The sequence below is a fragment of the Actinoplanes sp. KI2 genome (assembly GCF_025630775.1).
Lineage (GTDB): Bacteria > Actinomycetota > Actinomycetes > Mycobacteriales > Micromonosporaceae > Actinoplanes.
Map to the genome: position 1 here is coordinate 111890 of NZ_JAOSZE010000003.1, position 57671 is coordinate 169560.

Consider the following 57671-nt stretch of genomic DNA (forward strand, 5'->3'; position numbering starts at 1 on the left):
GGGCTGGGTGAGACCAGTCGGCCACAGGGTCAGGTAGGTATTGGCGGTCGGCTTGACTCCGGTGACGTTGAAGGCGAGTGCGTATGCCTGCGCGAAGCTGGCGGGCGACGTCACGCTGCCCGAGGCGCCCGGCCCGAACGCATTCGGGTACCCGAGGCCGCTGCGGGTATCGGTGATCCGCTGCGGAGTGATCGGCCGGAACCGGAGGCCGTCGCCGGGCGTCGCGTTGTCGTAGACGCCGACGATGTCGACGATGAGATGGGTCGACGAGGTCGCTGAGGAGGTATTCGTGTTGATGACGCCGATCATCGGAATCCCGCTGGCGCTGCACCACGCCTCGTAGCAGGGCGAGGTCGGGACGATGGCCAGGTTGGGAACGTTACGCCCGCTCGTGTAGTTGAGCGTCGACGTCGACGGGAACGCGCCCGCGTCGCCGTTCCACGCCGACAGGTAGCCACTACCGTTCGGGCTCACCGCGGTGATGTTCACCGCGACCGCCCGGACGTACGGGTTGTAGGAGGCACCGAAGTTCCAGCCCAGTTGGTAGTAGTCGCCGTTGCCAAGCCGGCCCGCATTGCCGTCGGCCCGGGTGTCGATCCAACGCTGCGGCGCCATCGGGTAGAAGTCCGCATCGGTGTTTCCGGCCGCCGGAATGACGGTGCTGTCAGCCGCGTAGAAGCCGACCACGTCGGCGATCACGTGCGTGGCGCCGTATTCGTTGTAGATCCGAACGTCGCCGCCGGTGCCGACGCCGACGGTCACCGAGTTGGCCCCGGTCCAGCCCTTGGCGAAGTTGATGGACGACGCGGTGGGCCTGGCCGCCCCGGTCGGGTAGACCGTCAGGAAGCTTCCCGCGGTGCTACCGGTCACGGTGACGTTCAGGACGACCGCAGACACGCCGACAAGCGGCACGCCGCCGCGGCCCGTCACCTGCAGATCGATGGACTTCTGAGTGCCGAGCATCGCCCTGGGCGCGCCCACGCCGCTACGCGTGTCAAGTACCCGCGCCGGCGTGACCGCGTAGTACGCACCCTTCGCGCCGACGCTCCCGACGAGTGACAGCGGAACGGTCTTAGACGATGTACCCGCGCTGTCCGAAACGGTCAGCGTCGCGGTCTGCGAGCCAACCGCCGTAGCGTTCGGTACAACTCCGATCCGGCACTGCTCATTCTGCGCCAATGTCGCGCCGGAACAGGTGTCGGTCTTCTGGTTGAAAGCCGCGGCGTCGCTGCCGGTGATGGTCGCCGTCCCCAACGTGATCGGGTCGCTGCTGGTCGACGTGACCGTTACCGTGCTTTCAGCTCCCGGCTCTCCTACCTTCTGCTCGCCGAACGACAAGGAATCAGGTGAGGTCGTTACCGGCAGCTCTGCCGCAGCAAGAGCGGGTGTAACGACCAAAGTGGAGGCAATGACAACAGCTCCGACAATGACGCCATGCAGACGTCGCATGCGTTCTCCCCGTTAGATGGGCGTGGATGAGAAGACGCACATTAGCATGACGGCACTCAATAAGATGCCCCGGCAAATGGTTCGGCAGGCTCCACCAAACCGCGGAAGCTCATCCGAGAGATGCGCCTCGGTCGGACGGTTCGCTTCGCCACGCATCCGTGACCTCGCCGACGAGTTGTACCGACCCCTTCTCTCCGGCGGAGTCAGCGGTTGAAGGTGACGAAATACCAGGTGGGGTGTAGCGCGTCTCCGTGAATACCCGGGTCTGCATGGCCCAGTAGCGGAAGGCGGTCGCGAGACCCAGGCCGACGATGTTGGCGGAGATGTTGTCCGCCAGCGGACTGCGCAGCCCCAGGGCATAGTGCGAGATCGCGAGCGGCGCCAACGAGATACCCAGGCCGATCAGCGACACCACGACAAACACGACGAACTCGCGGTGAACCGCGGAGCGCCGATTCTCCCGGAAAGTCCAATAGCGGTGACCGAGCCAGGCCACGACGATACCCATCCCCGTGGAGATGGCCTTCGCGGCCAACGGCATCCCATAGAGCGGGCCGTGTCCTCCGGCGAAGCGGAGCAGGTTGAAACCGCCCACGTCGACGACGAAGCCGGCGATCCCGACCAGGCCGTACTTGGTCAGGCGCAGGCTGTGCCGACGGAGCCGGTCGAACCAGCGACGGAGCAAGGCCACTCTCGTTCCTCCACTACCCCGGGAATTCGTAGACGTCCACGCCTGGACTCCGGTACCGAAGCGTCGCATACGGCTCGAGCGTCGGTGCGTACGGCCGGGTGTGATCGACGAAGATCCACCGCACACCCAGTCGCCGCAACTCCCGAGCGGCGTCCTCGGTGGGATCCGCGATGAAGCCGTCATTCAGTCGTAGCAGGTCCGGCTTCCAGTAATTGACGGTGATGGAGTCCCGGCCCTCAGGCCCGAGCTTCGCGGACATCGGCGTCGCGGTCCATCCCTCCACCAGGACTTGCCGCTCGCTGAAGGCCGCGACCGTCCAGCGACGGCTGTCGCAGTTGACCGGCGCCACCGGGCCGGTGCAATGGCGGTTCGTCATGACCAGGTCGTGGACATCGGAGTGGTCGCGGATCCACCGGGCCGCGTCGATCTGCCCGCGGCTCGTCGCCAGCCTGGCGGTGACCGGCACGGTCGGCAAGGGCGGGGCCGAGATCGCCTGGGTGATCTGCGAGACCGGCGTCTGCCCGGGCGGGAACAGGACGTACCAGACCGAGGACAGCACTCCGCCGGCCAGTACGGTCAGCACCATCGCGGCTCCGGCCAGCCGGAGCCGGTTCACCCGCCCACGAGTCCACGCCGCGCCGGCGGCGCCGGCGGCGGCCACCACCGCCAGACCGACGGCGATCATGGACTCGGCCACGCCCCACCCACCCGGCCGCAAGGTTCCCAGGACGGCGGGTCCGAGCCAGACGAGCGCGACGCCGGCGGAGACGCCCACGATCAGTGCTCGCGCGAACCGCCGCGCTCCGAGCACGCTGACCATGGCGGCCAGGCCCATCGCCGAGCCGAGGACGAGCAGCGGAATGGCGGTCCGGGCGAAATACCACTGACTCCTGCCCGGATGGGCGAACAGTGCGACCGCCCCCGCCCCCGCCAGCCCTCCACCGATGAGCAGCCATGACGTAGGGCTGCGGCGCCCAGTGCGGGAGAAAGGCAGAACCAAGGCCCCGGCGCCGCGGGCGAGGACCCCGGCTGTGCCGATCGCCAGGATCAGCGCCATCTGAAACCTCGTGCCCGGCTTGCCCAGCCAGCTCGCCGCGGGGATCTGGTCGGCCGCGTCCGACGGACTGAGGTGCAGGCCCGCACCCGAGCCGTGGAACACGACCACGAGCGCGAAGAGTAGGCAGCCGACCACCACGGCAAGGTCGCCGGCGACGGACAGGACGCGGGATCGGTCGAAGACCAGCATCGCGGCGAGGGTGAGACCGAGCCCTGCGACGAGAAGCGGAAGTGTCGAACCCTTCGTGCCCGACGCGCCGAGGCAGAGCACGACGAGCAGGACCAGGCCACCGCCACCGGACATCGATTTGTTCCACCGAAGTGCGAGGACGACGGCGGCGGCCACCACCATCGGGATCGCGAGTCCGAGGCTCGGCGACAGCGGCGCGACCGGTGATGCGCTCGCGTTCTTGCCGAGCACATTGAGATCGCCGCCGACGAAGGCCAACAGGCCCGCGACCGGACCCGCCCAGGCGCGGCCGGTCAGCCGTACGGCAGCCGTCGCGATGGCGAACACCACCACGATCGGCATGAGGACCGCCATGAATCGGAACAGCACCTCGTCGAGCGGGACGCCGGACGCCACCGAGACCTGAGCCACCCACGCATGGCTGAACCAGTGATAGGCGAGGGATTCGCTCTGGACCCAGGGAAAGGTCGTGGGTCCGCGGTGGGCAAGCTGACCGGCGAGCGCCAGATGAAGGTACGCGTCGACGTCTATTGCTCGTGAGCCGGTGCCCCAATGCAACGGTACGGCGCGGAAGTATGAGCGTAGCTGCGGCAGCGTGACCAGGGCCAACAGGGCGACCGAGGGCGCACACCACCACGGCAGCGGACGGGTTCGTGCGGTGCGCAGCCGGGTTCGCGTCCCCGGCACGAGAACGAGCACAACCGCGACGGCGAGCGGGCTGAACGCGACCCACGGCTGGCCGGTGAGCCCGGCCACGACCTGAGCCCCGATGGCGAGGACCGAACCGACCGCGAAGCCCATGGCCAGGTCCTCGAGAAGCCAGCCGTCCCGCGGCCGCGCCGCCCGCCATGCCAGCGCACCCGGCAGCACCTGCGTACCGAGCACCACGAGAGTCGCCGCGAGAGCGTGCGGCAGGGGCATCCCGCCCACCACCGAGCACGCCAGCAGCCCGGCAACCAGGAGCACCGTGACCGCGGCGCCGAGGGTCCGCAGGGCCGCCGAGGGCGTTGTCGTCGGCGCAGGGAGTTCCGGCGTCACGGGTGTCGATGACACCTCGGTGTCAGCTTTGGGGTGTGCCACGCACGCTCCTACCTAGGGCGGCTCGGATTCGGACGGAGTATAGGCAGCGCGAGACGGATCTGCCGTACCCGCTCCGAGATCCGCAGCTCGGTTGCCTTCAACATTGCCGGGCGAGACGCTACTGTTCGTGCTCGTGCCGCAAACCGACCCTGAGTCGCCCGACGTTCCGGTTCAAACCGGACTTGAGGGCAACGACCACGCCGAAGATGGCGTCTACATCAACCGCTACTTCGAGACTAGGCTCCCGCACGACGAGAACCGGTCAAAGGTGTGGAAACACCTCTGCGAGTACCTGGCGCGTTGGATAGCCCCAGACGCCGACGTCCTCGAGCTCGGAGCCGGGTGGTGTGACTTCGCCAACAACGTGCGGGCGCGTCGCATCGTGGCGATGGATCTCGATGCGACGGTGAAGCGCGCGGCGGCGAGCCACGTGACCCCGGTGGTCGGTGACTGTACGGATCTCAGCGCGTTCGAGAACGGCAGCTTCGACCTCGTCTTCGCTTCGAACCTCCTGGAGCACCTGGAACGCCGGGACGCGTCCCGGCTTCTCGGCGAGGCCCGCCGGGTGTTGCGCCCGGGCGGCCGGCTGATGCTGCTGCAGCCCAACTTCCGGCTGAATCCGGGTCGATACTTCGACGACTTCACCCACGTCTCAATCTTCACAGATCAGTCACTCGGGGATTATCTGGTCTCCGAAGGCTTTACCGTCGAGAAGATGTTGCCGCGTTTCCTGCCGCTGACCATGAAGTCCCGCGGCTCCAAGCTCACCTTTCTCGTCCCGTGGTACCTGCGATCGCCGGTCAAGCCGTTCGCGGGTCAGATGTTGCTCGTCGCTGCACGCTAGTCAGACAATTTCTCCGACGGAGGTAAAACCCGATGTGGAACGGCAGATCGCTGTCGGTCGTACTCCCGACCTACAACGAGAAGGACAGCATCGCCGAGGTCGTCAACCAGTTCGCGGCCCTGGGACTCGTCGACGAGATCATCGTGGTCAACAACAATGCCGCCGAGGGGACGTCCGAAGAGGTCGCCAAGACCGTGGCGCGAGAGGTCGTCGAGACGCGACAGGGCTACGGTGCGGCAATCAAGCGAGGGCTGCGTGAGGCGAACACCGACCTCATCGCGATCTGCGAGCCGGATGGCACGTTCAAGCCCGCCGACCTGCACAAGCTGCTCGCCTTCCTGCCCGAGTGCGACTACGTGATCGGGTCCCGCACGGTCTCCAACTTCGTCTGGGAGGGCGCCAACATGGGCTGGTTCCTCCAGTGGGGGAACTGGGCCGTCGCCAAGATGGTCGAGGTGCTGTACAACACCTCGTACCTGAGCGATGTCGGCTGCACCTTCCGGATCATGAGCCGGGAGCAGGCGGACATGATCCTCGACAAGTCCCGGCTGGACGGGTCGGCGTACGGGCTCGAGATGTTGCTGCTGGCTGTCATCATGCAGACCAAGCTCGTCCAGGTCCCCGTCAATTACCAGCAGCGGGTCGGAGTCTCGTCGGTCACCGGCGACTTCGGCAAGACGGTCAAGCTCGGTCTCGAGATGATCGGACTGGTGCTCAGGATGCGGTTCGCCCGTCGGCGGATCCGGCGGGGGTACCAGCCTGGCGGGGCCCGCCCGCGCGTGAAGGTCGGTGGCTAGCCGCGCTCTGCACGCGTCGCTCCGGCAGCCCGACCGACGCGGAAAGGCACTGGCGGCTCCCCGCAGATTCCCCGGGCGCCCTCATCCTGGTGGCTACCTGACGATTGAGCCATCGTGACTGGATTGGTCGTCGGGCCAGCCCATGGGGGCGCGCGGTAACGGGACCCAAGTTGCTCCCAGGAACAGCTGAACGACGGGAGTGCCGCGGCCGAACTGCGGGGTGACGCATTTGTGCCAACTCACGTCGTAGGTGACCTTGATGAAGTCCTTGCTAGCTGCTGTCGTTGCGGGCGGTCTCCTTTCCGCGCTCAATCCCGCCGCCGCGAGTCAGGCGCACGCGGCGGCCCCGCGGGGCCAAGTCACGCCCGTCGCGGTCAACTCTTATGCGTCGACCGCCGGCACCGGGCTGCGGATCATGTCGCTGGGTGACAGCATCACCGTGGGTAATGGCAGTTCGGCCGGTGACGGATACCGGTACTTCTTGCAGAAGTACCTCAAGGCCACTGGCGCAACATTCGACTTCGTCGGCTCCCAGCGACACGGCCGCAACGGGGATGTTGACAATGAGGGCCACGGCGGCTGGACCATCGATCAGATCGCTGCCCAGCTCGACGGCTGGCTGAGCACGTACCAGCCTAATGTGGTGCTGTTGCACGCCGGCACCAACAACGTCAGCTGGGCCGAGGCGCCGGCTGACATCGCGGCGAAGCTGTCCGCGATGATTGATCAAATTCACGCGACCGTGCCCAAGGCGCAGATCTTCGTCGCAAAGATTATCGCCACCCGATTGCCCAATCAGGTCGCCACCAACAAGGCCTACAACGCGCTGATCCCGGGCATCGTCGCGGACAAGGGACCCCTCGTGCACGTGGTGGACCAGAGTACGGTCGGCGGCCTGAGCATCGACGACGCGCACCACCCCAACGACTTCGGCTACCGCAAGATGGCCTACAACTGGTACCAAGCCATGCGCGACAACCTCGCCCCGAACTGGCGGGCTCCGGCGGACAATCCTTTCGCCCAAACCAAGCATGTGCTGCTGGTCAACTATGACTGGGCCCAGCGGAGGCAGGTCAAGGCGTATTGGAGCAGGGTCATCGGGTTCTCGGAAGACGGCAAGAAAATCTACGTCTGGCTCAAGGACAAGAACCAGAACCCGTAGGTGGAACGAGAACACTCGGTGACCAACGAGGCTGACCGGCTCAGACGCCTACGTCTCGCGGGCATCACAGCGGGTGCCGTGGCGGCTCGTCGGCGGTGGCGGTCAGCTGCCGCAGGACCGGCGTGGGCAGCGTGCCGATCCCGACACCCGCGGCGAGCCAACTGAGGTGGCATGACAGACTTCGAAATATAAGTGTTTCGATATCTTGTGCCGCGTGGCCCGTTCTTGTTCTCCTCAGGCCAGCCGTGAATCGGCCTCGACCCAAGGAGAGCCCCCCATGAGACTCAGAACGGTGACGGCAGGACCTGCCCTAGCTGTTTTCGCCGCGGCGACGCTGGCACTCAGCGCCCTGCCGGCGGCAGCCTCGACCGGCGTGCGACTGTCCGGCTCATCCGTGTCGGCAATCAACGCCGCTCCGCCCACCGTCGATGTCACCAACGTCAACGGCCACCTGCAACAGCTGCAGTCCTTCGCCAGCAGCAACGGCGGCAACCGGGCCACCGGCACGGCGGGCCACACCGCGACGGTGAACTATCTGCAGCAGAAGCTGCAGGCCGCCGGCTTCACCGTCACCCTGCAGACCTGCACCACGTGCAGCGGCTCCGCAAAGAACGTCATCGCTGACTGGCCGGGCGGCGACACCAGCAACACCTACATGTTCGGCGCCCACTCCGACAGCGTGTCGGCCGGGCCGGGCATCAACGACGATGGCTCCGGCACGGCCTCGCTGCTGGAAGCCGCGCTCCAGCTGGCCGCGAACCACCCGACCATGACCAACCACCTCCGGCTCGGCTGGTGGGCCGGCGAGGAGCAGGGACTGATCGGCTCCAAGTTCTACGTCAACTCGCTGACCTCGGCCCAGAAGACCGCGATCAAGGCGTACGGCACCTTCGACATGGTCGCCTCCACCAACGGCGGCTACTTCGTCACCGGCACCGACGCGGTCGCCGTGAAGCTGCGCGAGTACTTCACCTCGATCAACGTGCCCACCGAGACGTCCACCGAGTGCTGCAGCGACGACGGCTCGTTCCGCAACGCCGGCATCCCGTCCTCGATCAACTCGACCGGGGCCAGCTACACGAAGACCAGCGCCCAGGTGGCCAAGTGGGGCGGCACCGCCGGGCAGGCGTACGACTCCTGCTACCACAAGGCATGCGACTCCTACCCGTCGAACATCAACGGCACCTCCCTGGGCCGCTGGGCCAACGCCGAGGAGTACGCGCTCTGGAACCTCACCACCGGCAGCGCGCCGGCCAACGACTTCTCGGTGTCGCTCAGCCCGAGCGCGGGCGGGGTGAACCCGGGTTCCTCGGCCACGGCCACCGTGACCACCGCCACCACCTCCGGTAGTGCGCAGACCGTTGCGCTGACCAGCTCCGGCGCCCCCGCCGGTGTCTCGGTGAGCTTCAGCCCGGCGTCGGTCACCTCCGGCGGATCATCGACCATGACCGTCGCCACCACCACGTCCGCCGCGCCCGGCTCGTACACCATCACGGTGACCGGAACCGGCTCCGCCGTCCACAGTGCCTCGTACACGCTGACCGTCAACGGGACCGGCGGGTGCACCGGCGCCGGCCAGAAGCTCGGCGATCCCGGCTTCGAGAACACCACGACGTCGTGGACCGCGTCGTCCGGAGTCATCGGCGCGAACACCGGCGACGGATCGCCGCGAACCGGCACCCGCGACGCCTGGCTCGACGGCTACGGCTCGACCCACACCGACACGCTGTCCCAGTCGGTGACCCTGCCCACCGGTTGCAGCGCCTACACGCTGTCGTTCTACCTGAAGATCAGCACGTCGGAGACGACCACCACCAGCCAGTACGACAAACTGACCGTGCAGGTCGGCAGCACCACGCTGCAGACGTTCTCCAACCTCAACGCGAGCGCGTACGCCCTGCGCTCGTACAACCTGGCCGCCTACGCCGGGCAGACCGTCACGCTCAAGTTCACCGGGACGGAAGACTCCTCACTGAAGACGTCCTTCGTGATCGACGACACCGCGCTGAACGTCAGCTGACCGCCGCCGGACGATGCCGCAGGGCCGACCACCCTGCGGCATCGAGCCGGCTCCCGGACGAAATCCAGGACGACACCGCGGTGGACGCTCGTCGAGCCGCGATCATGATGACTGAACTGGTATGAGGACGGACGTTGATTGTTTAGATCTTGTCTTCCCTGAATCGGGCCGGGACGCCTAGCGTCCGTACGTTGGCCCTTTTTCACCTGGAGGTCGGGGTCGTGTCCCGTGCTTTGATCCGGCGCGTCGCCGCCGGAGCGTTATCGCTGTCCACCGTGGCCGTTGCCAGTTCGCTGACCGGTTCGCCGGCGCTGGCGAACCCGGCCGGCACCGGGCTGGTCATCAGCGAGGCGTACGTCAATGGCGGCTCCGCCGGTGCAAGTTATCTGAACAAGTTCATCGAGCTGTACAACCCGACCGGCGACGCGATCGCGCTGACCGGCGACACCCTGCAATATCGGGCGCCCACCAGCACCGTGACGCCGAGCGGGTCGCAGGTGTTCGCGCTGTCCGGGTCGGTCCCGGCGAAGAGCCACTTCCTGATCCAGCTGCCGAGCAACGGCGCGAACGGTGCGGCCCTGCCGACGCCCGACCTGTCGACCGGGGGCAGCGTGAACCCGGGCGCGGGCGGCGGCACGCTCTACATTGCCGCCAGCACGACGGGGGTGCTGCCCACCGACGGCGCGGTGATCGACAAGATCGGCTACGGGACCAGCAACTCGCCCGAGGGGACCGCGGCTTCCGGCAACTCGGTCGTCCTCAGCTATCAGCGGGCCGCCGACGGCACCGACACCGACAACAATCTCGCCGACTTCCCGGTTGCTACGCCCACGCCGACGGCTGCCACGCCGGTTTCCGACATTTCCGTCGTCAACCCGGGCACTCAGAATGCGACCGCCGGCACCGCCATCGCCCCGATCACGCTGAACGCCGACGGCGGCACCCCGCCGTACACCTGGACGGCGACCGGCCTGCCGGTTGGTCTGGATATTTCCGGCTCGGGGGTCATCTCGGGCACGCCGGCGGCCGCGGGAACGTCGTCAGTGGTGGTCACCGCTGCTGACACCTCGGGCAGATCGGCGTCGGCGACCTTCAGCTTCGTGGTTGTCGCTCCGGCGGTCACCCTGACGATCGCCCAGATCCAGGGCACCGACACCGACACGTCCCCGTACGTCAACCAGACGGTCGTCACCCAGGGCGTGGTGACCGCGGCCTACCCGACCGGCGGGTTCAACGGCTTCTTCGTCGAGACCCCCGGCCCCGACACCACCCCCGGCGCCTCCGACGGCGTCTTCGTCTTCGGCTCGAACTCCGCCGCCCAGGTTGCCGTGGGCGACAGCGTCCAGGTCACCGGCAAGGTCCAGGAGTTCTCGGGCGAAACCGAGATCACCGGCCCGACGGTGACCAGGCTGGACACCCCGCTCCCGGCCGTCGAGCCGCGCGCGATCCCGTGGTCCGGCCTGGACACCGACGCCGAAAAGGAAGCACACGAGGGCGAGCTCGTCGCGCCGCAGGGCACCTTCACCGTCTCCGACAACTACGACACCAACTGGTACGGCTCGTTCACCCTTGCCGCCGGCGACACCCCGCTGCGCCAGCCGACCGACGCCGGCACCGCGGGCAGCGCCACCGCGCAGGCCGTCGCCGCCGACAACGCCGCCCGGATGATCACCCTGGACGACGGTTCGAGCCTGAACTACTCGACCGCCGCCAACACCGGCAAGCCGGTGCCGTGGCTGACCCCGACCGGCGCGGTCACCATCGGCTCGACGGTCACCTTCCACCAGCCGGTGGTTCTCGAGTACCGGTTCTCGCTGTGGAACTTCCAGCCGCAGCACCAGGTCACCGACGACGGCTCGGCGGTCGCCACGTTCAGCGACCTGCGCACCGGCAACCAGCACCCGCGGTCGTTCGGCGGCCCGGTCCTGGCCACCTTCAACGTGGAGAACTACTTCCCGACCACCGGGGAGAAGTACGAGGCGGCCGGCCTGGGCACCTGCACCTACTACAACGACCGGGCCGGCAACCACATCGGCGTCAACACCTGCACCGGCACCGGCCCGCGCGGCGCCGCCAACGACGCCAGCTTCGCCCGTCAGCAGGCGAAGATCGTCACCGGCATCAACCGGCTCGGCGCCTCGGTCGTCTCGCTCGAGGAGGTCGAGAACTCGGTCTGGTTCAACCAGCCGCGGGACACCGCGCTGGCCGGGCTGGTCGACGCGCTCAACGCCGCCGCGGGCTCCACCGTCTGGGCGTACGTGCCGTCCCCGCCCGCCGACAAGCTGCCCGCCCGCGCCGACCAGGACGTGATCCGCACCGCGTTCATCTACAAGCCGGCCGAGGTCGCGCTCGTCGGCCAGTCCCAGGTGCTGACCACCGCGTCCGGTCCCGGGCAGTCCTTCTCGATCGCCCGTGAGCCGCTGGCCCAGGGCTTCAAGAAGGTCGGCGCCACCGACGACAACGCGTTCGTGGTGGTCGCCAACCACTGGAAGTCGAAGGGCCCGGGCACCCCGCTCTACCCCGGCGACGAGGAGGACACGTCCTCGCAGGCGTTCGATCAGGGCGCGTTCAACGCCACCCGGGTGCACGAGGCGCAGGACACCATCGCCTTCGCCTCGTCGGTGGCCGCGGGGCTGAAGACCGACCGGATCTTCCTGGTCGGCGACTTCAACGCGTACACCCACGAGGACCCGATGGAGACGCTCTACGCGGGCGGCTACACCGACATGGGCTCCACCCTGAACCCGGCCGAGCAGACCTACTCGTTCAACGGTCTCCAGGGCTCGCTCGACCACGTGGTCGCCAACCCCGGCGCCAAGGCCATGGTCACCGGCGCCGACACCTGGCAGATCAACGCGCAGGAAGCGATCGCGTACGCGTACAGCCGCTACAACTACAACGTCACCCAGTTCTTCAACGCCGGCGACCCGTTCGCCGCCTCCGACCACGACCCGGAGCTCGTCGGCCTGGCCCTCCCGTCGGCCCCCGACTGGAACAAGTCGAAGATCTACAACTCCGGCGACCTGGTCTACTACAACGGCTCCACCTGGCGGGCCCTCTGGTGGACCCTGAACCAGAAGCCGGGCGACGTCTACGGTCCCTGGGAGGAGATCCTCACCACCCAGGACGGCACCGCGCTCTGGACCCCGTCCCGCATCTTCGTGGCCGGCGACGTGGTCTCCTACCAGGGCAAGCGCTACCAGGCGCAGTGGTGGACCCGCAACCAGAAGCCCGGCGACCCGTGGGGCCCCTGGAAGCTGATCGGCTGATACCTCGACCGCGAGGGCCGCTCGAGCTTCGTGCTCGGGCGGCCCTTCCGCACCCCAGAACAGGGGCCGCCCACGGACGATCTTTGTGGCACACTGTCGGCCCTGCCGAAAGCGGCTCATGTTCGGAACGGGGAATGCGCATGGCGACACTGGGCCGGGCCGCGAAGATCGTTGCTCTCCTGCTCGGGTTCTACCTGCTCTGCCTGCTGCTGCTGGTCGGCATGGTGGTGCTCGACGTCTTCGCGTTCAAGCTGCTGTTCGGCACGACGAACGCCGGCTGGCATGCCCCCAAGCTGGCCCTCGTGCTCCTGGCGGCGACCGTCGGCATCTTCATCGTCGTGGTCCGCGGCCTGTTCGTCTCGGTCCGCGTGCGTCGCAAGGATCTGACCGGCATCCCGGTCGGCCCCGCCGACCAGCCCGAGCTGTGGCGCCGGGTGAACGCGCTCGCCGAGGTGGTCGGCACCCGCCCGCCGGCCGAGATCCGGCTCGTGCCCGAGGTCAACGCGGCTGTGCTGGAGCACGCGCACCTGATGGGCCTGCTCCCCGGCAAGCGCCGGATGATGGTCGGCGTGCCGCTCATGCAGGCGCTGACCGTGCCCGAGCTGGAGGCGGTCCTCGCCCACGAGCTCGGCCACTACAGCGACCGCCACTCCCGCCTGGCGCCGCTCGCCGGCCGCGCACGGGCCGGCGTGATGGCCGCGATGCAGGCGGTCAGCAAGCAGGTGGGCAAGTCCGGCAAGTTCCAATGGCCCGGCAGCCAAATCTATGCGGAGCTGTTCCGGGCGTACGCAATCCTGGTTTTGAAGCAGACCTTCGCGATCAGCCGCGAGCAGGAGTACGCCGCGGATCGGATCGCCGCGACCGCCGGTGGCCGGGAGAACGCCGCCTCCGCGCTGCGCAAGCTGCCCGCCACCGACGCGGCCTACGACCTCTACCTCAACGAGTTCATCGGGCGGGGCCTGGCGCGGAAGCTGGCGCCGCCGCCGGTGGAGGTGCTCGGCGGGTTCGGCGAGTTCCTGGCGGACCCGGAGCGGGCGAAGCAGATGGCCAAGTTCGACGACGCGGACGACGAGCAGGAGGCGCACGCCTTCGACTCACACCCGCCGATCCCCGACCGGATCGCCGCGATCATGGCGTTGCCCGACGACGGCCGGGCCCCGGCGCCGGCGGCCGACGGTCCTCCGACGCGGGCGTTCGCGCTGCTGGCCAACCCGTATGCGGTGCTCACCGCGCTGGGCCAGCAGATGCTGCGCGAGCACGTCGCCGGCGCACAGATCGCCGACTGGGAGACCATCGCCCGGACCGCCCGCATCGGCAGTGCCCAGGAGAACTCGCAGCCGATCGTGCACCTGGTCAGCACGATGATCGGCCGGCCGGCCCGGTTCACCGACTTCCTGGCGCTGGTCGAGGCCGGCCGGCTGCCCGAGATCCTGGACCGGATGGACCACACCGAGACGGCGCGGAAGCTCAACGTGCCGCCGCCGGCCCAGCGCGAGTTCAAGAAGAACGCGCTCGGCCGGATGCTCGCCGCCTGGGCGGTGTTCGAGCTGGTGCCCTCCGGCCGGGCGACGATCCGGCACTCCTGGTCGGGCTTCGGCGGCGAGATGCAGCTGGCCGGCGGCCAGGAGAAGACGCTCGGCGAGGGTGTCGAGGCATTGCTGACGATGTGGCCGGACACGGCCCTGATCCGACAGGTGGTGCCCGCATGACGGCCCAGGTGACCCAGGCCCGGATCGACGAGGGCTCGGCCGGCCCGATCGCGGCCGAGCAGGAGGCGGCCGCCATGGTGGCCGCCCACGACTGGCGGGCGATGTCGGCACGGCTGGCCTCGCTGCCGCCCGCGTCGGAGTACCGGCTCGTGCTGATGCGGCAGCTCGGCGATGCCGCCGCGCAGGACGACCGGTGGCTGTGGGACTGGGTCGCGCACGAGCCCGCGAACGCCGCGGCCCTCGCCGTACAGATCAACTACGTGGTCAGCGTGGCCTGGGACGTGCGCACCGCTGGGCAGTCCGACCAGGTCAACCGCGAGCAGTGGCAGACCTTCTTCCGTACGCTGCGCAACGCCCAGATGATCCTCGACCGCGCCACCACCGCGGACCCGGCCGACCCGGGCCCGCTGATCGCGATGCAGAGCGCCGCGATGGGCCTGCAGTGGTCGAACGACGAGTACCGAGACCTGCTCGGGAAGATCCGCGAGCGTGCCCCGCACTCGTATACGTCGCACCAGCGCGCGATGCGTTACTTCCTGCCCCGCTGGTTCGGCAGCCTCGACCAGGTCGAGCAGTACGTCGAGGGCGCCCTCGCCGACGCACCGCTCGGCACGGCCCTGACCGCGGTGCGCCTGGAGATGCTCTACCTGGAGTTCCGGCCGAAGGAGGGCCCCGCCCGCACGGAGTTCTACCGTGGTGCCCGGTTCAATCAGGCCCTCGACGCGGGCATCGCGGACGCGGCCGCCGCCGACTCGGCCCACCCCGGCCTGCCGTACCTGCGGCACTGGCTGGCACACGGCCTGTGGCAGGCGGGCCGGCCGGCCGAGGGTGCGGTGCAGTTCCGCGCGCTCGGCGACTACTGCGGCGCCGACCCGTGGAACTGGTACGGAGACCAGACCGGCACGTTCCGAGAGGCCCGGGACGCCTGCTACGCCGCCGGCTGACCGGCGTCTTTGCACCGCTTTACGCCGCGGCCGGGCCGAGCCGGTTGGCCCGGCAGAACTCCCGGTAGTAGTGGTAGCTCCGGAATCCCAGGGCGCCGTCCTCGGTCCACACCCGGACCGGATCCCGGTGGTCGGCGTTGTCCACCCCGCACAGCGGAAACTCCCAGCCGGGCGCCGGGCCGCCGCTCGCACCCGCGCCCACCGACCGGTACGTCTCGTACCACGACGGGCTCAGCGACCGGGCCACCGGGATCTGCCGGAAGACGAAGTCCAGGGCGCCGCCGGTCATCGCCTGGTGCATCGACCCGCCGGTGGTCACCGCCGCGGACGTCTCGGCCGGTCCGCCGCAGCACGCGCACATCCGCGGCCAGTCGACCGGCCCGGCGAGCGCCGGTAACGGGACGAGCAGCGACGGCGTGGGCATGAGCTGGTTCCGGCCGAGCTCGCGGGTCTGCGTGGCGCCGACCACCAGGTACGCCGAGCATCGCGGGCAGCGCAACGGCTCGGCGAAGGGCTGCGCCGGCTGCTCGGTGCCGCACACCACGCAGGTCACGCCGACGACCGCGGCCGACGCCGCCGGCGTGGCCGGTCCGTTCATCGTGTGGGCCGGCGCCGGCGGTCCCGGATCGCCGTCCCCGTCCGGCAGCCAGACCTCGGCACTCAACGGCACGTCGGCGCCGGCCAGCCCGTCCAGGGCAAGCGCGATGATCAAGCCGGTGGGCACCACCGCGGCGACGGACGCGTACCCGACGGGGGTGCCGTCGAGCCCGCGCAGGAGAACCTCGTCCCCCCGGGTCACCTTTTCCCGGACCCGTCCCCGCGTGCGGAATTTCGCCGACTCCCGGGTCTCGTTCACGAGGCTCGTCAGCACGCACAACAGCCTGGCCACCGCTCGGCTCCCTTCGACCGGGGTCAGGCTACGCGACCTCGCGTGCGTGGTACGCCTCGAGCGCGGCCGGCAGACCGTCGGCGAGCATCCTCTTGCGCACCGAGCCGAGCAGCCTCGACATCGCGAACCCGCCGACCCCGGTGAAGCCGGTGTGCCGCCAGGTGAGCCGGGTGCCGTGGGGGAGGGGCTCGAGCAGGTAGGTCACCTCGGTGACGTCGTCGCTGTCCTGGTCGCCCTTCCAGGTGTAACGCATGGCATGCGGCGCGGTCACGGAGATCACTTCGCAGTGGACGACGCCGGACCAGCCCATGGTCGGCTTGCCGACGAACCGGAACCTGGTGCCGGGCACGGGAGCGAAGCCCTCGGGGCGTCCACCCTGGCCGGTGGTGGTCCACTGCGCGACCTGCTCCGGATCGGTGAGGACGTGCCAAACCTCTGCCACGGGATACGGGTAGTCGCGGATCACGGTGTACTCGCTCATGACCGCAGCCTACCTACCGTTAGGTAGGCAGTCAACCGGCCGTTAGGTAGACTCCGCGCATGACCACCCCAAGCCGAGCCCGCGCGACGGGACGCCGCGACGGAGCCGAGACCCATGCGCTCGTACGTCGAACGGCGCTGCGACTGTTCACCGAGCAGGGCTACGAGGCGACGTCGCTGCGGCAGATCGCCGACGAGCTCGGCATCAACAAGGCCTCGCTGTACTACTACTTCGACAGCAAAGAGGCGATCCTGCAATCGCTGTTCGATGAGCGCGGCACCGAGGCCGAGCAACTGCTGACCTGGTTGCGAGAGCAGCCCCGCACCCCGGACCTGCTGGCGGCGGCGGTGCTGCGCTGGGTGGACTCGTTCAGCGCCGAGAAACTGCAAGGCATCCGGTTCATGAATGCCAACCCGCTCGTCACCCGCACCCTGACCAGCCGGCCCGGCGGCGACCGGATCGGTGCGAGCCTGCGGGACTTCGGCGACGAGCTGACCGCGCTCCTGCCCGACCCGTCACCGCAGAACGTGGTGCTGCTGCGCATGGCCGTGCTCAGCATCAATGCGGCCGCCCTAGCCGCCCCGGCCACCGGCACCAGCGACGAGGCCGTCGTCGCCGCCGCCCGGCGGACCGCACGAGCCATCCTCGCCGAGATATCGGGCTGACCCTCCTCGCCGGAGTTTGGGGCCGAGCCCACGATGGTCAGGCCGCCGGTGAGCGGAAGGTGTGCCGGTAGGCGGCCGGGGTGGTGGCCAGGGCGTTGCGGAACCGCCGGCGCAGGTTGACCGCCGACGACAGTCCGACGCGGACCGCGATCGTCTCGACCGGGAGGTCGGTCTCCTCGAGCAGGGCGCGGGTCAGGGCGATGCGCTGGTCGAGCAGCCAGCGGCCGGGCGAGATGCCGAGCTGCTCGACGAAGTGCCGGTTGAGGGTGCGCGCCGACAGGCCCGACCGGCCGGCCAGGTCCCGCAGGGTCAGCGGCTGGTCGAGGTTGGCGATGGCCCAGTCGAGCAGCGGCGCCAGGGAGTCCGGGATCGGGCCGAGCGTGGCCGGCGCGGGACCCTGCAGTTGGCAACCCCGCCGGGGCGGGGCGGCGGAGAGCTGCCGCCCGATTCGCATCGCCAGAGCCTCGCCGTGCTCCCGGCCGACCTGGTTGAGGCACAGGTCGACGGCGGTGGCCGAGGCCCCGGCGGTCGCGACGTCGCCATGGTCGATGTAGAGCACGGTGCCGTCGGCGTGCACGCTCGGGTATCGCCGGGCCAGGTCGTCGGTGCAGTCCCAGTGCGCGGCCGCTCGGCGACCGTCGAGCAGGCCCAGCCGGGCCGGCACGTACACGCCGCCGTGGATCCCGACGATCCGGGCGCCGCGGGCGTGCGCGGCCAGCACGGCGTCGCCGATCTCGGGGGAGAAGTCCGGACCGGGGGACCAGCCCGCGAGGAGGACGGTATCGGCCTCGTCCAGTGCCGCCAGGCCGTGTGGCACCGCGACCTCCACGCCCAGCGTGGTCGGCACCGGGCCGGGCCGCTCGGTGCACATCCGGAACTCGTAGTGCTGAGGGATGTCCGGCCCGTGGTAGCCGAACACCGCGGAGGCGCAGGTCACGGGGTACAGCTCCAGGAGCGGGCCGACCAGCGCGACCACCCGGTGAGCCCGATGCGTCATGGCACGAATGTACCCAATGTTGTCGTGCCCGACGCCTGTGCGGGCGCTGGGCGGCCAGCAGGATGGTGGATCATGATTGCTGACGGCGCACCGGTCATGATTGCCCCGACCACCCTCTGGAACAGGGATTTTTCGCTGTACTTCGCGGCTCGAGCGGTATCGCTGCTGGGCGACGCGATGATGCCGGTCGCGGCGGCCGTCGCCGTCGGCGCCCTCTACGGGGTGTCGGGCGTGGGGTACGTTCTTGCCGTATGGACCGCGCCGTTCGTGCTCTTCATCGCCTTCGGCGGGGTCTTCTCCGACCGGATCGGCGCGCGCACCATGATGATCGGCGCGGACGCGGTCCGTGCCGCCACTCAGAGCGTGCTCGCCGTGGCCTTCCTCGCCGGCGCCCCGCCACTGTGGCTGCTGCTGCTGGCCGCCACGCTCGCGGGCACCGCGGCCGCCATGTTCCAACCAGGGGTCAACGGCATGGTGCCGCTCGTCGCCCGGGACCCGCAGCGCGCCAACGGCACCCTCAAGATCGCCGACGCGGTGACCCAACTCGGCGGCCCGGTCCTCGCCGGACTGCTGATGGTCTCCATCGGGGCCGGCGCGGTCTACGCCCTCGACGCCGGCACGTTCCTGTTCAGCGGCCTCTGCCTGGCGCTGATCCGGTCCGCGCCCACCACCACGGTCCGGGTCGCCGGAACGGTGCTGCGCGACCTGCGGCGCGGCTGGGTCGAGGTGCGCGCTCGCACCTGGCTGTGGTCGGTCATCCTGATCTGGGTCTGCTTCGGCCTGTTCGTGTTCGGACCGTACGTCCCGCTCGCCTCCCAGCTCATCGGCGGCCGGCTCGGCGCATCGGCGTACGGCTGGACGATCGCCGGCCTCGGCGCCGGCATGGTGGTCGGCGGACTCGTCGCGATCCGGTTCCGCCCGTCCCGGCCGCTGGCCGCGGGTGCCGTGGCGTTGACCGGGTTCGCGGCCGTCCCGCTGTCGGTCGGGCTGGAGCCTGCGCTGCCCACCCTGGTCATCGCGCACCTCATCGGCGGTGCGGCAATGGCGTTTTGGTCGGTGATGTGGTCCACGAGCATTCAGACCTGCGTATCCCCGGAGGTGCTCAACCGGGTCACCGCCTACGAGGTCGCCGGCTCCGTCTCCGGCATCGCGGCGGGCCAGGCACTGATCGGCCCGGCGTCGGCCGTCGTCGCGCCCCGTGACCTGCTGATCCTCTCGACGGCCGTCACGGCCGCCGTGGTCACGGCCCTGCTGCTGGTCCGCCCGATCCGCAACCTTCGGGGCCGTCCGCCGACCGCAGCGCGGCGGCTCGGCTGATGCGCTTCACGCGCGGTGGTTCTTCACGCGGCGGTGGTTCTTCACGCGGCGGTGGTTCTTCACGCGGCGGTGGTTCTTCACGCGGCGGTGGTTCTTCACGCGGCGGTGGCGATGCAGGCGTCACGGACGACGCTCGCCTCCGGTTTGAGGCGTTCGGTGTAGTAGGTGCGCTGCCAGACGTTCCACCGGACGGAACCGGCGAGCTGATCGGGGCCGGTTCCGTCGGCGAGCAGGACTCCGACCGCCGGGCTGGTTTCGGTGCTCGCCACCGTGCCGTGCGGGACCAGGACCTGCTTGGAGGACGGGTCGGAGAAGCCGGCCAGCGCCCACGGGATCCGGATCGTCAGCTCGGTACCGTCGAGGCGCCACAGCGCGCGGCTGTCCGCGTGCGGATCCTCGGGGTCCCAGCTGCCGTAGCGCAGCCGACCGACGTCGAACAGCTCCACCGGGGTGTGCCGGCCGGACATCGGCGCGATCTGCTCCCGGTTCACGACGAGCTGGTACTGCTGCCAGCCGTCGACCGGCGCGGGGCGGGCGGCCGGCGGCACCGGAGAGTCCAGCGCCAGCGGGTCGAGCGGGATGCGGATCCAGGCCTGCCCGGTGTGTGCGGCCAGGTCCAGCGCGAAGGCGGTGTCGGGCCGCGTGTCGTTGCTGCCCGGTGGGGGCCGGCCGGTCAGTCGGGGCAGGACGTCCAGGCCGACGGTGAGCTTCGCCGGGAGCGGCTCGGGCAGCCGAACGACGAGATGCAGGTACGACTCGTCGAGGGTGGCCCGTACGGCGCTCGCCGGCCGGGCGGCCGGGTCGTCGATCAGCGTCTGCGGGGTGGCGTCCGGTTCGCCGGTGGGGTCGGTGGCGATGAGCCCGAAATACTGCTCGTTGGTGAGCGGATCGTGCCACAGCGGTCGCCGGTCGGCCGGAACCTGGTGGGCCACGGTGTTCCAGGTCAGCTTGAACCACTCGTCGGACCACTCGAACAGGAACCCGCCGGACAACCCCAGGTCCTTGATCATGCGCAGCAACTCGGCGTCGATGCGCATCGCCTCCGCCTCGTCGTGGTCGCCCTGGCCGCGGCCCAGCGGTCCGATGTGTGCGGTGCCCACGCTGGACGGCACCCCGAACTCGGTGATCAGGACCGGCATGCCGCGATGGTGTTCGCGCAGCTGGTTCAGGTAGCCGGCGTACGGGTCGGCGCGCCCGGCGTACCGGTAGGTCTGCAGTTCGGGCTGGTACCGCTGGAAGTCCGGGTAGTACGGGTAGGCGTGGTAGCTGGCGAAGGTGCCACCGGGCCACGCCGCGGTCGGCTGGACGTGGTTGGCGTCGACGCCGACGAGATCCTCCTGCGGCAGCGGCTCGTACGGGTGGGCGATCGGGTCGGTGGTCGGCCAGTTCGCGAACGCGATCGGTGCGCTGCGCCCGGCGGCCGCCTCCGCGGCGGCCAGCTCGTCCATCCGGGCGGCCAGCCACCGTTCCGTCGGGCTGGCTCCGGCGGTGCTGCGGAAGTAGCGGCCGGTCGCCGGCGGGGCGGTGGCGTTGGCCCGATCGCTGGCGGCCGTCGCGTTCGGGTCCCACTCCACCCCGATGATCCAGCCGGCGAGCCAGTCGCCGACGTCGACGCTCCAGGTGCCGCCGGCCCGGCCCGGCGTGGGTGGCCGGGACAGGTGCCCGCCGACCGCGGCGGAGGCGTCGCGCAACTCGTCGGTGAACGCTTGGGTGAACCGCGGCTCGTACAGATTGCCGGTGGTCACGTACGACTCGTCCGGCAGGTAGACGCCCTGCATCAGATACAGCGGCCGGTCGGGGTGCGCCCGGTTGTGCGCCGCCAGTTCGGCGTAGAAGGCCGGGGGGTGGATCGTGTAGATGCGGACCACCCGGATGCCCAGCCGATCCATCGCGTCGAACCAGGCCCGGTAGTCCTCCGCGGTGATCGCGAGTTCCCCCGGCTGATGTCCCGGCGTGGTGCTGCCCAGATTCACTCCCGGCAGGAACCGCTTGTCGCCGCTCACGGTGTGCAGGGCGAAATCCGCGGCATCGGCCGTCGCCACCGTTCGTAACCCGCTGACGGACACCGGCCGCGACTCCCAGGAGGGCCCCGCCGGGGGCGTCAGGTCGGCCAGGCCGGCGATCCGCGCCGCCTCGGGAGCGGGCTGCTCCCGAGGCGGGGACGGCCGGATCCGGACGATGACGATCAGAGCGACCGCCGCAGCCAGCGCCCCGACCGCGAGCACCCACCACCAGACCCGGCGCCGTTTGGTCCGGCCCGGCTGCTCAGCGGACGACACGTCACCAGTCTCCCGGCAAAGGGGCGAACATGCGGGGAAAACCGCTGGTCACACCCGATGTCCGAGCGATCGGCTCGCGATTGTCGACAAGGCTGCTGCAACCCTCAAACCCTGCCATTATGGAAGTATTATCCGAATTCAGATCCGACCGACCGCGACCGCCACCGTGCCCGGGGCCGGTAGTGGGATCGGGGCGACGATCACGGTGCGAGGTGCGAGATGGCACTGGTCCTGGTGGCGGACGACGCCGACATCCGTGACTCGGCCACCGTCAAACCGAAGGGACTCGGCATGGCGAGGGCGCGGGCGTGAGTTCGCGGGCGTCCCAGCCGGGCGGCGATTCGACCGACATCGGCCGGTTGTTGCGCCGTACGTTCGGGGTGCTGGTGGCGCTGGTGTTGCTGATGGGGGTGGCCGGGCTGGTGTCCGCCGTCCCGCCCTTCTCGGCGGTCAGCCGGCCGTTGACCGACGTGCTACGCACCCGGGCCGCTGCCGTTGTCGTGCGAGCCCTGCTTTTCGACGGGGATCAGGGCCTGGACGGCTATCTGCTGACCGGAGACCCGACGGACCGTGCCGCGTACGAAGCGGCCCGGCGGGATTACCCGGCCGCGGAGGCGAGGCTCCGTGCGGTCACCATCGATCAGGCACGCAGCGAGGTCGAGAACGTCGCAGCGGAAGCGGACCGCTGGTGGGCAATGGCCGGCCAGCAGATCGCCGCGATGCCGGCCGACCGGCCCTCCATCGTGGAGATCCAGCAGGGGCAGACGCAGTTCGCGCGAGTCGTATCCGCCCTACGAGCGTTGGACCGGCGCCTGGTCGCGCGGATCACGGAGCTCAACCGGACCAACAACGTCCTGAACGCGATCGCGCTGGCCGTGCTGACCGTGACAACCGTGCTGGCCGGGCTGCTCGCGGTGCGAATCGGCAGGTCGGCCGTGCGGCGTATCACGAACCCGCTCGGTCAGATGCTGGAGGCCCTGGACCGGATGGGCCGCGGCGACCACGAGGTCCGGGTCACTCTCGCTCGAGCGCCCACGGAGATCGAAGCGGTCGCCGCGGCGGTGAACGCGACCGCGGACGAGGCGAGCCGGGAGCGCCGCATGTTCGATCTGTTCCAGGAGCACAGCGCGGCGGTGCGGGACCATCTTTCGCGCGGTGAGGCGGTCGCGGCGGCGGCCCAGGCCCTGGGCGATCTGCTCGACGCCGACCACGTGGTGATCCGCCTGGCCCCGGATGCCGACGGGCAGGCCGCTCCGCAGGTGTGGAGTGCGGCGGGCGCACCGGGCGACCCCACCGTGCTGGCCGGCACGACCGTGGACTGGGCGGCCTCGATGCCGGGCAAAGCCCTCGTGCGCGATGTCGAAGACGCGCCGCCCGAGAATGCGCCGCCCGAGAATGCGCCGCCCGAGAATGCGCCGCCCGAGAATGCGCCGCCCGAGAATGCGCCGCCCGAGAATGCGCCGCCCGAGGATGCGCCGCCCGAGAACGCGCCGCCCGAGGATGCGCCGCCCGAGGATGCGCCGCCCGAGGACGAGCTGTCCGGGACGGCGCTGCCCGAGGCGGAGGTCGCCGCGCTCCGCACGGCCGGAGCCGGGCTCGTGATCGCGCTGACCTTCGGCGAGGGCCGGACGGCGGCGGGGCGGCTGACCGTGGTGCGGCAGCGGGGGCGGGCGCCCTGGCGACCGTACGAGGTCCATATGGCCAGCATGCTCGCGGCCGACCTGGCGCGGGTCCTGACCCAGGCCAAGCTGTTCGAGCACACGCGCGAGCTCGTCGCTCGGATGCAGGAGGTGGACGCCGCCAAGACGGAGTTCCTGTCGACCGTCTCGCACGAGCTGCGTACCCCGTTGACCAGCGTGTCCGGCTACCTGGAGGTGCTGGTCGACCAGGAGGCCGGGCCACTGAACCTCACCCAGGAGCGGATGCTCGGCGTGATCGACAACAACGTCGAACGACTCCGCCTGCTCATCGAGGACCTCCTGCTGGTCTCCCGGATCGAGGCCGGCCGACTCTCGATCACCGACAACGCCCTCGATCTCGGTCGGGTGGCACGCGAGGCTTGCGCCGCGGTGCAGCCGACCGCGGAGAAGGCCGGAGTCACCCTGACGTGCGTCATCGATCAGCCGATCACCATTCGTGGCGATCTCGAGCACCTGGATCGGGTGGTCCTGAACGTGCTCTCCAACGCGGTGAAGTTCACCCCGTCCGGTGGCACTGTCACCGTTACCGCGCACACCAGCGGCGCGTATGCCGTGCTCACCGTCCAGGACACCGGCATCGGTATCCCGGCCGATGACCTGCCGCACCTGTTCACCCGCTTCTTCCGGGCCGGCAACGCCGTCCGGCAGGCGATCCCCGGCACGGGCCTCGGCCTGGCCATCGTGTCGAGCATCGTGGAGCGGCACGGCGGAACGGTCACCCTCGACTCCGAGGAGGGTGTCGGCACCACGGTGACGATCCGGCTCCCGATCACTCAACCGGGAAGCGATCGTGCGGCACCCGACCGATTGACGAACGTACATGAATACTCGGCCCGCTGACGCCGGGTGGCTGACCGGCGCCCTGATCGTGCTCACCGGGCTGATCGCGGCGCTGATCGTCGCGGCGGTGGTGATCCGCGTGATCCGGGTGCTGCGGGACCGCCGCCGGGATCGGCTGGCCGCCGCCCCGCGCCGGGCGCTGCTCGCGTTCGTCGCCGAAGGCGGCGAGGAGGGCGCCGAGGACCTGCTCGCGATCAGCCCACGCGCCTGGCGGGCCACCGAACCGGCGGCCGTCGCCCTGCTCGGCAAGGTCCGCGGCGACGCACACGGTGCACTGGCCGAGGTGTTCGAGCAACGGGGCGCGGCCCGCCAGGCCTTGGCGCAGCTGCACCACCCCGATGCGGTGCGCCGGGCGCGCGCCGCGGAGACCCTGGGCTACCTGGGCCGCGCGGATGCGGCCGAACCGATACACGCTCTGCTCGACGACAAGGACCCCGAGGTACGGGTGGTCGCGGCACGCGCGCTGGGCGCCATCGGCGCCCCCGCTTCCGCCGCCCCGCTGCTGGCCGCACTCGACCGCCACCGGATGCCCGCGCACCTGGTCGCCTTCGCCCTCTCCCGGATCGGCGCCGGTGCGGTTCCCGATCTGCAGACCGCCCTGTCCGACGACGCGCCGACCGTGCGCGCCACGGCGCTGAACGCGCTCGGTCTCATCGGTGCCATCGGCTCGGTCTCGGCGATCATCGACCTGCTGGATCGCGAACCGCACCCCGACGTACGCCTGGCCGCGGTCACGACCCTGGGCCTGCTGGGCGGTCGGTCCGCGGTCGCACCGCTGCGGGCGGCACTGGACCCGGCGCGGGCGTCCGGGCTGCGGGCCGCGGCCGCCCGGTCCCTGGGCGAGGTCGGCGGCCCGGACGCGGCAACGGTGCTGGGCGACCTCCTCGCCGATCCGGACTACCACGTGGCAAACGAGGCCGCGCGGGCGCTACGCCGGCTCGGCCCCCCGGGCCGGCGCCGGTTGCAGGAGATCGCCGATGACGCGTCGCCCGCTCCGGCCGCCGAGCCCGATGGTGCGTCCCCAGCCCCGGCCGCCGAGCCCGGTGCCGGGTGCAGCGTGCTCAGCCCGGGTGTTCCGCCGGGCATCGCCGGGGTCACGGCCGCCGCGCACGCCCGCCAGGCGCTGGCCCTCCTCGACCTGGAGGAGAACACCGGACGGCGTTCGCCGGCACCGTCCACGACCCATCCCGGACCCTGATCCGGCACCAACGATCACCTCGGGGGCCGACCGATGCGGTTGCTCGTTCAGGTCGGCAACGACCTTCTCCTGGCGTACTTCGTCGTACTCAACGTCAGCTACCTGCTGCTGATCGGCCTCGCCTTCGTCGAGTTCGGCCGCGCTCAGCGGCGCCGGGCGTTCAGCGGCGCCGACGAGCTGTTCCGCAACCCGCTGGCCCCCTCGGTGTCCCTGCTCGTGCCGGCGCACGACGAAGGACCGGTGATCGTGCCCGCGGTCCACGCGCTGACCGCGCTGCGCTACCCGCGATTTCAGGTCATCGTGATCGACGACGGTTCGACCGACGACACCTTCGAGCGCCTGCGTGCCGGTTTCGACCTCGTCGAGGTTCCCTACGTCGTCCCGCACGACGTCCCGAACCGCGGCGAGGTGCTGTCGATACACGTCGCCCGGAACTCGCCCGACTCGCTTCTGGTCGCCCGCAAACGCAACGGCGGCAAGGCGGACGCCCTCAACGTCGGCATCAACCTGGCCCGGCACGAGCTGGTCTGCATGGTCGACGCGGACTCCATCCTCGACCACGACGCGTTGCTGCACGTGGTCAAGCCCTTCACCGAGGACCCGCTCCGGGTCGTCGCGACCGGAGGGGTGGTCGGCATCGTGAACGGCTGCAAGGTCGCCGGCGGGCGCGTGGTCGACATCCGCATGCCCCGCCAGTGGCTGACCCGGATCCAGATCGTCGAGTACCTGCGGGCGTTCCTCACCGGCCGTACCGGGTGGTCACGTATCGGCGGCCTGATCGTCATCTCCGGCGCCTTCGGCCTGTTCCGCCGGGACACGTTGGTGCGGGTGGGTGGCATGTCGCTGGACACCGTCGGCGAGGACGCCGAGGTGGTGGTCCGGCTGCATCGCCGGCTCCGGGAGAGCGGCGACGACTACCGCGTCGTGTTCCTCGCCGATCCCATCTCCTGGAGTCAGGCCCCGACGACGCTTCGCGTGCTGGGCCGCCAGCGCCGCCGCTGGCACCGCGGCCTGGCCGAGGTGCTCCAGACGCACCGGGTGATGATCGGCAATCCCCGGTACGGCCGGATCGGGCTGCTCGCGCTGCCGTACTACCTGTTCTTCGAGCTGCTCGCCCCGTTCGTCGAACTGTTCGCGCTGTTCCTGCTGCCACTGGGCCTGCTGATCGGCGCGGTGGACCTCCAGTTCGCCTGGCGTTTCCTCCTCGCCGCCTACGGCTACGGCATCCTGGTCAGCCTGGCCGCCCTCACCCTCGAGGAGCTCTCCTTCCACCGCTACCGCCGCTGGCGCGACGTCGTCCGGGGCCTGATCGCCGCGGTCCTGGAGAACGTCGGCTATCGCCAAGTGCTGGCCCCGTTCCAGATCCGCGGGGCGTGGCTGGCCTGGCGCAAGCGCGAAGCGGTCTGGGGTGGCAACATCCGCACCGACTTCGACCAGCAGGTCGATCCGTAGCGGCACCGCGGGCCTAGCCGATGCGCTCGGCCAGCGACACGATGATCCCTTCCGGGCCCCGGATGTAGGCCATCCGCCAGGCGCCCTCGTGCTCGCCGATGCCACCGACCAGTCCGTAGCCCTCGCTCGCCGCCCAGTCGACCGCGGCCCGCAAGTCGTCGATCTCGAAGCACACGTTGCGGAGCCCCAGCTCGTTGGCCATGGCTGTCGGCGAGCCCGGCACGGAGTCGGGCCGCACAAATCTCGCGAGCTCCAGGCGGGTGCCGTCGTCCGGCGACTTCAGCATGACGATCTCGGTACGGGAGTCGGGAATGCCGCAGACCGTCTCCAGGAACTCGCCCTCGACGAACGTCCGGCCCTCGACCTCCAGGCCGAGCGCCACGAAGAAGGCGGTCACGGCATCGAGATCGGCGACCGTGATGCCGACGTGGTCGAAGCGTCGTACCCGTGGCATGAACCGTGCTCCCGTCGTCGAGCGCCTATTAATTTCGTCCACTTTGAAGTGTCGATTCGTGTTGGCTTATGCGAGTTTAGCGGAGAATCGATTCTGCCCTCTGGTTCATACGGGCGGGTGAAGTCCCACGCCAAAGCCGTGCGGTCGCTCGATCAGGTAATTGACCGGAATTTAGGCTGCCGTCAATTCTGTGGCAGTTCCCAACGCCATGTTCGGCCACCCGCCGTGCCCGCGAGCGGGTGCGCTGCCGCACCCTGCCGGGACCCGAGATGCGACTGAAGCGAAGGCACCCGTCGGAGGAACCCCAGGATGAAACCCAGAAGCCGCTCGACGCCGGCCGGAGCGGGCGGGCACACGATTCGTGGTCGCATCGTCCGCATCATGGCTCCGCCGCTCGCGGCGATGGTGGTGCTGCTGGTCGTCTTCTCGGCTGGGGAGATCTCCCGTTACCGGTCGAGCGCCGCCACCACGTCAGAGGAGAAATCGTGAGCGCACAAGCGCCCTCCGTCGATCGACCCCAGCCCAACTGGCTCCTGGACAACTTCGTCCACCAAACCGACGGTGTACGCGACGCGGTGGCGGTGTCGTCGGACGGTCTGCTGATCGCCGGTTCCGACGGGCTGGCCCGGGCGGAGGCGGACCAACTCGCCGCGATCGTGTCGAGCATGGCGAGCCTGGCCCGCAGCGCCTCGCGCCGGTACGACTTCGACGGCCTCAAACTGGTCATGATCGAGATGCGGCGCGGTTTCCTGGTGATCGCGGTCATCGACGGCGGCAGCTGCCTGGGCGTGGTGGCCGGCAGCGACAGCGACCCGGGCCTGGTCGGTTACGAGATCTCCAGGCTCGCCGAGCGGTTCGGCAGTCTCCTGACGCCCGCGCTGATCGCCGAGTCACGGCAGTCGCTGCCGCAATGACGCCGGAATCCTGGCGGCCCGCCGGATCCGGGCGTCCGGCGGACGAGGATCTCGTGGTGCGTCCGTTCATGCTCACCGGTGGGCGGACCCAGCCCGTACAGGATGGGATCCGGATCGAGACGCAGCTGCATGCGGCCCCGGCCGCGCTGTCCGCACCGCTGCGGTTCGAGGCGCGACGCATCGTCGAGCTCTGCCAGATCCCCAGATCGATCGCGGACCTGTCCTCGGCACTCGGCGTACCGGTCGGAGTGGTTCGCGTCATCGTCGCCGACCTCGTGGCCGAGGGGCACGTACTCGTGGGCCACGAGCCCGGCGAGATCTCTACCGCGTTGATCGAAAGGATCAGGGATCGTTTTCGGGCGCTCTGACACCATGACGGCCCCTCCCCGGTAGCCGTGAAGATCGTCGAGGGGGCGCTCGGCGCCATCGTGCTGGTCGACACCCGCCGCATCGAGGACTGCTTCCCGGCGATCGACTACTTCGAGACCCACGACGTCCCGTTTCATCGTCGGGGTGAACGGGTTCGACGGCACCCGCCAGGCCACCAGATAGTCCGAGTGGCCGCTCGCTACGACACGGCGCGGTCGAGGACCACGCCGAAAAGCTCGCGGTAGGCGGCGAGCAGCTCCGCGTCGCCGTCCAGCGCCCGCTCGGTCCGGCCTTTTTGATCGGTACGGACCAGCTTCCGTCCCGAGATGGTGATGCGGCCGTCCCCGTCCAGCCGAGTGCAGATAGTGCCCTTCCGGAAATGCGAACCCGGCCAGGTCTGCTGCCACCAGCAGGCCGGCTCGAAGTCGCCGAGGTCACGCGCTCGGGGCTCGACCTGGTACTCCGGCTGCCCGTCCCGGCTGACCAGCAGGTCACCCTCCGGCGTCGGGGCGATGACGAAAACCCCGCCGGGGTCCTTCTGCTCCCCGCGCTCACTCACCTTGAGCGGGTACGTCGAGTGGGCCCCGAATCCGACGTCGAACAGCCACTGTTCACCGTCGTGATCGGTCACCAGCAACGCCAGGTGATCGAGGATGGGCCCGAACCGTTCGCCGCTGTGGACCCGCACACCCACCCGCGCCACGGCGTATCCGAGTTCTTCCAGCACGATCGCGACCGCGCCGTTGAGCTCGTAACAGAAGCCGCCCCGCCGCCGCCGTACGATCTTGTCGAAAAGATCTTCGGGGTGGAGCGAGATCGTCTCACCGAGGTGGATGCCGAGGTTCTCGAACGGCACCGCCACCAGGTGGGCGCGATGCAACTCGCGCAGCGAGGTGCTCCGGTCCGCGCCGATCCGGTCAAGGTATGCGTCCACGTCCATGCCGCAAGCCTCCGACGTCAACCCGGCTTCAAGTCAAGCGCCGGCCCGCCCCGCCACAACCCGACTTTCCGCCCGGTAGCGGCGATTTCGGAGCACCGGCGCCCAGGTGGCGAGCCTTGTGCGGGACGTCACACGCTCGCGGTGCAAGGCGAGTCGGGCCGTGCCGATAGAGGGAGTTGCCAGCGGCCGGGTGGCCCAGGCGTGGCCGTGATCAGAAGGGGCGGAATACCGTCATGACAGTGCTGTTCCGGCGCGAGACGCCGCTGCCATCCCCCGTGGCCGCGATGGCCGGGCGGATGGGGACGCCGCGGCCCACCGACGGTGCGACGATCGAGAAGATCGTGGAGCAGCGGCTGTTGACCGCCGAGTTCCAGCCCGTGGTCAACCTGGCCAACCGGAACGTGATCGGCTTCGAGGCCCTCGCCCGGGGCCCGGTGGACACCGCGTTCGCCTCCCCGGCCGCGATGTTGACCGCCGCGGCAGCCAAGGAACTGCTCACCGAGCTCGACATGGTCGCCCGTGCGGTCGCCGCGGACGCCGTCCTCAAGGCGGAACTGCCCGAAGAGACGCTGCTGTTCGTCAACGCCCTGCCCCAGGGGCTGCTCGCCGACGCACCCGATGACATTGCCGACGTGCTGCGCCGGGCCCTCCGCCGGTACACGATCGTCACCGAGATCGACGAGGCCGTGCTCACCGGCGACCCGCTCATGGCGCTGGCCGCGGCGAACCGGGTCCGCGCCCTCGGCGTACGGGTGGCCATCGACAACTTCGGTGCGAGCACCGACGCGCTGGCCCTGCTCCCGCTCCTGGCGCCGGACGTGATCAAGCTCGACATGGGCCTGCTCTCCCATGCACCCAACGCCCACGCCGCGATGGTGCTGGACGCCGTGTCCGGCTACCGCCAGGCCACCGGCGCGCTCGTGGTCGCCCAGGGCGTCGAACACGACCACCAAATGCCGTTCGCCGGCGGCCTGGGTGCCGGGCTCGGGCAGGGCTACCTGTTCGGCGCGGCCGCGACGGTGCCCCAGCTGTCCGAGGAAGGCGTCGGCACCATCGCCCTGCCGACAGTGACCCCGGTCGATGGCGACGATCCCGAAGCGCTCGTCCTGCCCGGCGAGGAGATCACCGCACCGGGAGCCCTGGTGCGGGAACTCGCCGCGCGCCTGGAACGCACCGCCGCCGGCAGCGAGATCCCGGCCGCGATCGCCATCGTCTGCCCGGACGGCCGTTTCCCCAGCGGGGCGCCGCTCGCCGCCGCGAACCAGCTCGCCCGTAGCAGCGCGATGACCCTCCTGCTCGCCCCCGACGCGGAGCTGCGCCCGATCCGCCGCGTGCACATGGCGTCCCTGCCCAATGGCGACTCGCTGTTCCAGCACACCGTCATCGCGATCCTCACCCCCAGCGCCACCGCGGCCCTGGTCGCCAGCCCTGTCCCGGACGCCGAGGACACCTACACGTACCGGTTCAGCCGGGACCACGACGTGGCCGCGAGGCTGCTGCGCTACCTGCTCAAGCGCGCCGCCCACGACGACGAGGCCTGACCCGACGGCTGACCCGCACGAGAAGCTGCCGGACTCGTCTCGTCATCGTGGGCGGGTGGCGGTCAGCACGACGACGGCGATCCGGTCGGCATTGCGGTACGCGTCGGTCTCCAGTTCCTCGCCGTACACGTCGGGGTCCACTTCCCGGTAGGTCCAGCGCAGGCCGGTGCCGGCCAGCCGCCGGGTGGCTGCCTCGTGCAGCGGGTCGCGGCCGTCGGTGATCCCGGTCCCGCTGAACAGCACCAGCGAACCGCCCGGCGTCAGCCGGGGTAGGGCGGCGTCGACGACCTTGAGGGTGAGCTCGTTGCCGTTCGGGCCGCCCCCGTCGCGATACGCCCGGCCGGCCGGGTCGATCATGAACGGGGGATTGGAAACGATCAGGTCGAAGGTGCCATCCACGCCGTCCAGCAGGTCGCTGCGCGTGGGGTGCACCCGATCCAGGCCGGCCAGGGCCGCGTTGATCCGGGCGTACCGCAGCGCGGTGTCGTTGATGTCGACGGCGATGACCTGCGCCTGCGGCGCCCGTTTGGCGACGATGACCGCGCCCGCGCCGGTGCCGCAGCCGATGTCCACGACCCTGCGGATCGGCGTTGGACACGCCCGGACGTGCCTGGCCGCGGCGTCGGCCATCCGGTAGGTGTCCGGCCCGAGGAACACCGCGTCGGCCGCCGCCGGGGGGAACGCGGAGTGCACGAACAACTCGCCGTCGTACGAGGAAAACCGCACCCGGCTGCGCCACGCGTCGCCGGCGCGGTCGAGGGCCCCGCCGGCGTGCAGCAGCTCCATCAGCCGGTCGGGCAGCACGCCGGCCCGGAACGGGCGGCTCCAGCCGAACACGTCGGCCACGTTGCGGGCCAGGGCGTTCTCCGGGCGCCGGTTCACCCGCTCGTGCGTGGCGGGGGTGACGGTGACGAACCGGTAGCCCATACCCTTGAGCGCCGCGCCGAGCTCACCGAGCGCCCGGTCGCGGACGTCGGAGTGGACGGGGGCGGCATCGAGGCTCGTCATGGCTCGGTGACCTGGCGCAGCGACGACCGGCCGGACTTCCAGGCGTCCAGCACGGCGGCCGCCCACCGTGCGCCCAGCGCGAGCGCGCAGCGGGCGCCGAACAGCAGGTCACCGGCGAGTTCCGGCTCGGCCGCGGCGAACGAGCCGCACATGTCGTACGCGGCGATCTGCTCGTGCACCGCATCCGCCTCGACGTGCTCGTCGTAGAAGGCGGTGGCGTCCCGGTCGCCGCCGAGCCGGCGCAGCCCGCCGGCGTAGGCCCGGTTCGGGATCGTCGAGGTCATCTCGTACGCGGCGAGGTGCCCCAGCACGGCGGCCCGGTGGCGGCGGTGCAACGCGAACAGCGACATCACGTTGTTGGTGGCCAGCGTGTCGGCGCCGACCGCGTCGACGTACCACCCGTACGCCTGGTTCAGGCCGAACCAGCGCATCGTGTTCTTGAACAGCTCCTGGTGCATCCTGGTGACGACGCCGCCGCCGTACTCGTCGAGCTGGATCTCGATGAGGGCCGCCTTCGCGACCCCGGCCAGGCGCGGGATCACGTACGTGTGCGGATCGGCCTCGCGCAGCTGGTAGACCGAGCGGTGGATGACGAACTCGCGGAACTCCTCGTGGGTGGCCCGCCCGCGCAGGAAGCGGGAGAGCGACGGTCCGTCGTCGGCCGCCGCCAGGTCGGCGAGCCGGGCGGGCACGGTGGCCGGATCCACCGCCGCCGCCGGGCCGGCGAGCCGATGCAGCGCGGACTCGAACCGGTGCTCCAACGCGGCGCGCAGGCGCAGCAGGTCGGGATCCCACTCCCAGCGGTCGTCGACGCCGTCCCAGCCGCGATAGGCCAGCTCGTAGCAGACGAACAGGGCCAGCTGCAGATCCTCCTCGCCGTCCGGCGCCGGTGTCGCCGGCAGCGCGACGCCCCGGCCGCTGAGCGCGTCAATGACGGCCGCCGACACGGAACCTCGGGGAGCAGGAAGCTTCATGACGGCCGAATTCCCCGCCGTACGCTGGGCAAACGGTCCGTTTCAAGAGTCGCCCTGCGGGGATCTTGTCAGCATGTCAACCACGATCATCCCGTACGAGAACGGACCGCTGATCGTGCGCGGCGACTTCGAACTGCGCACACCGAGCGGCGAGCCGATCGACCCGGGCCGCGACACGATCGCGCTGTGCCGATGCGGCAAGTCCGCGATCAAGCCGTTCTGCGACGGCACGCACCGCCTGATCCGCTTCCGGGCCGGCGTGGACCGGGACACTCCCGCGCCCCGCTGACCGGCGGCGCGGGCCCGGCTTCCGTCACTGCGGGGCGGGTCGCTCGGCGGCGTCGAACGCGGGTGCGAGCGGGGCCAGCGCGGGGTGACACAATGCGCCTGTGTCGATCTCCGCGGAAGGCTCTGCCAGGGCACGCATCGTCACGGCATTGCTGCGGGACGGCAATCGGATACTGCTGTGTCACCGATCTCCCCGGCGCCGTTGGTATCCCGACGTCTGGGACATGCCCGGTGGGCACGTGGAGCGCGGGGAACTGCCCCGCGCGGCACTTGTTCGAGAGCTTCGGGAGGAGCTGGGCATCGACATCGCGGCGCCGTCGGGCCCGCCGTTGCGAGAGGTTCGTGGCGAAACGTTCGACATGCAGATCTGGCTGATCGAAGCGTGGACGGGATCTCCGGTCAACGTCGCGCCGGACGAACATGACGCCATCGCCTGGTTCACCCAGGACGCGCTGGGCGAACTGTCCCTGGCTCACGACAGCTATCTGGCGATGTTCAGCAGGGTTCTTGCCGAGTAACCACTTCCTCTGCGGACTCAGCGGAGCGAGGCGGGAAAGCGCTGCCATATCCGGTGGGCGGCCAAGGGTTCCCGTACGCCGGCCAGCGCGTCGGTGGCGCTCTTGGCGGTGATCACGCCGGGGGTGCCGGCGATGCCGGCCTGCTCGAGGACGGTGATGCCGGCGTCCCAGGCGGCGATCGCCTTGGCGTGCCGCCAGGCTTCCTCGGCCAGGCGCAGCACGCGCGGATCGGTCGCCGGCGCGTCGCGGGTGCCGGCCTTGGCGTCGCGGGCGCCGGCCGCGCCCGGTGCCGGGGCGGGGGCGTCGGCGATCAGCAGGGCGTCGAACTCGACCGACCGGGCGGTGTCGAAGGTGCGTTGCACGTCCAGGTCGCCGACCTTGCCGCCGTGCGGGGCGATGATCAGCGGCACCAGGCCGGCGGCGAAGATCGCCTCGCGTACGGTGGAAAGTTCGGGAAGATCGGCGTCCGGGCCGGTCACGATGCCGATGAGGCGGCCGTCGGCGGGCCAGGTGTTGCCCAGCTGGGACAGGGCCGGGCTCGGCGCGACCTCGGCGAGCGGCATGGTCGCGTCGGGTGCGGGTAGGCCGAGGCCGGTGGCGACCTGCGCGCACAGCTGCGGGTCGATGTTGGCCAGGCATTGCAGCTGCCGTTCCTTGATCGCCTGGTGGTAGCACTTGCCGAGCTCGAAGGTGTACGCGAGCACGATGTGTTCCTTCTCGACCGGTGACATGCTCTGCCAGAACAGCCGGGCCTGGCTGAAGTGGTCGTCGAACGAGGCCGGGCTCTGCCGGATCTTGGGTGCCTCGGCGACCCGGACCGGTACGTCGACGAAGCCGTCCTGCTTGTCGGGGAACGGGTTGCCGCCGTCCAGCGAGTTCGGCCGGTACGGTGCGACCCCGCCGTGCACCGCGTGCTGGTGGAAACCGTCGCGCAGCATGTCGTTGACCGGCGCGTGCGGGGCGTTGACCGGCAACTGGTTGAAGTTCGGCCCGGCGAGCCGGGTGAGCTGGGTGTCCACGTACGAGAAAAGGCGCCCCTGCAGCAGCGGATCGTTGGTCACGTCGATGCCCGGCGGAAGGTTGCCCAGATGGAAGGCGACCTGCTCGGTCTCGGCGAAGAAGTTGGTCGGCACCCGGTTGAGCACGAGCCGGCCCAGCGGCTGAACCTCGGCCAGCTCCTCCGGGACGATCTTGGTGGGATCGAGCAGGTCGATGCCGGCGAACGTCTCCTCCGGCGTGTCCGGGAAGACCTGCACGCCCAGTTCCCATTCCGGGTACGCGCCGGACTCGATCGCGTCGTAGAGGTCGCGGCGGTGGAAGTCCGGGTCGACGCCGCCGATGAGCTGCGCCTCCTCCCAGGTCAGCGAGTGCACGCCGAGCTTCGGCTTCCAGTGGAACTTGACCAGAACGGTCTCGCCGGCCGCGTTGACCAGGCGGAAGGTGTGCACGCCGAAGCCTTCCATGGTCCGGAACGAGCGGGGGATGCCCCGGTCGGACATGTTCCACATGGTGTGGTGCTGCGCCTCGGTGTGCAGCGAGACGAAGTCCCAGAACGTGTCGTGCGCGCTCTGCGCCTGCGGGATCTCCCGGTCGGGATGGGGTTTGCCGGCGTGGATGACGTCCGGGAACTTGATCGCGTCCTGGATGAAGAACACCGGGATGTTGTTGCCGACCAGGTCGAAGTTGCCTTCGCTGGTGTAGAACTTCGTGGCGAAGCCGCGGGTGTCGCGGACGGTGTCGGCCGAGCCGCGCGAGCCGAGCACGGTCGAGAACCGCACGAAGACCGGCGTCTCGACACCCTTGGCGAGGAACGCGGCCCGGGTGATTCCGTCCGCGGTGCCGTACGCGGTGAACACCCCGTGTGCGCCCGTGCCGCGCGCGTGGACCACCCGTTCGGGGATGCGTTCGTGGTCGAAGTGGGTGATCTTCTCGCGGAAGTGATGGTCCTGCAGCAGGGCCGGACCGCGCGGGCCCGCCTTGAGCGTGTGATCGGTGTCGCGCAGCCGGGCGCCGGTCGACGTGGTCAGGTAGGCGCCCTGCTGCGCGAAGGCGTGCGCCGGGCAGCCGGTCACCGCGCCGGTCGGGCTGCGGGTCTCGGGCGAGCCCTGCTCCGCGCTGGGCGGCGGCGGGTCCTGCGCCTCGGTCGGCTCCGCCACCGGCGGGGTCAGACTTCCGGGCGCACCGGGCACCGTGGGCTTCCCGGTGCCGGTGATTTTGGCGGCGGCGTCCTCGACGAGCTTGCGCGGGTCCATCGTCCAGCTCCTTGATAGGTGGCGGGGCCACTCCGGCGCGTACCCTGCATAAACCCGACCAAACCGGCGCTGAGCTGGTTTGGCGTCGTGGATGACCGGGCAGGACTGTGAGGTCGAGCGGCTTACCGGTCGGTGCCGGTCCGGTGCGAAGCGGGCACCCACGGCGGTACTCGGTGGCGTTCGGACGGCCAAAGGCGACCCGTGGGAGCGTCCATCAACCGTCCGGACAGCACGTGATGCGACCGCACGATGCGATCGGACGCCACGCTCCGGTCGGCACTGGATCGAGCCGTGCCACGTTCGCTCTGCCGGAGGCTGGTGCCGGTCGCCCGCCGCCGCATGACCGCCAGACTGTGTGCACCCGTCCTTGTCGGACGAATGCCGATCCGGAAACAGGCGGACGCGGCAAGGATGAGTAGGGCCACGCCGGAAATGAGTGGCACCACGATGAGCGGCATGACCTCAACGTAATTTCTACGTCTCAATCGGTCACCGACCGTGCATGCCGATACTCACTGCTGATCAGACAGTCACGTGGCCGCGAACGTATTAACCAGATCGAGTAGGGACAATTTGCCGCACGACCCGAAGGTGTCAGCGGGCCGAGAACAGGTGAGTTGCCCGGCTGGGCCCGTCGGTGAGGGACAGGGCGCGTTCCTCCGCCTCGCGGTCCACGCCGGTCAGCCGGCCGCTGTGCTGGCGTAGGTGCTCGTCCCAGCTGGGCACCAGGTACGCCTCGACGAACCGGCCCGGCTCCTCGCCGTCGCGGAACAGGCCCCAGCGCACCGCCCCGGTCCGCAGCCGCCCGAGCCGGACCGGCTCCATCGCCGCGACGAAGGCCTCCTCGTTCGCGGCCGCGACCGGGTACGAGACCGTGACCAGGATCGGGCCGTCGTGGTCGGTGGGCTCGAGCACGAGGTGCGGCTCGGGCCAGAACACGGCCGGATCGCGGTTCATCCCGGCGGTGTCCCGCATCGGCCATCGGCGCAGCGTCAGCACCCCGGCGGCCATCACCGCGGCGGCCACCAGATACGCGACGACCAGCCCGACGGCGTCGGAGAGCGCACCCCAGGCAAGGGCGCCCGCGGCCTGCGCCCCGGCGAAGACCATCTGGTAGATGGCCAGCCCGCGGGCACGTACCCAATTGGGCAGGAACAGCTGCATCGCGGCGTTGATGTTGGAGAGGACCAGCACCCAGGCCAGCCCGGCGGGCAGCAGCGCCAGCACGGCGACAGCCTCGGAGCGGACCAGCGCGAGGACGACGAAGACCACGGTGAACACGACTCCGGCCACCAGCAGCAGCCGGTTCACCGACCAGCGGGCCCGCAGCCGCGGCAGCAACAGCGCACCGGCCACCGCACCGGCGCCGACCGCTGCCAGCAGGACGCCGTAACCGCCCGAGCCCAGGCCGAGACGACGGCTCGCGACCAGGGGGAGGAGAGCCCAGAGCGCGCTGCCGGGCACCAGGAACAGCGCCGCGCGGAGCAGGATGCGGCGAACCACCGGCGAATGCCGCACGTAGCGTCCACCGGCCCGCACCGCGGCGGTGAAGCGCTCGGGCGCGTCGGCATAGTCGGCGGTCGGGGGCCGCCAGCGCCACAGCACGACCGCGAAGAAGACGAAGGTCAGTGCGTTCAGAGCGAACACCACGCCGACGCCGCTCCGCGCGATGAGCACACCGGCCACCGCGGGGCCGACGGCGCGGGCGAGGTTCATGCTGACCGCGCCCAGCGCCGACGCGTTCGCGAGCTGTGAGCGCGGCACCAGGTCCGGAATCAGGGCCTGCCAGGCCGGGGCGGTCAACGCCTGCCCGGCGCCCAGCACGAAGGTCAGTGTCAGCAGCAGGGCCGGCGGCATGTGCCCGGCCAGCGTCAGGACGGTGAGCACCGCGCCGACTCCGGCCAGGAAGCATTGGACGCCGATGAGCAGCTGGCGCCGGTCCAGGGTGTCGGCCAGCGCGCCGGAGGGCAGGGCGAGCAGCACGATCGGCAGCGTGCTGGCGGTCTGCACGACGGCCACCAGCGTGTCGCTCCCGGAGTGCTCGACCAGCAGCCACTGCGCCCCGACCGTCTGCATCCAGGTGCCGATGTTGCTGGCCAGCAGCGCGAGCCACAGGCTGCGGTAGGCCGCGATGCGCAGCGGCGCCCAGGCCGAGGGCGGCGCGGTCGCAGAGGCGCTCACACCGTACGTCTACCCCATTCCGATCATCAGAACCCGGGAAAGCGACGGGTTCCGGCCAGGAGCGTGCGGACGCGGTCTAGGTCGGCGGTGTGTTCAGGGTGGCCCAGACCAGTTTGCCGGTTCGGGTGGGCAGGGCGCCCCAGGCGTCGGTCATCCGGTGGACCATGCGCAGGCCGAGGCCGCGATGGGCCGGGTCGCCGGGTTCGCCCGGCAGGTGGACGGGTGGCGGTGGAATGGCGGGGTTGCGATCGTGCACGGTCAGGTGCAGTCCTCGCGGGCGGCGGGTGACGGCCACGTCGATGCGGGAACCGGCGTGATCGATGGCGTTGGTGACCAATTCGGCCAGCACCGCGGTGCCGGGTCGTACCAGCCCGGGCAGGTTCCAGCCGGCGCAGGCACGGTCGATGACGGCGGTGACTTCGGTCAGGGCGTCGGCATCGGGGTCCAGGCGGAGGATCAGCCGCTCGGGGTGGGCGGTCGAGGCGATCAATGCCGCGCGGCCCTCGGGCACGGTGGCGTACAGCGGCAGGAACCAGCGCGCGCCGCGCCGGCGCAGGATGGCGGCCAGCGGCGCGGCGGTCGGCAGGCACACCACGACGGGCACGCACGGGCGGCGCTGCTCGCCCCAGGACCGCGCGGCTCGCCACAAGCCGGCGCTGGCGCCCTGCGGGTCGCCGAGGTCGTAGAGGTCCACGATCATCCCGGATGGCTGGTCGGCGAGGCACTTACTCAGGGCATCGACAACTGCCGCGTTCAGGTCGGCATCCCAGCGGCCATGGACGGCGATCTCGGTGATCGCGGTGTCGAAATCGGTGACCACGGCGACCGTCTGTCCGGTCGGTCCGCCCCCGGGGGTCAGCAGGAACGGTGACTCGTCGCGCCGCATGATTCCTCCCCAAGCACGACAGCTTCCGACAACAGCCCCCGTTCCTCCGCCCGGATGCCCTCGCTGCGGCCGTTCAACCGTCGGACGGGGGTGTCGGCGAAACGTGCCAATCCGGCCCTTCGGGTGATGGCGGGTTTGGTGTGCTTGCCGCAGGGCAACCAACAGCGCGTTGGCCTACGGAGGTGGACACAGTGACGGCGCAGACATCCCCCAACTCGGGCGCGGAACGCTCGACGAATACCGCCGATCTGGTCAGTCAGGCGGCCTCGCAGATCTCGACTCTGGTGCGCGACGAGTTGGCGCTGGCGAAGCGCGAACTGGCGGAGAAGGGCAAGCGTGCCGGCCTGGGCGGCGGATTGTTGGGCGGTGCCGCGGTGCTCGGCCTGTACGGGCTCGGCCTGCTGCTGGTGCTGGCCGTCGTGCTGCTCGACCTGGCCTGGCCGCTGTGGCTGGCGGTGCTGGTCGTGATGGTCGTCGTGTTCGCCGCGGCCGCGGTAGCGGCCCTGCTCGGCCGGCGGCGCCTCGAGGAGGCGACCCCGCCGGTTCCCACTGACGCCATCGCGGGCGTCGAGGCCGACCTGGCAACCGTCAAGACCGCAGCTCGACGAGGACGGCACGCATGAGCAACCCGGCAGCATCCCCACCGCCCGACCAGGAACAACTGCGAGCGGAGATCGAGCGCACCCGCGCCGACCTCGGCGAGACCGTGCAACAGCTGGCCGCCAAGACCGACGTGAAGGCGCGCGCGAAGCAGACCGCCGCCGACCTGTCCGGTCGGGCCAAGCAGACCGCCGCCGACCTGTCCGGTCGGGCCAAGCAGACCGCCGCCGACCTGCCCGGTCGAGCCAAGCAGACCGCGGCGGAGGTCAGCGCGAAGGCCACTGACGCCGCCGGCACCGCGTTGGACGCGGCGAAGGCCCAGGCGGCCTCGGTCGAGGGCAGGGTCGCCGAGGTTCGTCAGGACCCGGCTCGCCGGCGCCTGCTGAACGTGGTCGCGCTCGTGGCCGCGGCGGTGGCGATCAGCGCGCTGGCAGCGGTCGTGATCCGCCGACGGCAGGCATGACCCGACTACAACGAGGAGACACCATCGTGAAGATCGTCAAGCTGGCCGCCGGGTTCGCCGTCGGTTACGTGCTCGGCAGCCGCGCGGGTCGCGACGCCTACGAGCGGATCGCCGCGAACGCCCGGCAGCTGCGTGCACATCCCGCCGTCCGGCAGTCGCAGGAGAAGGGCAAAGCCCTGCTGGCCGGCGGCGCCGAGGCGGCGACCGCGAAGCTGCACCGGGCGGCCGCCGACTCCGAGCCCGAATCCGGCACGACGGCCACCCGAAAGGCCCGCCCGGCGCCGAAGAAGCCCGAGGTGGCCGCGCCGGTGGAACCTGCCGTGGGACAGCCGCTGGGCTGACCCGCGCCGGGCCGAGCGGACGTGCAGATTTGCGGCCTGCACGTCCGCTCGGCGTCAGTCGGGTGATGGTCGGCGGGTGTATCCGGGCTGATTGGTGGTACTCGCCCGGGTATGGACCAGGACAGGACACCTGCGCTCCAGGCCATCGGCGACGTTCCGCCGCTGCCGGCGCATTTGCAGGTCGAGGTGACCTCGGCGTGCAACCTGCGATGCACCATGTGCCTGGTCCGCTATCGGCCACCGATCAACAAGCTGGCCGGGGCGATGCGCCCCGAGCTGTTCCACCGTCTGGTGGACGAGGTCCCGGTGCGCCGGCTGACGCTGCAGGGCCTCGGCGAGCCGCTGCTCTCGCCGTACCTCCTGGAAATGATCACGACCGCGGTCGGGCGCGGTATCAAGGTCGGGTTCAACTCGAACGCCACCCTGCTCACCCGCGCCCGTGCCGAGCAGATGGTCGCCGCCGGACTGGACTGGCTGCACGTATCGGTCGATGGCGCGACCCCGGCGGTCTACGAGGCGATCCGCGAAGGCGCGCACTTCGATGCGGTGATCGGCAACCTGGCCGGGCTGGTCCAGGCCAAACGCGAGGCCGGCAGCGCGACCCCGTGGATCCGGGTGGTGTTCGTGGCGATGCGCGACAACGTCGCCGACCTGCCCGCCCTGACCCGGCTGCTGGCCCGGGTCGGCGTGAACGAGCTGCGGGTGCAGAACCTGTCGCACGACTTCGCCGACACCGACCCGGCCGGCTCCTACCAGCAGATCCGGGATTTCACCGCCGGCCAGGCGCTCTGGACCGACCAGGACACCGCCCACGCGCACCGGATGTTCACCGAAGCGGCCCGCGTCGCCGCCGGCAGCGGCCTGACCCTGCGCCTGCCGTCGCTGACCGATCAGGGCGGCGGCAACTGCACCTGGCCGTGGGACGCGGCGTACGTGACCAGCACCGGCCTGGTGCAGCCGTGCTGCATGGTGATGGGTGACGACCGCGCCGTGCTCGGCGACCTGAGCCGGCAGAGCTTCACCGACATCTGGCGGGGGCGCCCCTATGCGGAGTTCCGGCAGCGCCTGGACAGCGCGGAACCGCCCGAGGTGTGCCGCGGCTGCGCCCTGTACCGCCACACCTTCTAGGTGACGGGCGTTGAGACTCCCGCAAAAGTGCCAGACCTCGGCGTGCGTCTCCGATCGCCGGGCCGGCCGCCCTAGCGTCGGAGACCGGGCAGGAGACGCCCAGGCGTCGATCTGTCGTCGCCGGTCGGTTGATCGGCTAGGGTGGCTCGGCGCCGCCGGACCTAAGGAGCCCTGTGCCGAGTCAACCTCGCGCCTACCAGTCCCGGACCAAGCGCCGCAGGTCGCCGCTCTGGGCGCGGGTCGCGCTCGTGCTGGGCGCCGTTCTGGTGGTGGTGAGCGGGAGCACGCTGGCGTTGGTCAGCGCCGCGGAGAGCAAGGTCAACGCCGCGATCCCCGACCACCAGCTCGCCGGGGTCACGGTGAAGCACGCCGAGATCAAGGGTGCCAAGAACATCCTGCTGGCCAGCCTGGACACCCGGCCCAGCTGGTCCAAGACGCACCTGGCGAGCCACACCGACTCGATCATCATCCTGCACATCGCCGCCGACCATCAGCAGGCGTACATGCTGTCGGTCCCGCGCGACACGCTGGTGGACATCCCCGCCTACAACAACGGCAAGTACAACAACCACGAGCACCACGACAAGATCAACGCGGCGTTCGCGTTCGGCAGCCTCGGACTCGACGGCGACGAGGCCATCACGCACGGCATGACCCTGCTGACCAAGACGATCCAGCAGGAGTTCGGCATCACTCCCGACGCGGAGGCGGTCGTCAACTACTCCGGCTTCACCGACATCATGAAGATCCTCGGGAAGGTCTGCATGAACGTCGACGAGAACGTCACGTCGATCCACATCGGTCACGACGCGAACGGCAAGCAGGCCGTGCCGTACATAACCGACGGCGCCGGCATCATCAAGCACAAGGTGCCGGGCGTGACCCCGAACAAGTACAAGATGGGCAACCACTGCTTCACCCCGGCCGAGGCGCTCGACTACGCCCGCCAGCGCGACCTGCTCTCCAAGAACGACGGCGACTACGGTCGCCAGCGCCACCAGCAACAACTACTCAGGGCGATCATGAAGACCGCCGTCAGCCAGGGCCTGGACTCTCCGGCCAAGCTGCCCGGGCTGCTCACCGCGATCGGCAAGGCGACGACCGTCTTCCTGCAGGGCATCTCGCTGGAGGACTGGGCCTTCGGCATGAAGGGCATCAACCCTGACAACATCATCACGCTGAAGACCAACAACGGTCAGTTCGTCAACGCCAAGGCCCCGCCCGGGGTCGGTTCGGCGCAAGGCCTCAGCGCGGACAGCCGCCAGATGTTCCGGGACGCCAAGAACGATACGATGGCCGCCTTCGTCGCCGCCCACCCCAGCTGGATCGCCAAGAACTGAGCCGCCTGACCCGCGCCTCCCGGAGGCCGGTCCATGCATCTGCGCGGCCCAATCTCTGCCTCGCGGCCGAGCCGCCGTCAGGCGCCCAGCGCGCGCCAGCCGGCATAGTCGTGTATCGCGATGCCGTTGAACGCGGGAGAATTGCGGGTTGCCGCATCGACCGCGGCCAGGGCGTCACCCAGCGCCGTGGCGCCTTCCTCGGCGAAGGTGCAGTACGGGCAGTCCGCCAGCGGGCGGGTCTCGGCCCCGAGCCGGACCCGCTTGCCGGCGGTGGCGCCGCGGGCCAGCCAGTCGCGGCTGACCTCGTAGATCGAGTTGGGGCCGGTGCCGGTGTCCCGGTAGCTCATCACCGTGACCGACGAGGCCCGGCGCAGGGTTTCGGTGGCCAGGTTCTTGCCGGAGACCGTGATGGTGCCGTACCAGAAGGGGACGTCGGCCTCGACCGCCAGCGTGCCGGCGTCGCGTAGCCGTTGCAGCAAGGTCAGGTATGCGGTGGCGGTGGCGGCGCGGTTGCTGTTCCAGGCCGGCAGCAGGTATGGCTCGACGTCGACGTGCAGCCCGCTGAACAGGCCGGTGGCGGTGACCGCCTTCGCCCAGGCGAGGGCGGTGGCGTGGTCGGTGGTCCACGTTTCGTCGCCGCCGAGGGCGGTCAGTTTGATGCCGGCCAGGTCCGCCTGCCGTTTCAGCTCCTGCAGGCGGGGCAGCGAACCGTCGGTGGCGAGCGTGGCGTCGACGTACGCGAAGATCTCGGACACGTGGTGACTCGTGGCCCAGGACACCACGGTCGCGGGGTCTGCCGGGTCCCACAGCCACATCGCGCGGGTGTCTGCCGGGGCGGGTGCCGTCCCGGCGACCGCGCCGGCCCCGGAAGCGATCAGGAACGCGGCGGCGAGCATTGACACAAGCCACATTCGGGTGGTTCGGCGCACCGGGCCGCCTCCTCGTCTCGGGTGCCCGGCGTTCGCGTGGCCGTGCAGGGCGAGAATCGGCAACCGCCCGGCGCTTCTGAGGTTATGGACACAGGTCGTCGCGGCGTGGCGGCCCCACAAAGATCAAGACCGTATAGCCTGATGACTATACGGCCTGGTGATGCATGGTGCGCCGGGTAGGACTCGAACCTACAACCCGCGGATTGAGAGTCCGCGATCTTGAGCGTCGCGGGCTCTCGCGGCGTACCGCCCCAGGACCCCGCCGGAGTCCTTTCCCTACGACAGGCAGACCCAGCTGGTGGTCACCGTGAAGGCGGTGGTGGTCGCGCGCAGGCGGACCGGGCCGTGAGGGGCGGGGCCCAGCGTGAAGTAACCGACCGGGTCGATCTCGGTGCGGTCGTAGTCGCCCGTGGCGGTGCCCGCGGTCACCCGGCCGGCGGAAGGCGGGGAAAGCTGGCCGGCGATGCCCTCCTCGGTGACCTCGATCTCCACCACCACCTCGCCGTGGCGGAAGGTGAGCAGGCGCGCCGACGCCGTGGAGCGCAGCGGGCCGGCCGGGGCCGGGTCGCAGGCGGAGTCGAAGACCAGCTCGGCGACGGCCAGTTCGTCGTCGATGGTGCGCCACGCGAACGCCGCGCGGGCGGCGCTCAGGTGGTCCGCCGGGACCTGCCCGGCCTCGTCCAGGGCTCCGCGCAGCTCGCCGAGCAGCTCGCCGTCATCGGCCGGCGGCCACCGTGTCATCGCGGTCACCTCCCTTTCGCGTGCTCCTCGGGCCGGTCAGGCCGGGGCGCTCCCGGGTGGCCGCGGTGCCGCCGTCGACCAGCGCGGCCAGTGCGGGGCAGTCGCGGAGCTTGCGCAGGCACCGGCCGTGGGTGGGGCCGACGCTGCCGAGCGGCATGCCGAGCCGTTCGCTGATCTCACGGTGGCTGGCCGGTGGATCGGCCAGGGCCATCGCCAGCAGCTGCCGGCAGCGCGGCGGCAGCAGCGCGAACGCCGCCCGCAGCGTATCGCGCCGTTCGACGCGCAGGATGTGGTCGTCGAGGCTGCCCGCGTCGGCACGCGGGGCGGCGGCCTCGGCGTACAGGTCGAAGGTGGACACCGGGCGGCTCATCCGGACCACCCGGTAGCACTCCCGGCGGGTGGTGGTGGCCAACCAGCCGGCCAGCGCGGCCGGTTCCCGGATCGTGCCGAGGTGTTCGACGAGCCGCAGCCAGACGGTCTGGTTGACGTCGGCCGCGTCGGCCCGGTCGAGCCGGTGTGCCCTGATCACCGAGGCGACCAGCGGCGCGTAGCGTTCGACCAGGCCGTGCCAGGCCTGCTCGTCCCCGGCGGCAGCGGCCGCCAGCAGCGGCCCGGGCTCCGCTGCCGCGCTCACTCGACCAGCACCCCGTCGCCGAACGGCGCGGGCTGGCCGGCGAGCAGTCTCAGCCGGGCCTCGTCGGCGCTGAGGCCGCCGGCGGTCATCTGCGCGGCGAGCCGGCCGGACACGTAGGCCGCGGCGAACGACGTTCCCGACCAGCCGGCGACGCCGCCGAACTCCTCGTCGGGCACGCCGGGCAGTGAGCGCCGCCCCTTCACGAACGTGCTGGTCCAGGTGCCGGGCGCCCAGGCGTCGACCCACGGGCCGTAGTTGCTGTAGGACGCCGGCTGGGGGCCGGTCTCCCCCGTCGCGGTGGCGGCCACGGCCACCACCGGGCCGAGGGCGGCCGGCCAGGTGGGCCGGGTGCTGCCGGCGTTGCCGGCCGCGGCCACCGTGACCACCCCGGCGGGCAGCGCGGCCAGGGCGTTGACCAACGGCAGCGGGGGTACGTCACCGAGCGTGTAACCGCCGAGCGAGAGGTTGATGACGGACACCGTGGACCCGAGCCGGCCGAGCGCGGCGACCAGGGACGCCTCGTCGCCGAGCCCGGATGCCTCGAGGGCCCGCTCCGGGTCGAACCGGACGCCGGGCGCCGCCTGCCGCACGACGCCTGCGACGAAGGTGCCGTGCCCGCCCTCCAGCGCGAGCACGTCACCGTACGTGTAAAGCGAGTCCTCGTCGTCGGCCTCCGGAACGTAGCTGCCGCCGAGCCAGTCGGGGTGGGCGGCGGCGGCGTCGCGCCAGATGCCGGTGTCACAGATGCCGACGGTCACCCCGGCGCCCTCGGTGCCGCGGGCCGGGTCGCGGGCCGGGAGTTGCCCGGTGGCGGTGGGCGGCCCGTCCGGGTTGCCCATGATCTTGCCGAAGCCGAGGAGGACGTGGTGCGGTTGGACGCCGGGCACCCGTTCGCCGGGCCACTGGTCGGGGTCGCGCAGCACGTCGACGACGGCCGGCACGTCCACCTCGCGGTCGAAGAGCAGCACCGTCACCCCGGCGAACTCGCCACCGCCGGTGACCGGCAGGCCCATCTTGCGCAGCCGGGCGATGACCCGGCGGGCGTCCGCGTCGGCCACCAGGACCTGACGTGGACGGTAGAGAATCTCCCGCCTGGCATCCTGATACCACCGCACGTCCTTGTTGTCGCCGATCATCGCGGCGAAGGCCCGCTGGTAGGCGTCCGCGATGGGATCGCCGGCGGCGGCCGGGCCGGGCCGCCACAGGCCGCCGAGCGGGATCGCGGCGGCGGACGCCGCGGCGAGGCCGATCAGTCGGCGGCGGGTCAACGTGGTCTCCGGTGACACGGTCTGCCCTCCTCGGGACACCGCCCCGGACGGCGGTGTCTCGGACCATACGGACGGAGGCCCCCGACCCGGACACCTCAGACCGGTAGCCGACACTGTCCGGCTGGAGGCATTGACGGGCCTGCGGCCGTGAAGGACATTGCTGCTCATGGTCGTCGATCGCTCGGCTCCGCCAAGTCGCGCGCAACGGGCCCTGGCCGCCGTCCAGGGTCATCCCCGGGAAGCCATCGCCGAGGCCCGGAAGGTGCTGTCCGGCCCGGCGAACGCCGACGAGCGGTCCACCGCGGAGCGCGCCGTCGGGCTGGCCCTGCTGGAGCTGTGTGACCTGGCCGGGGCGGTGCGGCATCTGCACCGGGCGGTGCGGGCCGCCGAGTCCGCGACGGTGGCCGCCCTGGCCCGGATGAGCCTGGGCTACGCCTTGGCCAACGCCGGCCGCACGGCCGCCGCGCTGACCGCGGTCAGCGCGGCGTTGCCGCAGCTGTCCGGGGTGGACGCGGGCCGGGCCCGGATGCAGCGCGGTGTGGTGCGGCACTATCGCGGCGAGTTCGCTGAGGCGGTCCGGGACTACAGCCAGGCCATCGAGATCGCGCAGCGGGCCGGCGACGGCCTCCTGGAGGCCCGCGCCCGCAACAACCGAGGGCTGCTCAACGCCCACCGCGGCACCGACCGGGGCACCGACGACCTGGAGCGGGCGGCGGCGCTCTTCGCCGAGCTCGGGCTGCCCCTGGCGGCGGCGGACGCCCGCTGGAACGACGGGGTCGCGGCCGGTCAGCGCGGGGACGTCGCGGCGGCGCTGCGCCGGTTCGCCGAGGTCGACCGGGAGCACGAGCGTCTCGCGGTGCCCCGGCCGGCGCTGCTGCTGGACCGATTTGAGCTGCTGCTCTCGGTGTCGCTGGTGGGCGAGGCGACGGCGGTGGCGGACACCGCGGTGCGCGAGCTGGACCGGCGCGGGATGGCCTCCGATCTGGCCGAGGCGTTGCTGGCCCAGGCCCGGGCGGCGCTGGTCGGCGGCGATCTGGAGACGGCGGCGCGGGCGGCGGCCGGTGCCCGGTCCCGATTCCGCCGGCAGGGCCGCCGCACCTGGGCGGCGTTCGCCCGGCGGGTCGAACTGCAGGCGCGGGCCGGCCGGGACGAGCCGACCCCGGCGCTGCTGGCCGCGCTGCGCCGGACCGCCAGGCAGCTGGCCGACACCGGCTGGGCCGGCCCGGCGCTCGCCGTCCGCATCGACGCCGGCCGGATCGCCACCCGGCTGGGCCGACCGAGCGAGGCCGTCGAGCTGCTGGGGGTCGCCGCGCAGGCCCGCCGGCGGGGCACCGCGCCACGTCGGGCGCAGGGCTGGTACGCGCTGGCCCTGTGCCGCCGGCTGGCGGGTGACGAGCGGGGTGCCGAGCGGGCGCTGCGCCGGGGCCTGGCCGTCCTCGACACCTACCGGGCCGCGCTGGGCGCGACCGAGCTGCGCGCGCACACCGGCGGGTACGGGACGGAGCTGGCCTCGGAGGGACTGGACATCGCGGTCCGGACCGGGCTGCCGGACGGCGTGCTGGACTGGGCGGAGCGGGGCCGGGCGAGCGCGCTGCGGCTGCGGCCGGTGCTCCCACCCCGCGACCCGGAGCTGGCCGCGGCCCTGGCGGAGTTGCGGATGGTGAGCACCGCGCTGGAGGACGCGCTGCTCGGCGACCGCCCGGCGCAGGCGTTGCGGCTGTCCCAGGCTCGCCTGGAACAGCGGGTACGGGAGCTGACCCGGACGGTGCCCGGATTGGTGGCCGGCGACGCGGCGCAGCCGGCCGGGGTGCCTGGCCTCGCCAGGGAACTCGGCGACGCGGTGCTCGTCGAGCTGGTAGCGCACCGGGGCCGGCTGCTGGCGGTGCTGTTGCGGGACGGCGTTTGCGGCCTGCACGACCTGGGGTCGCTGGACGAGGCGCTGCGCCGGACCCGGCTGCACCGGTTCGGCCTGCGCCGGGTGATCGCCACGGGGGATTCGGCGGCGTCCCGGGCGGGCGCCGAGCACACCGCCGCCGAGCTGGACCGGCAGCTGTTCGGGCCGCTGCGCCCGTGGCTGGCCGACCGGCCGCTGGTCGTGGTGCCGATCGGGGCCTTGCACGGGGTGGCGTGGGCGGCGCTGCCGACGTGTGCGGGGCGGCCGGTGACGGTGGCGCCGTCGGCGACGTCCTGGCTGGCGGCGCGGCGGCGGCGCGCCCCGGATGGCCCGCCGGTGCTGGTGGCGGGGCCGCGCCTGGCGGCGGCCCGGGACGAGGTGGACCGGCTGTGCCGCCTGTTGCCGGGGGCGGTGGTGCTGGCCGGTGAGCAGGCCGGGGCGGCACGGGTGACGGCGGCGATGGACGGCGCCGCGGTGGTGCACATCGCCGCGCACGGCCGGTTCCGGGCGGACAGCCCGCAGTTCTCCACGCTGGACCTGGCGGACGGGCCGCTCATCGCGTACGAGTGGGAGCGGTTGTCCCGGCCGCCCGGCTGCATGGTGCTCTCTGCCTGCGATGCGGGCCGCTCCGCGGTGCGGCCCGGCGACGAGGTGATGGGCTTCACCGCGGTCCTGCTCGCGCTCGGCACCCGGACGCTGATCTCGACGGTGCTGCCGGTGCCGGCGGAGTTGACCACCGCTCTCGTCGTCGACCTGCACCGGCGTCTGCGGGCCGATGACCCACCGGCGATGGCCCTGGCCGACGCGCAGCGGACCCTCGCCGAGCGGGGCGCCCTGGCGCACGCCACCGCCGCGGCCTTTGTCTGTTTTGGCGCTGGCTAGCAACCGGTTCGTCTCCCGGGATGTATGCGTGGCCCGGCGCACCGGCTCTGTCCCGGTGCGCGGATTCCCGCGCCGTCACCGAAGGAGAGAAAGATGTTGCGTCGCGACATCCGGCTGGCCGCCGCCGTGAGCCTCGCGCTCGCCGGCACCACGCTGCTGCCGCCCGCGGCGGCCCAGGCCGCCGACACCGCCGGCGTCTACGCCGTCGTCCAGGAGGGACTCACCGAAGATGAGGGTGCGGCCCTCGGCAAGGCGTACGGCATCCCGAACGCGCTGGAGACCACCGGCGCGTTCAGCTACGTCGACACGGCCACCTTCAACGCGGTGCCGCTGGTCGACGTCGCCAAGGGCAAGGATGAGCAGGGCCGGGCGACGCTGAGCCAGGCCGTCGACCTCGACCGGCTGCGCGCCGTCAAACCGATCTCAGCGGATGACGCGCTGGCGAAGGCGAAACAGCTGGTCGAGCTGGCCGGGCTCAGCCCCGACATGAAGCTGACCACCGAGGTCTCCAACAGTCGGCTCACCCTGGCCGACGCGAACGGCCGCGCCACGACCGAGCATGCTCTGGATACCACGGTCAGCGGGCACCTCACGTTGGATGGTCTGCCGGTGACTGGGCAGGGCGCCAAGCTGCGGATCACCTTCGCCCCGGACGGCACGGTCAGCCAGCTGTCGCACGCCCTGCGCAAGGTCACCCGCGCCGGTACGGTCGCGGTGATCGACCCGGCGGAGGCGACCAAGGCGTGCGCCGCCCTCTACCCGGCCGGGACCCGGCAGCAGACGCCGACGCTCGGCTACCAGTTCCCCGAGCTGGGCGCGGTCGAGGCGAACGGCAAGGGCACCGTGTCGTCGATCTTCCCGCAGTACACCTGCAACCCGGTGGCCGAGTCGGGCACCCTCGCCCACCGGCTCGTCCCGGCGGTGCCGGGGGCGGCGCCGAGCGGCAAACTCGCGGTTAAGCGCTCCGGCGACACCGTCGAAGCGGCGGTCTCGGTCTCCGGCGGCACCGCTCCCTACACGTACGCCTGGTCGTCGTCGAGCACGGTGCTCGACAGCGGCCAGACCGGTGACACGATCGCCTACCAACGCGCGCCGCGCGACGCGAAGGCCGACCCGGCGGAGCAGCTGACCGTCGAGGTCACCGACGCCGACGGGCTGGCCGCGACGGCGACCGTGACGCTGGACGGCGACGGCGACGCGACAGCCGAGACGACGCCGGGCGGTGGCGGCTTCGGAGCGCTGGCGGTCGGGCCGACCGATGTCGGCATCGAGCAGACCGTCGACGAGTGGCAGTGCGCGCAGGACAGCGCGAACGGCTTCCGCTCGGTGATGCAGTCGCACGGGACCCCGGTCGCGTTCGACTGGCGCGGCGCGAACGCCTGGGAGTGGGACTTCAAGGACGGCACCCTCGGCGGCGGCGACAACTACTACGTCGACAACGTGGACGCGGTCTGGTACACGGGCCACGGCTGGTCGGGCGGGTTCACCTTCAAGGGCGGCACCTCGATCGTGCCGTCCGAGGCGCGCTGGGGCGACTCGTACGATCTGGAATGGTTGCAGCTGGAGTCCTGCCAGGTCCTGACGTACCCGATGAGCTGGAAGCAGAGCTTCCGCGGGCTGCACATCATGAACGGGTTCCAGACCAACGCGTACTGCGTGGGCGGCGGCACCGGCGCGACGTTCGCGAACTACCTGTTCCCCCAGAAGTTCCTCTGGTGGACGCTGCGACCGGCGCAGCGGATCCAGGCGGCCTGGGCGCTGATGGCGATCGACCGTGAGCCGTCCGGCGTGATCTACAAGTCGACCGGCCTGTGGCGCCCGTCCGACGGCGTGACCAACGTCGGCGACTACTTCTGGGGCCAGGGCCCGGTCGGCCCGGACCTGTACGACTCGCCCGCCATGGGCATGTGGTGGATCTCCGGCACGGTGTAGGCCGGTGACCAACGGTGCACCGTGTGGCGGCACGGTGCACCGGCGGGTCAGCCGCGGATGCCGACCTAGCACGTACGTCGGGGCGAGGAGCTTGACCTCGCAGCTGGCACCGAGATCGATTGGACCGATTCGGGCTATTGGACAGTCGACCGGTCCGTCGCCTCCGAAGCCCGTGGCGTGCGCGCTGCTGGCGAGATCGCTCAGCCGAAGTCGATAATTGGCTCGGCTGGTATTGCGGAGGCCTCAGCAATATGTGTAGGCGCCAGTACTGCCCCAGGAGCAGGAGTCGAGCAGCGTTCCGTAGTTGCTGCGAAGGTAGGCGGCATCGCCGGTGTTGTTCCACACGTGCCAGCCCAACCCCCAGTAGCGGTGGACGCTCGTGTTGGTGCCCTTGCCGGTGTGGACGTAGACACTCTTGCCGGGGTAAAGCACGAAGCTCGTGGTGAACGTGTAGACATGGTTCTGCTTGTCGCGCACCGTGAAGTTCTTGAGGTTGAGCGCGTAGCTGCGCGTGTTCTTCAACCCGAAGTACTCACCGTTCACGCTGGCGTTCGCAGTAGTGTCGGTCCCGGGCGCGTTGTAATAGACGATGGTGAACATGATCGGCGGTGTGGCGGCCTGAGCCGGTGCAGCGGCGGCCAGGCAGACCCCCAAGCCGAGGGCTAACGCGGAGACGAGACTGATTAGTCGCTTCTTCATGTAGTTCCTCCTCTGTCGATCCGATTTGGTGCGGGACGCGTAGGCGTCATCGTTTGCTTGACGACAACGGAGTTCGTGGATGGCCGCGGCGCAGAGCGAAGCCGTGCGGGCTGGCGGCCGCGTCGAATTCCTGATGAACGATTTCACTCACCGATGCGGCTCATCGCCGGCGACCGCGGTGCGCGAAAGCTCCAGGTCTCGTTCTCTCGGCTTACTCGCCACCTGACGCGACCGACACCGCACACCGCCGCCAGTCCGAAAGCATCACCGCCGCAGTGGCTGAGGTCGACCCTCAAGTCGTTGGCTCTGCACCGTCACAAACTAGGAGTCACGAAAGCCGGAAACAATCCGTCAAGAGAGTTGCGCCCTACTCGCTTCGTACGATCGCCGATGAGTCGACTGGTCACTGCCGTGGTCCATCGCTTTGTACGGGCGTCGGCGTTGCTCGGCCGTGAGGAGCGCCGGTGAGGTCGGTGGCGCGCCGGCCGGGGTCCGCGTGGGTGGCGGTGGCCCGCGCCGACATGCTGCCGACGATGAGCGAGGTGTAGGGGACGTAGCCGAGCGCCGCCACGCTCCAGCCGACCCCCGGCGCGTAGGGCCGGCCCACCGCTGCTCCGACGAGCACCGCCGCGACCAGGCCGGCGGCGACGGCGGCCGACGCCCGTACCGCGGTGGGCCCACCAGAACCGAACGGGACAGCCCTCAGGTAATGGTCGGCACAGCGGGTAAGCGTCCTACGTTTGCCGACGAGGCGTACCAAGGCTGCCGAGCGGCCTCGCTGCCGCGCGAAAAAGTGATCCGCCGCTTGGTGGGTGTACTGATCAATCCGTTCCTGATCTACTGAACAACCGTTAACCCGGTCTGGGGCCGGCTGGGAGAGACCTGGCCGGCGCCAGGCCGTTCTATGTCTGCCGTGGGTGCCGATTCCATGCGTCCGCAGCGTGAAGGAGCAAGGCCAACGATGCTTATCGGAGTTCCCCGCGAGCCCAGCGGTGAGACGCGCGTCGCCGCCACCCCAACGACCGCCAAACAGCTCATCGCCCTCGGATACGACGTCGTCGTGGAGGCCGGCGCCGGCGAGGCTGCCAGCTTCGCCGACGAGGCGTACGCCGAGGCGGGTGCCGGCGTCGGATCCGCGGAGCAGGCCTGGGCCGCCGACATCGTCTTCCGGATCAACGGCCCCAGCCTGCAGGAGGTCGACCGGCCACAAGACGGCTCCGTGCTCGTCTCCATGCTGGCGCCCGCACTCAACCCAGAACTGGTCGACGCGCTGGCCGCGCGACCGATCACTGTCCTGGCAATGGACGCGGTGCCACGGATCAGTCGCGCCCAGTCGCTCGATGTGCTCTCGTCCATGGCGAATATCGCCGGCTACCGCGCCGTCATCGAAGCCGCCCATCACTTCGGAAGGTTCTTCACCGGCCAGGTCACCGCGGCGGGCAAGGTCCCACCGGCCAAGGTCCTGATCGCCGGCGCCGGCGTGGCCGGGCTGTCCGCCATCGGCGCCGCCGCCAGCCTCGGCGCGATCGTACGTGCCACCGACCCTCGCCCCGAGGTCGCCGACCAGGTCAAGAGCCTCGGCGGCACCTACTTGCCGGTCGAGGTCGACGAGCAGATGGTTTCCTCCGATGGTTACGCCAAGACCACCTCCGAGGCGTACGACGCTGCGGCCGCCCGCCTGTATGCCGAGCAGGCCGCCGATATCGACATCATCATCACGACCGCGCTCATCCCCGGACGGCCGGCACCCAGGCTGATCACCGCCGCCGACGTGGCCGCGATGCGCCCCGGTTCGGTCATCGTCGACATGGCCACCGCTCAGGGTGGCAACGTCGAGGGCTCCGTAGCCGGCGAGGTGGTCACCACCGGCCACGGCGTGACGATCATCGGCTACACCGACCTCGCCGGCCGCCTGGCCGCGCAGGCCAGCCAGCTCTACGGCACCAACCTGGTCAACCTGATGAAGCTCGTCACGCCGGGCAAGGATGGCAAGCTGATCCTGGACCTCGACGATGTCGTCCAGCGCGGCATCACCGTGGCCCGGGACGGCGAGAAGCTGTGGCCGCCCCCGCCCGTACAGGTGTCCGCGGCGGCCATCACGCCCGCGATCGCGCCGGCGGCTGCGCCGGTCGCGGCGAAACGGCCGTTCCCGGTGGCTGCCAAGCTCGCCCTGACCGGGCTGGCCGTCGCCGTCCTCTTCCTCGTCAACGCGTTCGCCCCGGAGCCGATCCCGCGGCACTTCACCGTGCTCGTGCTCGCGGTCGTCATCGGCTACTACGTCATCGGCAAGGTGCACCATGCCCTGCACACGCCGCTGATGTCGGTGACCAACGCGATCTCGGGCGTCATCCTCGTCGGCGCCATGTTCCAGGTCGGCGTCCCGGACACCACCGTCCGGGTCCTTGCCACGGTCGCCGTCCTGCTCGCCTCGATCAACGTCTTCGGTGGCTTCGCGGTGACTCACCGCATGCTGTCCATGTTCCAGAAGGGCAACTGACCGATGAATGCCACCTCGATCGCTTTCGCGGCCGGCCTGGTCGCGTCCCTGCTCTTCATCCTGTCGCTGGCCGGGCTCGCCAAGCACGAGACCGCCAAGCAGGGCTGGACCTACGGCGTCGCCGGAATGGTCATCGCCCTCGCGGCCACCTTCGGCCTGGTCATCGACGGCCGTCCCGGCGTCGGGCTGCCGCTGCTGATCGCGGGCGTCGTGGTCGGCGGCGCCATCGGCCTCTGGCGCGCCCGGGTCGTCGAGATGACCGGCATGCCCGAGCTGATCGCGCTGCTGCACAGCTTCGTCGGCCTCGCCGCCGTGCTGGTCGGATGGAACGGATACCGTGAAGCGGCCCAGGGACTCGTCATCTTCCCGCTCGACAGCCTGGAGAAGATCCACCACGCGGAGGTCTTCATCGGGGTCTTCATCGGCGCGGTCACGTTCACCGGTTCGATCGTGGCGTTCCTGAAGCTCAGCGGCCGGATGAAGTCGGCGCCGCTGATGCTGCCGGGCAAGAACCTGCTCAACCTCGGCGCGCTGGCCCTCTTCGCCATCTTCACCGTGTGGTTCGTGATCAGCCCGGCGCTGTGGCTGCTGGTGGTCGTCACGGTGCTGGCGCTCGCGCTGGGCTGGCATCTGGTGGCCTCGATCGGCGGCGGCGACATGCCGGTGGTCGTCTCGATGCTCAACAGCTATTCCGGCTGGGCGGCGGCCGCCTCCGGCTTCCTGCTCAACCAGGACGTGCTGATCGTCACCGGCGCGCTCGTCGGATCCTCCGGCGCCTACCTCTCGTACGTGATGTGCAAGGCGATGAACCGCTCGTTCATCTCCGTCATCGCCGGTGGTTTCGGTATCGAGGCGGGCCCAACGGGCGACATCGATTACGGCGAGCACCGCGAGATCCTCGCCGAGGACGCCGCCGAACTGCTCGCCTCCGCCACCTCGGTGGTCATCACGCCCGGCTACGGCATGGCCGTGGCCCAGGCGCAGTACCCGGTCGCAGAGCTCACCCGGCAGCTGCGCGACCTAGGCGTCGAAGTCCGCTTCGGCATCCACCCCGTGGCCGGTCGACTCCCCGGCCACATGAACGTCCTGCTCGCCGAGGCCAAGGTGCCCTACGACATCGTGCTCGAGATGGACGAGATCAACGACGATTTCCCGGGCACGGACGTCGTCCTGGTCATCGGCGCCAACGACACCGTGAACCCGTCCGCCGCGGAAGACCCGGCAAGCCCCATCGCCGGCATGCCCGTACTCACCGTCTGGAACGCCAAGGACGTCATCGTCTTCAAGCGTTCCATGGCCGCCGGGTACGCGGGTGTGCAGAATCCACTGTTCTTCCGGGAGAACTCACGCATGCTCTTCGGCGACGCGAAGTCCAAGGTCGAGGACATCGTCCGGGCGCTGTCGCGCGTACCCGTCTGAGCGAACTTGCCGACGAGGAGGACAGCCTTTCGAGCGGGCGACCGACGGGCACATTTGGCCTGCGGTCGCTCGTGGCTGACGGAAGAGGTGTTCCTCGGCTTCGTCGCGAACGACCGCCTCGCGGTGATGTGGTGGCTGATCGCCCTGCGTGGTCTGCGCCGCGGTGAAGCCGCCGGACTGCGTCGGGCCGACGTCGACCTCGATTCGCGGATGGCGATGATCGAGCAGCAGCGCATCGCCAACGGTCATCTGGTCACGGTCGGTCCGCCGAAGACGGCGGCGAGCCGCCGGCTGGTCGGGCTGGACCGGCACACGGTGCGGCTGCTGCGCGAGCAACGGGCGGTGGCCGAGGGAAATCCGCTGAGCGGGGTGAGATCGCCGCCGCGGGTGACCAGGCCTTCCGGCCGCCCCAAAGGGCGGAAACGGGGGCGCCCACACACGTCCCACCGACGTCCCACAAAAGATCAAGGCCGCATAGCCTGATGGCTATACGGCCTGGTGATGCTTGGTGCGCCGCGTAGGACTCGAACCTACAACCCGCGGATTAAGAGTCCGCTGCTCTGCCAGTTGAGCTAGCGGCGCTCGCCGGCAACGACGGAAACGTTAGCACGCGCCCCCTAGATCCTTGAAATCGGCCCGTGTTCCTCACATTCACGGCTTGAATCAGCCCCAAGGATGACTCGGGCCCTTGCCTGCATGCGGCAGGATGTCCCGCAAACCGCAAATTTTGATCTACGGGGATGGTCGGCATGCGGCGCTCGGTGGTGACGGTCGTGGTGGCTGCGGTGATCGCGCCGCTCGCGCTGTCCGGTTGTGGTGACAAGCAGAAGTCTGCCGCCGCTGCCACGCCCGCGCCCAGCGTGAGTGTCAGCGCCGGGGCCAGTGGTGCGCCCGCCCCGGAGTCCGCCGACGTGCCGATCAGCCTCTCGGTGACCCCGACGGCCGGCAAGACCAACGTCCCGACCAGCGCCGAGGTCGGCTTCCAGGTCTCCGGCGGCAAGGTCACCTCGGTCACGCTGACCGACAGCAAGGGCAAGGCCGTCGCGGGCCGGCTCCGCGAGGACGGTTCCAGCTGGGTGCCGGGCCAAACCCTCAAGACCAAGGAGAGGTACGCGGCCAGCGTCGTCGCCACGTCGGACAGCGGCCTCACCAAGACCGTGCGCACCACCTTCACCACGATGGGCGCGCCGGCCCGCAAGACCGGCACGGGGCTCTACCTCTTCAACGACCAAACGTACGGCGTCGCGATGCCGGTCGTGGCCGAGTTCAACCCGGGTATCAAGAAGGCGGACCGCGCGGCCGTGCAGAAGCGGATGTTCGTGCAGACCGACCCGCCGCAGCCGGGCGTCTGGTCGTGGACGTCGAGCGGCACCCAGGCGTACTACCGGGCCCCCGAGTATTGGCAGCCGGGCACCAAGCTGACCGTGCGGATCGCGGTCGGCGGCCTGCCCACCGGCGGCGGCCGCTACGGCAACCAGGACCGCTCGGCCGTTGCCAAGATCGGCCGCAAGTTCGAGATGAACGTCGACAATGCGACCAAGAAGATGACC

At 70.6% G+C, this 57671-nt stretch carries 48 protein-coding genes, 1 tRNA gene and 1 pseudogene (2 of these 50 running past the window's edge); 29 read left to right on the forward strand and 21 right to left on the reverse strand.

Going from position 1 to position 57671, the window contains the following annotated elements; translation table 11 throughout:
• The 3 genes from ODJ79_RS03885 to ODJ79_RS03895 all read right to left on the reverse strand — a co-directional run.
• Positions 1-1449: the 5' portion of a choice-of-anchor D domain-containing protein gene (locus ODJ79_RS03885; protein ID WP_263021906.1), read on the reverse strand. The gene continues 270 nt to the left of window position 1, outside the view; only the first 1449 of its 1719 coding nucleotides appear in the window; its start codon is at positions 1447-1449; its stop codon lies beyond the left edge, outside the window.
• Positions 1450-1558: 109 nt separating this feature from the next.
• The gene (locus tag ODJ79_RS03890; RefSeq protein WP_263021907.1) at positions 1559-2140 is read right to left on the reverse strand and encodes a GtrA family protein; all 582 of its coding nucleotides are present in this window, start codon (positions 2138-2140) and stop codon (positions 1559-1561) included.
• Between the two features lie 13 nt (positions 2141-2153).
• Complete coding sequence (locus ODJ79_RS03895; protein ID WP_263021908.1) at positions 2154-4439, reverse strand: hypothetical protein; 2286 nt, start codon at positions 4437-4439, stop codon at positions 2154-2156.
• Between the two features lie 154 nt (positions 4440-4593).
• On the opposite strand from ODJ79_RS03895, the gene ODJ79_RS03900 reads away from it, so the two are divergent.
• The 7 genes from ODJ79_RS03900 (at position 4594) to ODJ79_RS03930 (ending at position 15211) form a co-directional block, all read left to right on the forward strand.
• Positions 4594-5310, forward strand: a complete 717-nt coding sequence (locus tag ODJ79_RS03900; protein WP_263021909.1) for a class I SAM-dependent methyltransferase — start codon at positions 4594-4596, stop codon at positions 5308-5310.
• Positions 5311-5342: 32 nt separating this feature from the next.
• Entirely contained in the window at positions 5343-6107 is a 765-nt protein-coding gene (locus ODJ79_RS03905) for a glycosyltransferase family 2 protein (protein WP_263021910.1), read from the forward strand.
• 259 nt (positions 6108-6366) lie between these two features.
• Positions 6367-7269 (forward strand): SGNH/GDSL hydrolase family protein, encoded by a 903-nt coding sequence (locus ODJ79_RS03910; protein ID WP_263021911.1) that lies wholly within the window; start codon positions 6367-6369, stop codon positions 7267-7269.
• A gap of 277 nt (positions 7270-7546) precedes the next feature.
• Positions 7547-9289 (forward strand): M28 family peptidase, encoded by a 1743-nt coding sequence (locus tag ODJ79_RS03915; protein ID WP_263021912.1) that lies wholly within the window; start codon positions 7547-7549, stop codon positions 9287-9289.
• 275 nt (positions 9290-9564) lie between these two features.
• Entirely contained in the window at positions 9565-12558 is a 2994-nt protein-coding gene (locus ODJ79_RS03920; RefSeq protein WP_263021913.1) for an ExeM/NucH family extracellular endonuclease, read from the forward strand.
• A 140-nt stretch (positions 12559-12698) separates the two neighbouring features.
• Complete coding sequence (locus ODJ79_RS03925) at positions 12699-14267, forward strand: M48 family metallopeptidase (protein WP_263021914.1); 1569 nt, start codon at positions 12699-12701, stop codon at positions 14265-14267.
• Positions 14264-15211: a hypothetical protein gene (locus tag ODJ79_RS03930; RefSeq protein WP_263021915.1), complete on the forward strand. Its 948-nt coding sequence runs from the start codon at positions 14264-14266 to the stop codon at positions 15209-15211. The genes ODJ79_RS03925 and ODJ79_RS03930 overlap by 4 nt, the downstream gene beginning before the upstream one ends.
• Before the next feature lie 19 nt (positions 15212-15230).
• Here the strand turns inward: ODJ79_RS03930 and ODJ79_RS03935 are convergent, their stop codons facing one another.
• Both ODJ79_RS03935 and ODJ79_RS03940 read right to left on the reverse strand, forming a co-directional pair.
• Positions 15231-16100, reverse strand: a complete 870-nt coding sequence (locus ODJ79_RS03935) for a hypothetical protein (RefSeq protein WP_263021916.1) — start codon at positions 16098-16100, stop codon at positions 15231-15233.
• A gap of 28 nt (positions 16101-16128) precedes the next feature.
• The gene (locus tag ODJ79_RS03940; RefSeq protein WP_263021917.1) at positions 16129-16581 is read right to left on the reverse strand and encodes an SRPBCC domain-containing protein; all 453 of its coding nucleotides are present in this window, start codon (positions 16579-16581) and stop codon (positions 16129-16131) included.
• A gap of 59 nt (positions 16582-16640) precedes the next feature.
• Here ODJ79_RS03940 and ODJ79_RS03945 point away from each other — a divergent pair, with 59 nt between their 5' ends.
• Positions 16641-17246: a TetR/AcrR family transcriptional regulator gene (locus tag ODJ79_RS03945; protein ID WP_263021918.1), complete on the forward strand. Its 606-nt coding sequence runs from the start codon at positions 16641-16643 to the stop codon at positions 17244-17246.
• Between the two features lie 37 nt (positions 17247-17283).
• Here the strand turns inward: ODJ79_RS03945 and ODJ79_RS03950 are convergent, their stop codons facing one another.
• Positions 17284-18243: a GlxA family transcriptional regulator gene (locus tag ODJ79_RS03950; RefSeq protein WP_263021919.1), complete on the reverse strand. Its 960-nt coding sequence runs from the start codon at positions 18241-18243 to the stop codon at positions 17284-17286.
• 72 nt (positions 18244-18315) lie between these two features.
• On the opposite strand from ODJ79_RS03950, the gene ODJ79_RS03955 reads away from it, so the two are divergent.
• The gene (locus ODJ79_RS03955; RefSeq protein WP_263021920.1) at positions 18316-19560 is read left to right on the forward strand and encodes an MFS transporter; all 1245 of its coding nucleotides are present in this window, start codon (positions 18316-18318) and stop codon (positions 19558-19560) included.
• Positions 19561-19655: 95 nt separating this feature from the next.
• Here the strand turns inward: ODJ79_RS03955 and ODJ79_RS03960 are convergent, their stop codons facing one another.
• Positions 19656-21839: a hypothetical protein gene (locus ODJ79_RS03960; protein WP_263021921.1), complete on the reverse strand. Its 2184-nt coding sequence runs from the start codon at positions 21837-21839 to the stop codon at positions 19656-19658.
• A 308-nt stretch (positions 21840-22147) separates the two neighbouring features.
• Here ODJ79_RS03960 and ODJ79_RS03965 point away from each other — a divergent pair, with 308 nt between their 5' ends.
• From ODJ79_RS03965 to ODJ79_RS03975, 3 genes are read left to right on the forward strand one after another with little or no spacing between them, the layout of a single operon-like run.
• Positions 22148-24379: an ATP-binding protein gene (locus tag ODJ79_RS03965; RefSeq protein WP_263021922.1), complete on the forward strand. Its 2232-nt coding sequence runs from the start codon at positions 22148-22150 to the stop codon at positions 24377-24379.
• Positions 24360-25577 carry a HEAT repeat domain-containing protein gene (locus tag ODJ79_RS03970; protein ID WP_263021923.1) on the forward strand — a complete coding sequence of 406 codons (1218 nt, stop codon included), beginning with the start codon at positions 24360-24362 and terminating at the stop codon, positions 25575-25577. Before ODJ79_RS03965 ends, ODJ79_RS03970 begins: the two co-directional genes overlap by 20 nt.
• 33 nt (positions 25578-25610) lie before the next feature.
• Entirely contained in the window at positions 25611-27029 is a 1419-nt protein-coding gene (locus ODJ79_RS03975; protein WP_263021924.1) for a glycosyltransferase family 2 protein, read from the forward strand.
• A gap of 13 nt (positions 27030-27042) precedes the next feature.
• Here ODJ79_RS03975 and ODJ79_RS03980 read toward each other — a convergent pair whose 3' ends face one another.
• Complete coding sequence (locus ODJ79_RS03980; protein ID WP_263021925.1) at positions 27043-27483, reverse strand: VOC family protein; 441 nt, start codon at positions 27481-27483, stop codon at positions 27043-27045.
• Between the two features lie 485 nt (positions 27484-27968).
• Here ODJ79_RS03980 and ODJ79_RS03985 point away from each other — a divergent pair, with 485 nt between their 5' ends.
• From ODJ79_RS03985 to ODJ79_RS03995, 3 genes and pseudogenes are all read left to right on the forward strand, one after another.
• A complete protein-coding gene (locus tag ODJ79_RS03985; RefSeq protein WP_263021926.1) occupies positions 27969-28397 on the forward strand; it encodes a roadblock/LC7 domain-containing protein in 429 nt (142 codons plus the stop codon).
• Positions 28398-28450: 53 nt separating this feature from the next.
• Positions 28451-28765: a DUF742 domain-containing protein gene (locus ODJ79_RS03990; RefSeq protein WP_263021927.1), complete on the forward strand. Its 315-nt coding sequence runs from the start codon at positions 28451-28453 to the stop codon at positions 28763-28765.
• 33 nt (positions 28766-28798) lie between these two features.
• Positions 28799-28928, forward strand: a pseudogene (locus tag ODJ79_RS03995) (ATP-binding protein); the annotation flags it as partial.
• Between the two features lie 37 nt (positions 28929-28965).
• On the opposite strand, the gene ODJ79_RS04000 reads toward ODJ79_RS03995, so the two are convergent.
• Positions 28966-29706, reverse strand: a complete 741-nt coding sequence (locus tag ODJ79_RS04000; protein WP_263021928.1) for an arylamine N-acetyltransferase family protein — start codon at positions 29704-29706, stop codon at positions 28966-28968.
• A 233-nt stretch (positions 29707-29939) separates the two neighbouring features.
• Here ODJ79_RS04000 and ODJ79_RS04005 point away from each other — a divergent pair, with 233 nt between their 5' ends.
• Positions 29940-31247, forward strand: coding sequence for an EAL domain-containing protein (locus ODJ79_RS04005; RefSeq protein WP_263021929.1), 1308 nt, complete (start codon positions 29940-29942; stop codon positions 31245-31247).
• A 42-nt stretch (positions 31248-31289) separates the two neighbouring features.
• Here ODJ79_RS04005 and ODJ79_RS04010 read toward each other — a convergent pair whose 3' ends face one another.
• Complete coding sequence (locus ODJ79_RS04010) at positions 31290-32255, reverse strand: class I SAM-dependent methyltransferase (protein ID WP_263021930.1); 966 nt, start codon at positions 32253-32255, stop codon at positions 31290-31292.
• Positions 32252-33202 (reverse strand): iron-containing redox enzyme family protein, encoded by a 951-nt coding sequence (locus tag ODJ79_RS04015; protein ID WP_411267254.1) that lies wholly within the window; start codon positions 33200-33202, stop codon positions 32252-32254. The genes ODJ79_RS04010 and ODJ79_RS04015 overlap by 4 nt, the downstream gene beginning before the upstream one ends.
• Before the next feature lie 100 nt (positions 33203-33302).
• Here ODJ79_RS04015 and ODJ79_RS04020 point away from each other — a divergent pair, with 100 nt between their 5' ends.
• Both ODJ79_RS04020 and ODJ79_RS04025 read left to right on the forward strand, forming a co-directional pair.
• Positions 33303-33518 (forward strand): CDGSH iron-sulfur domain-containing protein, encoded by a 216-nt coding sequence (locus ODJ79_RS04020; RefSeq protein ID WP_263021932.1) that lies wholly within the window; start codon positions 33303-33305, stop codon positions 33516-33518.
• A gap of 100 nt (positions 33519-33618) precedes the next feature.
• Positions 33619-34035, forward strand: a complete 417-nt coding sequence (locus ODJ79_RS04025; RefSeq protein ID WP_263021933.1) for an NUDIX domain-containing protein — start codon at positions 33619-33621, stop codon at positions 34033-34035.
• A gap of 17 nt (positions 34036-34052) precedes the next feature.
• On the opposite strand, the gene ODJ79_RS04030 is transcribed toward ODJ79_RS04025, so the two are convergent.
• The 3 genes from ODJ79_RS04030 to ODJ79_RS04040 form a co-directional block, all read right to left on the reverse strand.
• Entirely contained in the window at positions 34053-36287 is a 2235-nt protein-coding gene (locus ODJ79_RS04030; RefSeq protein WP_263021934.1) for a catalase, read from the reverse strand.
• A 594-nt stretch (positions 36288-36881) separates the two neighbouring features.
• Complete coding sequence (locus ODJ79_RS04035; RefSeq protein WP_263021935.1) at positions 36882-38468, reverse strand: MFS transporter; 1587 nt, start codon at positions 38466-38468, stop codon at positions 36882-36884.
• A 76-nt stretch (positions 38469-38544) separates the two neighbouring features.
• Positions 38545-39354, reverse strand: a complete 810-nt coding sequence (locus ODJ79_RS04040) for an ATP-binding protein (RefSeq protein ID WP_263021936.1) — start codon at positions 39352-39354, stop codon at positions 38545-38547.
• 182 nt (positions 39355-39536) lie between these two features.
• Between ODJ79_RS04040 and ODJ79_RS04045 the strand changes: the two genes are divergently transcribed.
• The 5 genes from ODJ79_RS04045 (at position 39537) to ODJ79_RS04065 (ending at position 43226) form a co-directional block, all read left to right on the forward strand.
• Positions 39537-39977, forward strand: coding sequence for a phage holin family protein (locus tag ODJ79_RS04045; protein ID WP_411267255.1), 441 nt, complete (start codon positions 39537-39539; stop codon positions 39975-39977).
• Positions 39974-40417, forward strand: a complete 444-nt coding sequence (locus ODJ79_RS04050; protein ID WP_263021938.1) for a DUF3618 domain-containing protein — start codon at positions 39974-39976, stop codon at positions 40415-40417. Before ODJ79_RS04045 ends, ODJ79_RS04050 begins: the two co-directional genes overlap by 4 nt.
• Positions 40418-40443: 26 nt before the next feature.
• Positions 40444-40758: a hypothetical protein gene (locus ODJ79_RS04055; RefSeq protein ID WP_263021939.1), complete on the forward strand. Its 315-nt coding sequence runs from the start codon at positions 40444-40446 to the stop codon at positions 40756-40758.
• 111 nt (positions 40759-40869) lie between these two features.
• On the forward strand, positions 40870-41886 hold the full coding sequence (locus tag ODJ79_RS04060) for a radical SAM protein (RefSeq protein WP_263021940.1): 1017 nt from the start codon (positions 40870-40872) through the stop codon (positions 41884-41886).
• 173 nt (positions 41887-42059) lie between these two features.
• Entirely contained in the window at positions 42060-43226 is a 1167-nt protein-coding gene (locus ODJ79_RS04065; RefSeq protein WP_263021941.1) for an LCP family protein, read from the forward strand.
• Positions 43227-43303: 77 nt separating this feature from the next.
• Here ODJ79_RS04065 and ODJ79_RS04070 read toward each other — a convergent pair whose 3' ends face one another.
• From ODJ79_RS04070 to ODJ79_RS04085, 4 genes are all read right to left on the reverse strand, one after another.
• A complete protein-coding gene (locus tag ODJ79_RS04070; RefSeq protein WP_263021942.1) occupies positions 43304-44128 on the reverse strand; it encodes a hypothetical protein in 825 nt (274 codons plus the stop codon).
• Between the two features lie 303 nt (positions 44129-44431).
• Complete coding sequence (locus ODJ79_RS04075) at positions 44432-44896, reverse strand: hypothetical protein (protein ID WP_263021943.1); 465 nt, start codon at positions 44894-44896, stop codon at positions 44432-44434.
• Positions 44871-45530, reverse strand: coding sequence for an RNA polymerase sigma factor (locus ODJ79_RS04080; protein ID WP_263021944.1), 660 nt, complete (start codon positions 45528-45530; stop codon positions 44871-44873). Before ODJ79_RS04080 ends, ODJ79_RS04075 begins: the two co-directional genes overlap by 26 nt.
• Positions 45527-46816, reverse strand: a complete 1290-nt coding sequence (locus ODJ79_RS04085; RefSeq protein ID WP_263021945.1) for a S8 family peptidase — start codon at positions 46814-46816, stop codon at positions 45527-45529. The genes ODJ79_RS04080 and ODJ79_RS04085 overlap by 4 nt, the downstream gene beginning before the upstream one ends.
• A gap of 148 nt (positions 46817-46964) precedes the next feature.
• Here ODJ79_RS04085 and ODJ79_RS04090 point away from each other — a divergent pair, with 148 nt between their 5' ends.
• A complete protein-coding gene (locus tag ODJ79_RS04090; RefSeq protein WP_263021946.1) occupies positions 46965-49574 on the forward strand; it encodes a CHAT domain-containing protein in 2610 nt (869 codons plus the stop codon).
• A 93-nt stretch (positions 49575-49667) separates the two neighbouring features.
• Complete coding sequence (locus tag ODJ79_RS04095; protein WP_263021947.1) at positions 49668-51506, forward strand: SprB repeat-containing protein; 1839 nt, start codon at positions 49668-49670, stop codon at positions 51504-51506.
• Between the two features lie 243 nt (positions 51507-51749).
• Here the strand turns inward: ODJ79_RS04095 and ODJ79_RS04100 are convergent, their stop codons facing one another.
• Positions 51750-52205, reverse strand: a complete 456-nt coding sequence (locus tag ODJ79_RS04100) for a lamin tail domain-containing protein (protein ID WP_263021948.1) — start codon at positions 52203-52205, stop codon at positions 51750-51752.
• A gap of 403 nt (positions 52206-52608) precedes the next feature.
• Positions 52609-52830: a hypothetical protein gene (locus ODJ79_RS04105; RefSeq protein ID WP_263021949.1), complete on the reverse strand. Its 222-nt coding sequence runs from the start codon at positions 52828-52830 to the stop codon at positions 52609-52611.
• 336 nt (positions 52831-53166) lie between these two features.
• On the opposite strand from ODJ79_RS04105, the gene ODJ79_RS04110 reads away from it, so the two are divergent.
• The 3 genes from ODJ79_RS04110 to ODJ79_RS04120 all read left to right on the forward strand — a co-directional run bounded on the left by ODJ79_RS04110 (position 53167) and on the right by ODJ79_RS04120 (position 56604).
• Positions 53167-54702: a Re/Si-specific NAD(P)(+) transhydrogenase subunit alpha gene (locus tag ODJ79_RS04110; RefSeq protein WP_263021950.1), complete on the forward strand. Its 1536-nt coding sequence runs from the start codon at positions 53167-53169 to the stop codon at positions 54700-54702.
• Between the two features lie 3 nt (positions 54703-54705).
• The gene (gene pntB, locus ODJ79_RS04115; protein ID WP_263021951.1) at positions 54706-56121 is read left to right on the forward strand and encodes a Re/Si-specific NAD(P)(+) transhydrogenase subunit beta; all 1416 of its coding nucleotides are present in this window, start codon (positions 54706-54708) and stop codon (positions 56119-56121) included.
• Positions 56122-56208: 87 nt separating this feature from the next.
• On the forward strand, positions 56209-56604 hold the full coding sequence (locus tag ODJ79_RS04120; RefSeq protein WP_263021952.1) for a hypothetical protein: 396 nt from the start codon (positions 56209-56211) through the stop codon (positions 56602-56604).
• Positions 56605-56627: 23 nt separating this feature from the next.
• Here the strand turns inward: ODJ79_RS04120 and ODJ79_RS04125 are convergent.
• Positions 56628-56703, reverse strand: a tRNA-Lys gene (locus tag ODJ79_RS04125).
• A 158-nt stretch (positions 56704-56861) separates the two neighbouring features.
• Between ODJ79_RS04125 and ODJ79_RS04130 the strand changes: the two genes are divergently transcribed.
• Positions 56862-57671, forward strand: the 5' portion of a protein-coding gene (locus tag ODJ79_RS04130; RefSeq protein WP_263021953.1) for an Ig-like domain-containing protein. Its footprint extends 435 nt past the window's final position; only the first 810 of its 1245 coding nucleotides appear in the window; it begins with the start codon at positions 56862-56864; the stop codon falls past the right edge of the window.

Excerpts from the sequence above, each read along its gene's own strand:
- ODJ79_RS04110 (WP_263021950.1), top strand. The coding sequence starts at position 53,167 with ATGCTTATCGGAGTTCCCCGCGAGCCCAGCGGTGAGACGCGCGTCGCC.
- ODJ79_RS04040 (WP_263021936.1), bottom strand. The coding sequence starts at position 39,354 with ATGCGGCGCGACGAGTCACCGTTCCTGCTGACCCCCGGGGGCGGACCG.
- ODJ79_RS03970 (WP_263021923.1), top strand. The coding sequence starts at position 24,360 with ATGAATACTCGGCCCGCTGACGCCGGGTGGCTGACCGGCGCCCTGATC.
- ODJ79_RS03945 (WP_263021918.1), top strand. The coding sequence starts at position 16,641 with ATGACCACCCCAAGCCGAGCCCGCGCGACGGGACGCCGCGACGGAGCC.
- ODJ79_RS03975 (WP_263021924.1), top strand. The coding sequence starts at position 25,611 with ATGCGGTTGCTCGTTCAGGTCGGCAACGACCTTCTCCTGGCGTACTTC.
- ODJ79_RS03915 (WP_263021912.1), top strand. The coding sequence starts at position 7,547 with ATGAGACTCAGAACGGTGACGGCAGGACCTGCCCTAGCTGTTTTCGCC.
- ODJ79_RS04090 (WP_263021946.1), top strand. The coding sequence starts at position 46,965 with ATGGTCGTCGATCGCTCGGCTCCGCCAAGTCGCGCGCAACGGGCCCTG.
- ODJ79_RS04060 (WP_263021940.1), top strand. The coding sequence starts at position 40,870 with ATGGACCAGGACAGGACACCTGCGCTCCAGGCCATCGGCGACGTTCCG.
- ODJ79_RS03910 (WP_263021911.1), top strand. The coding sequence starts at position 6,367 with ATGAAGTCCTTGCTAGCTGCTGTCGTTGCGGGCGGTCTCCTTTCCGCG.
- pntB (WP_263021951.1), top strand. The coding sequence starts at position 54,706 with ATGAATGCCACCTCGATCGCTTTCGCGGCCGGCCTGGTCGCGTCCCTG.
- ODJ79_RS04005 (WP_263021929.1), top strand. The coding sequence starts at position 29,940 with ATGACAGTGCTGTTCCGGCGCGAGACGCCGCTGCCATCCCCCGTGGCC.
- ODJ79_RS04010 (WP_263021930.1), bottom strand. The coding sequence starts at position 32,255 with ATGACGAGCCTCGATGCCGCCCCCGTCCACTCCGACGTCCGCGACCGG.
- ODJ79_RS04095 (WP_263021947.1), top strand. The coding sequence starts at position 49,668 with ATGTTGCGTCGCGACATCCGGCTGGCCGCCGCCGTGAGCCTCGCGCTC.
- ODJ79_RS03955 (WP_263021920.1), top strand. The coding sequence starts at position 18,316 with ATGATTGCTGACGGCGCACCGGTCATGATTGCCCCGACCACCCTCTGG.
- ODJ79_RS03905 (WP_263021910.1), top strand. The coding sequence starts at position 5,343 with ATGTGGAACGGCAGATCGCTGTCGGTCGTACTCCCGACCTACAACGAG.
- ODJ79_RS03950 (WP_263021919.1), bottom strand. The coding sequence starts at position 18,243 with ATGACGCATCGGGCTCACCGGGTGGTCGCGCTGGTCGGCCCGCTCCTG.
- ODJ79_RS04050 (WP_263021938.1), top strand. The coding sequence starts at position 39,974 with ATGAGCAACCCGGCAGCATCCCCACCGCCCGACCAGGAACAACTGCGA.
- ODJ79_RS03930 (WP_263021915.1), top strand. The coding sequence starts at position 14,264 with ATGACGGCCCAGGTGACCCAGGCCCGGATCGACGAGGGCTCGGCCGGC.
- ODJ79_RS03980 (WP_263021925.1), bottom strand. The coding sequence starts at position 27,483 with ATGCCACGGGTACGACGCTTCGACCACGTCGGCATCACGGTCGCCGAT.
- ODJ79_RS04100 (WP_263021948.1), bottom strand. The coding sequence starts at position 52,205 with ATGAAGAAGCGACTAATCAGTCTCGTCTCCGCGTTAGCCCTCGGCTTG.
- ODJ79_RS04075 (WP_263021943.1), bottom strand. The coding sequence starts at position 44,896 with ATGACACGGTGGCCGCCGGCCGATGACGGCGAGCTGCTCGGCGAGCTG.
- ODJ79_RS03925 (WP_263021914.1), top strand. The coding sequence starts at position 12,699 with ATGGCGACACTGGGCCGGGCCGCGAAGATCGTTGCTCTCCTGCTCGGG.
- ODJ79_RS04000 (WP_263021928.1), bottom strand. The coding sequence starts at position 29,706 with ATGGACGTGGACGCATACCTTGACCGGATCGGCGCGGACCGGAGCACC.
- ODJ79_RS03940 (WP_263021917.1), bottom strand. The coding sequence starts at position 16,581 with ATGAGCGAGTACACCGTGATCCGCGACTACCCGTATCCCGTGGCAGAG.
- ODJ79_RS04020 (WP_263021932.1), top strand. The coding sequence starts at position 33,303 with ATGTCAACCACGATCATCCCGTACGAGAACGGACCGCTGATCGTGCGC.
- ODJ79_RS04030 (WP_263021934.1), bottom strand. The coding sequence starts at position 36,287 with ATGGACCCGCGCAAGCTCGTCGAGGACGCCGCCGCCAAAATCACCGGC.